Below are 55,657 nucleotides of genomic sequence, written 5' to 3' on the forward strand. Positions count from 1 at the left end.
CGCTTCACGCCTGTCGAGGCACCCAAGCGCCCCGAACCCAAGCGCCCCGAACCGAAGGCGAACCGCGGCGCCGACAATCGCCGCCAGTCGGGCAAGCTGACCGTCACGCGCGCGCTGAACGAAGACGAAGGTGCGCGCGCGCGCAGCCTTGCGGCGCTGAAGCGTGCGCGCGAAAAGGAAAAGCGTTCGCACACCGCCTCGTCGGGCCCGCGCGAGAAGCAGGTCCGCGAAGTCATCGTGCCCGAAAGCATCACGGTTCAGGAACTCGCCAACCGTATGGCCGAAAAGACCAACGACCTGATCAAGGCGCTGTTCAAGATGGGCAGCCCGTCGGCCAGTACCGATCTGCTCGATCAGGACACCGCCGAGCTGCTCGTCACGGAATTCGGCCACGAAATCATTCGCGTCAGCGAAGGCGATGTCGACATTCGACATGACGAGGATATCGACGATGCCGAACATCTGAAGCCGCGCGCTCCGGTCGTGACGATCATGGGTCATGTCGACCATGGCAAGACCAGCCTGCTCGACGCGCTGCGCGGGGCCAATGTGGTCGCGGGCGAGGCCGGCGGCATTACGCAGCATATCGGTGCGTATCAGGTGAAGACCCCCGACGGGTCGCTCGTCACCTTCCTCGACACCCCCGGCCACGAAGCCTTTACCGAGATGCGTCAGCGCGGTGCCAATGTCACCGACATCGTCATCCTCGTGGTGGCGGCCGACGACGGGCTGAAGCCGCAGTCGATCGAGGCGATCGCCCATGCGAAGGCGGCCGGCGTGCCGATCATCGTCGCGATCAACAAGATCGACAAGGAAGGCGCCAATCCGCAGCGCGTCCGCGAACGCCTGCTCGAGCACGAGCTGGTGGTCGAGGAAATGGGCGGCGACGTCCAGAATGTCGAAGTGTCGGCGCTGAAGAAGACCGGGCTCGACAAATTGCTCGACGCGATCGCGGTGCAGGCCGAGATCATGGAGCTGAAAGCCAACCCCGACCGCGCCGCCGAAGGCACGGTGGTCGAGGCGAAACTCGACAAGGGCCGCGGCCCCGTCGCGACGATCCTCGTCCGCCGCGGCACGCTGAAGGTCGGCGACATCTTTGTCTGCGGTGCCGAAAGCGGCCGCGTCCGCGCGCTGATCGACGATCAGGGCAAGCAGATCAAGACCGCTGGCCCCTCGACGCCGGTCGAAGTACTCGGTCTGGGCGGCGTCCCGATGGCCGGCGATACGCTCACCGTCGTCGAGAACGAAGCGCGCGCCCGCGAAGTTGCGGCCTATCGGCAGGAACAGGCGACGCGCAAGCGTACCGTCCAGGCGCCGGTCAGCCTCGAAGGCATGTTCGAGGCACTCGCCGACAAGACGAACGTCATCCAGTTCCCGGTGATCATCAAGGGCGATGTGCAGGGGTCGGTCGAGGCGATCGTCAATGCGCTGAACAAGCTGTCGACCGACGAGATCCGCGTCCGCGTGCTCCAGTCGGGCGCCGGCGCGATCACCGAAAGCGACGTGACGCTGGCGGCCGCCACCAAGGCACCGATCATCGGCTTCAACGTCCGCCCGAACGCCAAGGCACGCGACATCGCGAAGCGCGAAAATGTCCGGTTCATGTATTATGACGTCATCTATCATCTGACCGACGAAATCCGGAAAGAGATGGCAGGCGAACTGGGTCCGGAACGCGTCGAAACCGTCGTCGGCCGTGCCGAGGTCAAGGACGTCTTCCCCGCCGGCAAGCGCGACAAGGCCGCCGGTCTGCTCGTGCTCGAAGGATCGATCCGCAAGGGGCTGCACGCACGCCTTACGCGCGCCGACGTCATCGTCTCGGCAACGACGATCTCTTCGCTCCGCCGCTTCAAGGACGATGTCGCCGAAGTGCGCGCCGGTCTCGAATGCGGTGTCGTGCTGGCGGACACCAACGACATCAAGGCGGGCGACCACCTCGAAGTCTTCGAAGTCGAACTGCGCGAACGGACGCTCTGACGGGCGTCCGCTCCGCGCGGATCAGGAGGTGCCGGCATGGCTCGCTATGTGGCATTGTTCGGCAGCATCAACGTCGGTGGCAACCGGCTGACGATGGCCGACCTGCGCGCAGCGTTCGAGGCTGAGGGCTTCAGCGACGTTGAAACCGTCGTCGCCAGCGGCAATGTGATCTTCTCGCACCCCGCGCGCCCGACGCGCGGGCTCGAGGAAAAGCTGACGCTGATGGTCGACGACCGCTTCGACATGAGTTGCGCCGCGCTGGTGCGCAGCCGCGACGAGCTCGCCGCGGCGATCGCCGACAATCCGTTTGCGGGGACGAACGAGGACAAGTTCGTCCATACGATGTTTCTCGACGGCCAGCCGACGGCGGAGCAATTCGAGGGGCTGGCCGCCGACAAGTGGATCAAGCCGAACGAGCGGCTCGCACTCGGCGACCGGGCGCTTTACATCGACTATGGCGACGGCGTGGCCGACAGCAAACTGACCGCGCGGCTTATCGAGCGTCGGTTGGAGCACAAGGGCACCGCGCGCAACATGCGCTCGATCGCCCGGATCGTCGCCAAGCTCGACGAGTTGGAGAAAACGGAGTCATGAAACCCGACAAGGACCGGAAAAAGGACAGCGGCCCCTCGGTTCGCGTGCTGCGCGTCGGCGAACAGGTGCGCCATATCCTGTCCGAAATCCTCGCGCGCGGCGATGTCCACGACGACCAGCTGACCAAACAGCCGGTAAGCATCACCGAGGTCCGCATGTCGCCCGACCTGCGCCACGCGACGGTGTTCGTGAAATCGCTGCTCGGCAAGGATGAGGATGCGGTGCTGAAGGCGCTCCGCACCAACACCGCGTGGCTGCAAAAGAGCGTCGCCGAAAAGATGAGCATGAAATATGCCGCAAAGCTGAAATTCCTCCCGGACGAAAGCTTCGACGAAGCGAGCCACATCGAGAAATTGCTGCGCGACCCGAAGGTGAGGCGCGATCTGGAGAGCGGTGAGGGCGAAGAGGCCTGACGTCTATTCCCGTTCGTGCCGAGCGAAGTCGAGGCACCCGTCGGTACAGCAAGGTTCAGGAGCATCTCGACTGCGCTCGATGCGAACGGCATGCGGGTCGGGTTATACCTTCCCCTTGATCCCTGCCGCCGCTTCCAGCTCGACCAGCGCATCCTCCAGATAGTCGATCAGCCGCTGGACGTGCGGCACGCTGCGGCGGCAGGCGGTGATGCCGAAATCGATATTCTTGTTGTTGCTGACCTGCGTGATGTTCATCGCCATGCCGTCGACCGGGATGCTCGCGGGATACATGCCGTCGAGCCGTGCGCCGTTCCAGTAGAGCTGCTCGCGCGGACCGGGGACGTTCGAGATGGTGACGCTGTACGCCGGAAATTTGTCGGCGGTGCGTGTCAGTGCGGTCAGCATCTGCGGCATCTGGGTGATCGCGGTATAGATCTGGATCTGCTGCGCGGTCATTTCGCGCAGCTGCGCCTTCGCGGCGTTCATCGACGCCTGGATCGTCGTCATGCGCGTCGCCGGATCGTCGATGTGCGTCGCGAGGTTCGCGGTCACCGCCGCGACCGAATTGCCCGAATCGATATCGTCCTTGGCGCGAATCGACACCGGCGCCATGGCTTTGAGTGGCTTGTCGGGCAGCTCGTTCAGCGATTGCAGATATTTGCGCATCGCTCCCGAACACATCGCAAGCACCGCGTCGTTGATGGTCCCGTCGTACGCCTTGCCCATCGCGCGGACGCGTTCCAATGACCAGCTTTGCGCGACGAAGCGGCGTGCGCCGGTGATGTTGCGGTTGAAGCTGGTGCGCGGCAGTCCGCCCCACGGCGTCGCAAGGTCACCGCCTCCGAGCCCGAACATCGCTGCTGCATATTGGTTGAGTGCCTTGGTCACCCCGACGCTGTTGCCCCATTGCTCCTTCAGGAAGCCGCCGATGGCCTTGAGGTCGGTGAGGCTGGGCGTCGGCGCCTTCTTCGGCGCCGGGAACTTGCGCTTGTAGGCTTCGTAGGCCTCGACGGACATCGGCGAATAGCTGCGCTTCTCTTTCGGATCGGCGCTCAGCATCGCATTGGTGAAATGCATCGAACTCGCGCCGTCCATCAGCGCGTGGTGGATCTTGAAATAGGTCGCGATCTGGCGGTCGGGCAGCCCTGAAATCAGCGTGATTTCCCACATCGGCCGCGTGCGGTCGAGCAGCGTGCCGTGGAGGCGCGACACGAGTTCGAACATCTCGCGATACCGCCCCGGCTTGGGCAGCGCGGCACTTCGCACATGGTAATGCATGTCGATATCGCGGTCGGGTTCGAGCCTGATCGGGCCATACTGCCCGAGCGGGGTGAGTTTCAGCACTTCACTGAACGGTCGCCGCAGCCCTTCGGACTGGCGCAACATCGCCAGCTGTTCATTGAGCCACTCGGTTTCGTCGACCTTGTCGGGCAGGGTATAGAGATTGACCCCGCCCACATGCATCGGCGTCTCGCGCGTTTCGGCGACGAGGAACATCGCGTCGGTCACCGGCATCAGCCGCATGGCAGCTCTCCCCACTGTTTATGCTGCTTCTTTTGATACGCAGCATGAGGAGGGGGTGGGGGCAAGTCAAGCAGCCCTCTTCGTCGCTCCGGATCAAGTCCGGAGTGACGAGAGTTTGATGATTGGCGGAGGCCAGCGAAGGCGTTATCGCACCTCATGGCCAAGCTTTATTTCTACTACGCCAGCATGAACGCCGGCAAATCGACGACGCTGCTCCAGGCGGATTTCAACTATCGCGAGCGCGGCATGGAAACGATGTTGTGGACCGCGGCGCTCGATGACCGTTATGGCGCGGGGCAGGTGACGAGCCGCATCGGGCTGATGGCCGACGCGCATAAATTCGATCCCGACAGCAATCTGTGGGCTGCGGTGAATGCCGAGAACGCCGAACGTCCGCTCGCCTGCGTGCTCGTTGACGAGGCGCAGTTCCTGACACGCGCGCAGGTTCTCGACCTCGCCCGCCTTGCCGACGAGACAGGAATTCCCGTGCTTTGCTATGGTCTCCGCACCGATTTTTCGGCCGAACTCTTCCCCGGATCGGCAGCATTGCTCGGCATCGCCGATGCGCTCGTCGAACTCAAGGCGGTGTGCGAATGCGGGCGCAAGGCGACGATGAACCTGCGCGTCGACGAAAGCGGCCGCGCCGTGGTCGAAGGCGCGCAGACCGAGATCGGCGGCAACGACCGCTATGTCGCCATGTGCCGGCGGCACTTCATGGCAAAGCGCCGCGAAGCGGCCGGAGCGCTCGCCGATGCTTGACCGGCTCTACATCGAACTCGCCGACGGCGGTCTCAAGCTCGTCAAGCTGAAGGAAGGGCATCGCGAGGCGCTTCGTGCTGCCTGCGCTGCCGATGCCGATATCTGGCCGATCTATTCGTCGAGTTTCGATCCCGATCATTTCGACACGGCGTTCGATACGCTGATCGGGCACGTCAGCCGCATGCCCTACGCGATTTTCGATGGCCAGACGCTTGTCGGTATGACCGCCTATCTGCGTCCCGACGTGTCGGCGCAAACGGTCGAGATCGGCAACAGCTTCCTTCATCCCGACGCACGTGGAACGGGGTTCAACGGCCGGCTCAAGAAGCTGATGATCGATCATGCGTTCGCGGCCGGTATCCGCCGGATCGAATTCCGCATCGACGAACGCAACAAGCGTAGCCAGGCTGCGGTCGCCAAGCTCGGCTGTACCAAGGAAGGGGTGTTGCGGTCAGAGCGCATCACCTGGACCGGCCATGTCCGCGATACCGGGCTCTGGTCGCTGTTGGCGGACGAGTGGCGGCGATGAACTGCATGGGACGCAAGGGTCAGCACGGGTTCAGACTCGGTCTGCTATCCGCGCCGTCACCATGAAACAGAAACTCGCTCTCTCCCTGGCCGCCTTGCTGCTTCCCCTTTCGGCAGCGGCGGCCATCGAGCCGACCGACGCGCCCGCAAGGGAACCGCGCGCGCTCGGCGTCGAATCGAGCATCGTCTTCCCGAGCGACAGTACGATCCGCAACTGGCAGGCCGACCGCGATCGCGGCATCTGGATCGAAGGGCGGCGCGGCGAATGGTATTATGGCACCTTCGCCGGCTTCTGCCGCGACATCGATTTCGCGCAGGCGATCGGCTTGGAAACGCGCGGCGCCGGGCGGCTCGACAAATTCGCGTCGATCGTTGTGCGGGGCGATCGCTGCCAGCTATCGTCCTTCGTCACGTCGGCACCGCCGCCGACGAAGGAAGAACGCAAGGCCGCGCGCGAAACCGACAAGACCGCGGAAAATTGACAGCTCATGGCCCGCGTCCTAGCGGCGCGGGATGAACGGCTGGATCATTCTCGACAAGCCTGTCGGCCTTGGCTCGACGCAGGCGGTGGGCGCCGTGAAACGCGTGTGCCGCGAAGCCGGGCTGGGCAAGGTCAAGGTCGGTCATGGCGGCACGCTCGATCCGCTGGCGTCGGGGGTGTTGCCGATCGCGCTCGGCGAAGCGACAAAGCTGTGCGGGCGGATGCTCGACGCGAGCAAGATTTACGACTTCACCCTGCAATTCGGTGCGCAAACCGCCGGGCTCGATGCCGAGGGCGAAGTCGTGGCTACAAGCGACGTTCGGCCGACGCTGGCCGATGTGGAGGCGATACTGCCACGTTTCACCGGTCCGATCGAGCAGGTGCCGCCCGCTTTTTCGGCGATCAAGGTTGGTGGTCAGCGGGCCTATGACCTGGCGCGCAAGGGCGAGGCGGTGGAGATGAAAGCGCGCAGCGTCACCATATATTCCCTTCGTCATGCCGGACTTGATCCGGCATCCATGCCCACCGACGAAGAATGGACCCCGGATCAAGTCCGGAGTGACGAAGGTGGGGGAGGGCCGCTCGACTCCATCACCCTCACCGCCCGCGTGTCCAAAGGCACCTATATCCGCAGCCTCGCGCGCGATATCGCGCACGCCGTCGGCACCGTCGGGCATGTCACGATGCTCCGCCGCACAAAGGCGGGGCCGTTCGGGCTCGAGCGGGCGATTTCGCTGGACAAATTGAACGCATTCGGTCAAGGCGCCGCCCAATCAGAAATATTTCTGCCGCTTGAGGCAGGGCTGGTCGACATCCCGGCTCTGAACCTTTCCCCGGAAGCGGCAGGGGCGATCCGTCAGGGTCGCGTCTGGACCGGGGGGTGCACGGATGACGGGCTCTATTGGGGAAGGGACAGCGACATGCGTCCCGTCGCCCTGATCGAGGCTTTGGCGGGAACGCTGAAGGTTGTCCGCGGCTTCAATCTGTAAACAAGGATGTTCGAGGAAAAATAAATATGTCGATTACCGCCGAGCGCAAAACCGAAGTCATTAATGACAATGCCCGCGCCAAGGGCGATACCGGTTCGCCGGAAGTTCAGGTCGCGATCCTGACCGACCGCATCAATACGCTGACCGCCCACTTCAAGGCGCACCACAAGGACAACCACAGCCGCCGCGGCCTCCTCATGATGGTCAACAAGCGCCGCAGCCTCCTCGACTATCTGAAGAAGAAGGATGAGGCCCGTTATTCGGCGCTGATCGCGAAGCTGGGTCTTCGTAAATAAGAATTTCTGGCGGCCCCGGATTTCCGGGGCCGCTGTCATATTGGTCCCGTGCAATTGTGCCGGGCCGCAGGGCCGCTCCCGCATCCGGCGGGACCGCCATCGGGGCAGACAGACGCCCTACACCGCCCCGGGCCGGATTGCCCGGAATCAGAGGCCCCGCCCGGCATAGGGCCCGGCGGGCGAAGGAAACCACATGTTTGACGTGAAAAAAGTATCGATCGAGTGGGGCGGTGAAACGCTGACGCTCGAAACGGGCAAGGTTGCCCGTCAGGCCGACGGCGCCGTCATCGCGACGCTGGGCGAAACGGTCGTCCTGTGTGCCGTCACCGCCGCCAAGAAGGTCAAGGAAGGGCAGGATTTCTTCCCGCTCACCGTCCACTATCAGGAAAAATATTCGGCCGCCGGACGCATTCCGGGCGGCTTCTTCAAGCGCGAACGCGGCGCGACCGAAAAGGAAACGCTGGTTTCCCGCCTGATCGACCGCCCGATCCGCCCGCTGTTCCCCGAAGGTTTCTACAACGAAATCAACGCCATTGCCCAGGTTCTGAGCTATGACGGCCACAACGAGCCCGATATTCTGGCGCTGGTCGCCGCGTCGGCCGCGATGACGATTTCGGGCGTCCCCTTCATGGGCCCGATCGGCGCCGCGCGCGTTGGCTACATCGACGGCGAATATATTCTGAACCCGACCGACGCACAGGTTGCCGAGGGCGATCTCGACCTGGTCGTCGCCGCGACGTACGACGCGGTGATGATGGTCGAATCCGAAGCCAATGAGCTGTCGGAAGAGGTCATGCTCGGCGCCGTCCTGTTCGCGCACGACGCGTGCAAGGAAGTCGTCAAGGCGATCGTGAAGCTCGCCGAACAGGCCGCCAAGGATCCCTGGGCGATGGCCGAACAGGCTGACCTGAGCACCGCCAAGGACAAGCTGAAGAAGCTGATCGGCAAGGATATTGCCGCCGCCTACAAGCTGACCGACAAATCGGCCCGCTCGAACGCGCTGAACGAAGCCCGCGGCAAGGCCAAGGAAGCCTTTGCCGATGCGGCTCCGCAGGATCAGCTCGCCGCGTCCAAGCTGGTGAAGAAGCTGGAAGCCGAAATCGTTCGCGGCGCCATCCTGAAGGACGGCAAGCGCATCGACGGTCGCAAGACGACGGAAATTCGGCAGATCGTCGCCGAAACGCACTTCCTGCCCCGCGCGCACGGCTCGGCGCTGTTCACCCGCGGCGAAACGCAGACGATTGCCACGGCAACGCTCGGCACCAAGGAAAGCGAACAGATGGTCGATGGCCTGAACGGCCTGTCGTACCAGAACTTCATGCTCCACTATAACTTCCCGCCCTATTCGGTCGGTGAAGTCGGCCGCTTCGGCGCGCCGGGCCGCCGCGAAGTCGGTCACGGCAAGCTCGCATGGCGCGCGCTGCACCCCGTGCTGCCGACGAAGGACGAGTTCCCCTACACGATCCGCCTCACCAGCGACATCACCGAGTCGAACGGCTCGTCGTCGATGGCGTCGGTCTGCGGCGGTTCGCTCGCGATGATGGACGCCGGCGTGCCGATCAAGCGCCCCGTCTCGGGCATCGCGATGGGCCTGATCCTCGAAGGCAAGGATTATGCGATCCTGTCGGACATTCTGGGCGACGAGGATCACCTCGGCGACATGGACTTCAAGGTCGCGGGCACGTCCGAAGGCATCACCACGATGCAGATGGACATCAAGATCGCGGGCATCACGCGCGAGATCTTCGAGGCCGCGCTGAACCAAGCGAAGGAAGGCCGCGCGCACATCCTCGGAGAGATGGCGAAGGCGCTTGGCGAAACCCGGAGCGAATTGTCGGCGCACGCACCGCGTATCGAGACGATGCAGATCGACAAGTCGAAGATCCGCGACGTCATCGGTACCGGCGGCAAAGTGATCCGCGAGATCGTCGCGACCACCGGCGCGAAGGTCGACATCGACGACGAAGGCCTGATCAAGATTTCGTCGAGCGACCTCGACCAGATCGAAGCGGCGCGCAAGTGGATCAGCGGCATCGTCGAGGAAGCCGAAGTCGGCAAGATCTATGACGGCAAGGTCGTCAACCTCGTCGATTTCGGTGCGTTCGTTAATTTCATGGGCGGCAAGGACGGTCTCGTCCACGTCAGCGAAATCGCCAACGAGCGCGTCGAAAAGGTCGCCGACGTCCTGAGCGAAGGCCAGGAAGTCAAGGTCAAGGTCCTCGAAATCGACCAGCGCGGCAAGGTTCGCCTGTCGATGCGCGTCGTGAACCAGGAAACCGGCGAAGAACTCGAAGACACCCGCCCGCCGCGTGAACCTCGCGGTGACCGCGGGCCGCGCCGTGATGGCGGCGACCGTGGCGATCGCGGCCCGCGTGGCGGCGGTGGCCGTGACCGTGGCCCGCGTCGTGATGGCGGTGGCGAAGGTCGTGGTGATCGTGGCCCGCGCCGCGAACGCAGCGAAGGTCCGGAAGACCAGGGCCACGTGCCCGACTTCCTGAAGGACTAAGCCTTCCGTCAATCGGAAACAGGAAAGGGGGTCGCGAATGCGGCCCCCTTTTTTATGGCGGCTACGGGATGGGAAGCGGACCTGTCTTTCGTCATCCCGGACTTGATCCGGGGTCCCGCTTGAGATCTAAGCTGGTGGACGCGCAAAAAGCGAGATCCCGGATCAAGTCCGGGATGATGGCGAAGAGAACTGCAGCGTCGCTTCGTTAGCGGCCTCCGCCGAAGGTATAGCTCAGCGCGATCCCCCCCGACGGCTGGCTGCGCGATCCGAGTTCGCGAGTGACCGGCGAGTCGGCTGCGTCGCCGACGAGCCGATCGTAACGGCCATATACCGCGAAGCCCCAATTCTTGCCGAGCATGCGGTGGTAACCTGCGGTTACACCGATCGACTGGATGCCGCCCCCGGGATCATAGGCGGTAAGGCCCGACGTGGCTGCGGCGGCGGGCGTGACGCCGAAATAGGCCCGGGTGTATTTGGCGTCGCCCAGCGTCACGCGCGGGCCGATCGAAAACAGCCAGTCGTCGCCCTGCCGTGCAATATAGTCCGCGCTGATTTCACCGGTCCAGCCCTTGTGGCCGCTGATCCCCTTGCGTCCTTCGACGCGGACGCGGAGCTCGGGGACTAGCGACATCTGCGCGAAGCCGCCTGCCTCGACGGACAAGCCGACCTTGGGCAGGTCAGCGCCGATGTCGGAGGCCTTGCGCTTGCCGATGAAGCCAAATGCCGGGCCGAAAGCGAAATTGCCCGAATGGACGAGCGGCTGGCCGAAGCTTTCATCGGGGGCTTCGAACTCGAACTCGCTTTCGCGCGTGCGCGAGACATCGATATAGGGACCGACACTGAACTTGTCCGCGCCCGGCCATGAGGGCGACAGCTGCGGTCCGATGATGATCCGGGTGCGCTTTTCACTGCTCGTGCTGTCTTCCTGCGCGTTGGCGGGAACCGCCACCGTGGCGAGAGCAACGAGGTACAGGGCGGGAAACTTGCTGCGTTCGATCATGCGGAAATCCTTGTTGTTCCGCATGAAATTCCCTGCGGCGGTATTTCGTTCCAAGAGGTGCTAGACCGGCGACCAGCCGGACGCTTCGTCGCCGTCATCAGCGCCGGGCTCAGGGTGGCCGATCGCCTCGAGCAACTTGTCGAGAACGGCGGGCACACCCGCGCCGCTCGCGCCTGAAAGCGCCATCACCGGATGGCCGCATTCCGCAGCGAGTTCGGCCGACAGCGCGGCGACCAGTTCGTCGTCGAGGGTGTCGATCTTGTTCAGGGCGACGATTACCGGCTTGTCAGTAAGGTCGGCGCCATAGGCTTCGAGTTCGTCACGGACGATGCGGTAACTGGTCGCGACATCCTCGTCATTCGCGTCGACGAGGTGGAGCAGCACGCGGCAGCGTTCGATATGGCCGAGGAATCGGTCACCGACCCCGGCGCCTTCCGCTGCGCCCTGGATCAGCCCCGGAATGTCGGCAATGACGAATTCATGCCCTTTGTGGCTGACAACGCCGAGCTGCGGGCGCAGCGTCGTGAAGGCATAGGCGCCGACCTTCGCCTGCGCATTGGACACGCCGTTGATAAAGGTCGACTTGCCGGCGTTGGGCAGCCCGACGAGCCCCGCATCGGCGAGCAGTTTGAGGCGCAGCCACACCCACATTTCCTCGCCCGGCCAACCCGGACCGTGCTGGCGCGGGGCGCGGTTGGTCGAGGTCTTGTAGCTGGCGTTGCCGCGGCCGCCGTCGCCACCGCGCAGGAAGACGAGCTGTTCGCCCTCCTTCGTCAGGTCGGCCAGCAGGCTGCGATCTTCGTCGTCATCGAGAATCTGCGTGCCGATCGGCACCTGGATCACCAGGTCAGGGCCACCCGCGCCGGTGCGGTCACGGCCCGCACCGGGGGTACCGCGCTTTGCCTTGAAATGCTGGGTGTAGCGAAAATCGATCAGCGTGTTGAGGCCGGCGACGGCCTCGAAAATCACATCGCCGCCTTTGCCGCCATTGCCGCCATCGGGACCGCCATATTCGATATATTTCTCGCGCCGGAACGATACGGCACCGGGGCCGCCGTCTCCCGACTTGATGAAAATCTTGGCTTGGTCGAGGAAATGCATGGCGGGGCCTTCAGGGGGAAGCGGGAAACTACACATCATGTCCCGGTCGTGTCGAGCGACCTCGAAACTGCCTGGGCAGTCGCGGCTCGATGCGAACGGAATGACGGGATCGGAGCGCCCTTAGCGCCTGAACGCCCGAATTGCTAGCCCTGTGCCGGGAGCTTGCCGCCATGCTCGGCCCAGAATTTCGCAATCCGTCCTGTGATCAGCTCGGTCGCAAGTACGCGCGACGTGTCGCGCGGCAGGTCGAGCGCCTCGGCCATCGGGCCGCCGAGTTGCGCATCGCCCAATGCCATGAGCACCAGCGCGAGCGTATCCTCGTGCATCAAGCGCTTTTCGTGCGCGTCGGGCGCCATGCCGTCGATCAGGCGATGGATCGCATCGACGATCGGGTCGAGCGCATCGTCGTTGCCCGTCGCCGCCATCCACGTCGCGAGCGCGCCCGCGCCGCCTTCGTTGAAGGCGTCGAAGGCGAGGTCGACAATCTCGCGCACATTGCGTTCGCCCGGCGGTGATTCGGCCATTTTCCGGCCGATCGTCGCGCACACGGTTTCGGCCTGATAGGCGGCGAGCGCCTTTTGCAGCCCCGCCGCGCTGCCGAAATGATGGAGCAGATTGGCGTGGGTGCGGTCGATCCGTGCCGCCACGGCTTTGAGCGTCACCGCCGCCGGCCCCATTTCGATCAATATATGGCGCGCAGCCTCGAGCGCCGCCGAGCGGCTTTCCTCCGGACTCAAACGCTTCTTCACTATTGACATATGTGTAAGTAAACCCTATTGCTGCCCCGTCTCCCCTTTTCGACGGTATGAGCCATATGTCCAGCCTTTCCCGGTCGCCGACCCCCGCCGATCTTTCGATCACCCCGCGCGACATGCGTTTTGGCCGCGACGACAGGCAGGGCCGCTGGTGGCTGAACGGCGACCCGATCGCGTCGGCTTTCCACACCGCGCTGTCGGTGACCTTTCCGCGCGGCGAGGCGATGTTCATCGAAGCGGTGAAGGCGCACCGCGACGGCGTGCCGGAGAAGCTGGCGCGCGAGATCCGCGCCTTCACCCAGCAGGAGGTGATTCACAGCCGCGAGCATGTCGTGTTCAACAAGAAGGCGGCGGAAGCAGGATACGACCTTTCCGAACTCGAGGCCGATGTGAACCACGTCCTCGACCAGATCAAATCGCGCCCGCAGATCGTCAACCTGATGGCGACGATCGCGCTCGAACATTATACCGCGATGATGGCGGCGACGATGCTGCGCGACGACAGCATGTATGCGGGCGCCGAGCCCGAATGGGCGGCCCTGTGGAAATGGCACGCGATCGAGGAGATCGAGCACAAGGGCGTCGCATACGATACCTGGCTGCATGCGACGAAGGACTGGAGCCGGTTTCGCCGCTGGCGCGCCAAGTCGTTGATGATGCTCCTCGTCACCTCGCGTTTCTGGCCCAAGCGCGTGAAGGGCATGAAGGCACTCCTGAAGCAGGACGGGCTGACCGGCTGGCGCGTCACGGCGCGCATCTGGTGGTATCTGCTCGGCACGCCCGGCGTGCTGCGCAAGAGCTTCTTCCCCTGGCTTTCCTACTTCATGCCGGGCTTCCATCCGTGGAACCACGACGACCGCGCGCTGATCGGCAAATATGAAAGCGATTATGCCGACGCGATCATGCCGGCGCATTCGTCGGCGCCGCGCGAGGAACTGGCGGCGGCCGCCGCCTGACCATCTTCTCCCCGGTTGCGGGGGTCCGGAACGGTTCTCTCTCCCTGTTCCGGGCCTCCTCATCCGCGAAGAGCGATCGTGTCAATGCCGGCTGGACGAGCCGGCTCTGGTCCCATATCCTCATGGCGTGGGAGGGGACCAGACCATGCGACCACAAATGACCGCGGCCGAGATCACGCAGTTCGAACTGCAACTGGCAGGGCTCGGCTCCTTGCTCGAATTCGGGTGCGGCGGCAGCACGATCGTCGCCGCACGGCAGGTGCGCCGGATCGTCAGCGTCGACAGCGATCCCGCATGGCTGGGCACGGTGCAGGCCGACATTGCGCGCGAGGTTGTCGAATTCACGCCGTTCCATGCCGACATCGGCCCGGTCGGCGAACGGGGTTATCCGGTCGACGAAAGCCGCATCCGCGACTGGCCGCGCTATCACACGCAGATCTGGCGGAGCGTGGGCGGCAGCCCCGACGCGGTGCTGATCGACGGGCGTTTCCGGGTGGCTTGCCTGTTGCAGTCGATCGTCCACTGCAAGCCCGACTGTATCTTCCTGTTCCCCGACTTTCGCGACCGGCCGCACTATCATGCCGTGCTTCGCCACGTCGACGTGCTGACGCGTGTCGACTCGCTCGCCGTGCTGCGCGCAAAACAGCAGGTCGACGGCAAGGCGGTGCTGCACGACCTGTTCGACCATTATCTGGTCCCCGATTGACCGCCGCTGTTCGCTTGGGCACATCGGCAGCCATGGCATTCGAAACCTTTACCGCCCCGCCCGTGATCGAGACCGAACGGATGCGCCTGCGTCCCGGGCGACTGTCGGACAAGGACGTCCATACCGCGATGTGGGCCGATGATCGCGTCACCCGCTTCATCGGCGGCGAACCGCGTGCGCCCGACGTCAGCTGGGGAAAGTTCCTGAGCTCGGCCGGGCTGTGGCCGGTGATGGGCTTTGGCTATTGGGTCTTTGCGGACAAGGCGACCGACAAGCTGATCGGGCAGGGCGGGCTCAGCTATTTCTGCCGCGGCATCCCCGAACTGGAAGATGTGCCCGAGGCGGGGTGGGCGTTCGACGCCGACCATTGGGGCGCGGGCTACGCGACCGAGGCGATGAGGGCGACGCTCGGTTGGGCCGACGCGCATCTCGATGCGGCAGAAGTGCGATGCATCATCGACCCCGGCAACGATGCATCCGAACGCGTTTCGGCCAAGCTGGGTTTCCGCCGCATCGGCGAAAGCGATGCGCTGGGTCATGTCGTGGCGATCTATTCACGCCCGCGCGGGGGATAAGGGGCGGTCAGGCTGGCTCGACGACCAGCACGCCGCCGTCGGCGCTGACCACGCGGACCTTGGCGCCTTCGGCCACATCGGGGCCGCGCACCGGCCATTCGCCGTCGCCGACTTTCGCACGGCCGCGACCATCCTCGATCGCGCGCGTCACCGTCAGTACTTCGCCGACGAGACGGCCGCCGCGCTGGTTGAGGTGGGGATCGGTCGTGGTGATCGGGTTCGCCTTCAGCCAGCGGCGTCCGCCATAGAGCGCGACGAACGACAGGATCGCGAAGATGCCGAGCTGGAGCGGGACGCTGAACGGCACGATCCATGCGATGACGCCGGTGACGATCGCCGCGGCGCCGACCCAGATCAGGAAAAAGCCCGGCGCGACGATCTCCGCGGCGGCGAGCAGCACGCCCAGGGAGAGCCACGCCCAATGCGGTTCCATATTGGCCAGCCAGTCGGGCATGTCAGGCTCCCTTGCGTTCGAGCGCGTCCCTGGCAAGTTCGCCGATGCCGCCAAGCGTGCCGATCAGCTGCGTCGCCTCGACGGGGAAGAGGATCGTCTTGGCGTTGGGGCTGGTCGCGAACTGGCCGACCGCCTCGACATATTTCTGCGCGATGAAATAGTTGATCGCCTGTGCATTTCCGCCAGCGATCGCGTCCGAAACCATCTGCGTCGCTTTCGCTTCGGCTTCCGCCTCGCGCTCGCGTGCTTCTGCATCGCGGAAGGCAGCTTCGCGGCGGCCTTCGGCTTCGAGAATCTGGCTCTGTTTCTGGCCTTCGGCGCGCAGGATTTCCGACGCGCGGCTGCCTTCGGCCTCGAGGATATTGGCGCGCTTTTCGCGCTCGGCCTTCATCTGCCGCGCCATCGCGTTCGAGATATCGGCGGGCGGACGGATGTCCTTGATCTCGACGCGGGTGATCTTGACGCCCCATGGCGTCGTCGCGTCGTCGACGACGTGCAGCAGGCGAGTGTTGATCTCGTCGCGCTTCGACAAGGTTTCGTCGAGGTCCATCGAGCCCATCACGGTGCGCAGGTTGGTCGTCGTCAGGTTCATGATCGAGAGATAGAGATCGCTGACTTCATAGGCCGCCTTCGCCGCGTCGAGCACCTGGAAGAAGACGACGCCGTCGACCGCGACCATCGCATTGTCCTTGGTGATGATTTCCTGCCCGGGAATATCGAGCACCTGCTCCATCATGTTCACCTTGCGACCGACACGGTCGAAGATCGGCATGATGAAGTTGAGCCCGGGCTGCGCGGTGTGCGTGTAGCGGCCGAAGCGTTCGATCGTATAGGCGAAACCCTGCCGGACGGGCGTCAGCGCCCACATCAGGAAAACAAGAGCCAGTACGACCAGCGCAAGCGCGAATTCCATCGATCATCCCCTCTGCAAATTCAACATCCGCCGACGCCTTCCTTATTGCGGCAATGGTCTGACTGCGCCACAGAAAAGCGCATGACCCCAAGTGAATATGCTCCGCGCTCGCTGCTCTATGTCCCCGGATCGAACGCCCGCGCGCTCGAAAAGGCGAAAGCGCTGGCGGCGGACATGCTGATCGTCGATCTGGAGGATGCCGTACCCGCCGATCGCAAGGGCGAGGCGCGCGCAGCGATGCGCACGGCGGTTGAAGCGGGCTTTCCGGGGAAGCGCGTCGCGGTGCGGATCAACGGTACCGACTCCCCCGAACAGGCGGCCGATATCGATGCGCTTGCCGGGCTGGGGCTGGATGCCATGGTGTTGCCGAAGGTCGACCGGCGCGCCGATCTCGACCCCGCACGCGGGCTGGGATTTCCGTTGCTCGCGATGATCGAAACGCCGGCGGCGATCTATGCGGCGCAGGATATCGCCGCCGATCCCGCGGTCGGGGGACTGATCGCGGGGCTGAACGACCTCGCGCATGAAATGAAGCTCCCCGACGGACCCGACCGTCGCGCGATGAGTTACGCGATCCAGTCGATCGTCCTCGCGGCACGTGCCGCCGGGGTCTGGGGCTTCGATGGTGTCTATAATGCGATCGACGATGCCGACGGCTTCGCGGCCGAAGCGATCGAGGGACGCCGGCTGGGCTTTGACGGCAAGACGCTGGTCCACCCGTCGCAGGTCGATCCATGCAATGCCGCCTTTGCGCCGTCGGTCCGCGAGATCGCCGCCGCCGAAGCACTCGTCGCCGCGGCGACCGGCGGGGCGCAGCGTCACGACGGCCGGATGATCGAGGATATGCACGTCGCGGCGGCGCGGGCGCTGCTGGAGCGGGCGGGGCGTATCGTCTGACGGTCGTTCGTCATTCGACGAACGCGCCTTGTCGTGCCGCGGCGGAAATGCCATGCGCCGCCGCATGAAAACCGCCCGTTTCCACGCCGCCGTCGCGGCAGTCGTCCTTCTTGCATCCGCTCCTGCCGTTTGGGCTGCGCCGGCAAACGCCGACGCGCCGGTCACCGAGGCCGAGCTCGCCCGGCATATCCAGGTGCTGGCGAGCGATGCATTCGAAGGCCGCGCGCCGGGAACCGAGGGTGAAGACCGTACGATCGCCTATGTCGTCGGCGAATGGGCGAAGGCCGGCCTCGAGGCGGTCCCGGGCAGCGCGACGCCATGGTTGCAGCCGGTACCGTTCGTCGAGAGCCAAGCCGTCGGGGGCAGCGCCAGATTCAAGGTCAACGGCCGCGATTTCGCGATGGACAAGGACGGCATCATCCTGACCGGCCGCGACGCATCGGTGTCGATGACCGACGTGCCTGCGATCTTCGTCGGCTATGGCATCGACGGCGCGGGCAAGGTCAACGCCGACGTCAAGGGCAAGGTCGCGATCATGCTGTTCGACAGCGCGCCCTTTGGCGACAAGCTGCCGCGCTATCGCGAACGGCGTCAGATGCTGGCCGATGCCGGCGCAAGCGCGGTCTTGGTGATCGCGACCGATGCGCTGCCCTGGGCCGAACTGCGCGAGAATGTCGGCGGCAAGACGGTGCGGCTCGCCGACGCGGCGCCGGGTGCTCCGGTTTCGGGCTTCCTGTCGATCGCGGGGGCCGATGCCTTGCTCGCCAAGGCCGGACTTGGCGGCGCGGCGGCGCGCGAGGCTGCGAAGTCGCCCGACTATCGCGGTGCGGTGCTGCCGGTGACCGCCGACTTCACGGCCAAGACGAATATCCGTTCGTTCGCCAGCAACAATATCGTCGCGAAGCTTCCGGGTGCGAAGCCCGACGGCAAGGCGGTGCTGTTCCTCGGCCACTGGGATCATCTTGGCATCTGCGGCAAGGAAGGTGACGCGGACCGCATCTGCAACGGCGCGGTCGACAATGCGAGCGGCATCGCGGTGCTGATCGAGGTCGCGAAGCGGCTGGGTTCGGGCACGCGACCCGACCGCGACATTTATTTCATGGCGACGACCGCCGAAGAGAAGGGCCTGCTCGGCGCGCATTATTTCGCCGATCATCCGGCGGTGCCGCTCGGCGACATCACCGTCGCGCTCAACATCGACACGATCGCCATCTCGCCGCGGGGCACGCCCGTGGCGACGATCGGGCGCGGCAAGCCGGCTTATGACGCCGTGGTGCGCGACGTAGCGACGAAGCTCGGGCGCAGGCTCGACGACGATGGCGAGGCTGACGCCTTCATCCAGCGGCAGGATGGCTGGGCGCTCGGCGCGAAGGGCGTGACCTCGCTGATGGTCGGCGGCAGCTTTTCGGACATGAAGCTGCTCGAGGACTTCCTCGGCAGCGACTATCATACGGCTGCGGACAATTTTTCCGACAAGATCCCGCTCGGCGGCGCAGCCGAGGATGCCGACCTGCACGTCGCACTGGGCCGGGCGTTCGCCGATACCAAGCGGTGGCCGGGCAAATAGCGACGGGCGTCGGCCCCGCGAAGGCGGGGGCCGCTAGCGACCTGAAGCTCCATCGATAACGTTGCCCCGCCTTCGCGGGGGCAACGTTATTCTATCGGGCGAACTTTAAGCCGCCTGCTTCGCGCGGTCGGCCATTTCCTGATTGAGCATCTCTGCCAGCAGGAACGCCAGTTCGAGCGACTGACCCGCGTTCAGGCGCGGGTCGCAATGCGTGTGGTAGCGGTCGGCAAGATCCATCTGCGTCACATCCATCGCGCCGCCGGTGCATTCGGTGACGTTCTGCCCGGTCATCTCGATATGGATGCCGCCGCCATGCGTGCCCTCGGCGCGGTGCACGGCAAAGAAGCCGCGCACTTCGGCGAGGATGCGCTCGAACGGGCGCGTCTTGTAGCCGTTGGGCGTCTTGATGACGTTGCCGTGCATCGGATCGCACGACCAGACGACGGGGTGGCCCGATTCCTTCACCGCGCGAACGAGTTTCGGCAGATGCGCCTCGATCTTGTCGTGGCCATAGCGCGTGATCAGCGTCATGCGGCCCGCGACATGGTTCGGGTTGAGCGTGTCGAGCAGGCGCAGCAGCACGTCGGGCTCGAGGCTCGGCCCGCATTTCATGCCGACCGGATTGCCGATGCCGCGGAGATACTCGATATGCGCCGAGCCTTCGAAGCGGGTGCGGTCGCCGACCCACAGGAAATGGCCCGAGGTGTCGTACCAGCCGCCGGTCAGGCTGTCCTGCCGCGTCAGCGCCTGCTCATAGGGAAGCAGCAGCGCCTCGTGGCTGGTGTAGAAGCTTGTTCCCTTGATCTGTGGCACCGTTTCGGGGGTCACGCCGCACGCTTCCATGAAGGCGAGCGCTTCGGAAATCCGCGCGGCGGTTTCCTGATATTTCTTCGCCCACGGGCTGCGGTCCATGAAATCATGCGTCCAAGCATTGACCTGGTGCAGGTTTGCATAGCCGCCGTTCGCGAAGGCGCGCAGCAGGTTCAGCGTCGCCGCCGACTGGTTATACGCCTTGACCATGCGCTGCGGGTCGGGCTCGCGGCCCGTTTCCTCGAACGCGATGTCGTTGATGATGTCGCCGCGATAGCTGGGCAGCGACACGCCATCGATGTCTTCCAGATCGGCCGAGCGCGGCTTGGCGAACTGGCCCGCCATGCGGCCGAGCTTCACCACGGGCATTTTCGACGCAAAGGTCAGCACGACCGCCATCTGCAGTAGCACGCGGAAAGTGTCGCGGATGTTGTTCGGATGAAATTCGGCAAAGCTTTCGGCGCAATCGCCGCCCTGCAGCAGGAACGCCTTGCCCTCCGCCACGCGCGCGAGGTCGGCGGTCAGGTCGCGTGCTTCGCCGGCAAAAACCAGCGGCGGATAATTGCTGAGTTCGCGTTCCGCAGCCGCGAGCGCATCGGTGTCGCGATAGGTGGGAAGCTGGCGAGCCTCGTGCGAGCGCCAGCTATGCGGTTGCCAGTTTTTCGTCATCTGCCTGTTCTTTTCGGTTCGAATCCGTGCGCCGCCATGGCGCGAATGCCGTCCGGACGCAATGCGCCCGAACCTTCCAGTCGCAAAATTAGCATTTTCGTCGTATTTGCGCACCTATACTTTTCTTGAAGGGCGAAAACTGATAGTTTGTTACGGCCTTCGGAAATGCGACGGGGCGTGCGACCAAGGCGTTCCGCAATCGGTTACGTTATCACCCAGTGGCCCGACTTCGGGTCTCGACGCGAGCGATTGGCTATGGCGAGTTTCGATTCCGCATGGTTCCTCTATGCGACGCTCTTGTTGCTGTTGGCGACAAGTTTTGTCGTGCGCATCGACTATGCCCGCATCGGTCTTGCCGCGGCGGCTCTCGTCGCGCTCCCGCTGACGCTCTTTCGGGGTTCGGATTTCGGCTACAGTCTGCTCGTGCTCGCGATTCTTGTCGTCAATCTCGGCATATTGGCGCGTCTCTGGCTTCGCGGGACGAATATCCGCTTTTCGGCCGAGGAAGAGGAGTTGCGCCGCCAGCATTTCGGCGGGCTGAGCGCCGCGGTCGCGCGCGACCTGATCGATCAGGGGCACTGGATTTCGGCGAAGCGCGGCGAGATACTGATCCGGGAGAACCAGGCGGCGCCCAGCCTCTTCTACCTGGCCGAAGGGCAGGCCGGAATCCTGCGCGACGGCGTCGAGGTCGGCAAACTGTCCGACGGCGCGCTGATCGGCGAGGCGACGGTGCTCGATGGTGCGCAGGCCACCGGGACGGTGCAGCTCGCCAGCAACGCGCGGCTGTGGTTCGTCCCCGCCGCGGCGCTACGCGCCTATCTCGCGGCCAACCCCGGCGTCGCCGGAGCATTGCACGAAGGTTTTGCGCGCGCGTTACGCGGCAAACTGGCGAGCGCGAACACCCGGATCGCCGATCCGCCGCCGCTGTCTTAGGGCATTTCGTGGCGTGGTGGTTCTCAGCCTCGAATCTGCAACCGGCGCCTGCTAGTCATCGATCCATGACGATGATTCTCTATGGCATTTCGAACTGCGACACGGTGAAGAAAGCGCGGCGCTGGCTCGACGAGCACGGCGTCGCCTACCAATTTCACGATGTGCGCAAGGACGGGCTCGACGCTGCGCGGCTGCAGGGCTGGATCGACGCGCTGGGCTGGGAAAAGCTTCTCAACAGGGCGGGAACGACTTTTCGCAAGCTGCCTGATGCGCAGAAGGAAGGGCTCGATGCCGCGTCGGCGAAGGTGCTGATGCTGGAGCAGCCCGCGATGATCAAACGCCCGGTGATCGAAGCGGCGGACGGGGTCAGCGTCGGTTTTGGGGCTGCCGACTGGCAGACACGTTTTGCTGCATGATGCGATGGCCTCCGGTCCTGCTGGCCCTGACGCTGTCGGCCGGCTGCACGGCTGACGCGGTGACCGTGCAACCGACCCTCGACGGCAACCCGCCGATCGTCATCGCGCACCGCGGTGCGTCGGGCGAGCGGCCCGAACATACGCTGGCAGGTTATCGGCTAGCGATCGAGCTTGGCGCCGACTATATCGAACCCGACCTGGTGCTGACGAAGGACGGCGTGCTCGTCGCGCGGCACGAAAACGAGATTTCGGAAACCACCGACGTCGCCGATCATCCCGAATTTGCTGGCCGCAAGGCGACGAAAACGATCGACGGGCAAAAGGTCACCGGCTGGTTTACCGAGGATTTCACGCTCGCCGAGCTCAAGACACTCCGCGCGCGTGAGCGGCTGCCGAAATTACGCAGCACCGAATATGACGGCCGGTTCGAGATCCCGACCTTCGAGGAAATCCTGACTTTGCTCGCCGAGGTCAACAAGGGACGGGAGAAGCCGGTTGGCGTCTATCCCGAAACCAAGCATCCGGGCTATTTTGTGGCGATCGGCCTGCCGCATGAGGCGTCCTTGCTCACGATACTTGATCGTTTCGGCTATCGCGGACGCGGCGCGCCGGTATTCATCCAGAGCTTCGAGGTCGGCAATCTGATGGACCTGCGCGCAAAAAGCGACCTGCCGCTGATCCAGCTGATGGACGCCGAGGGCGCGCCCGCCGACCGGCCCGGCACAAGTTATACCGCCATGGCGTCGCCCGCAGGCCTGAAGATGATCGCCGCCTATGCCGACGGCATCGGACCCAACAAGGCGATGGTGATCCCGCGCGGCGCCCTCGGGAGACTGGGCGACCCGACGAGCCTCGTACGCGATGCGCATGCCGCGGGGCTGAAGGTCCATCCGTGGACATTTCGCCGTGAAAATTACTTCCTGCCGCTCGGCGACAAGGGCGGGATCAACCCCGCCGGCCATGGCGACCTTGCCGCCGAAATCACCGCCTATCTGCAGACCGGTATCGACGGGCTGTTCAGCGACAACCCGCGCGAAGCCGTCGCGACCGTGAAGAAAGGAGTTCGCCGATGACCGAGAGGGCGCTGGGCAAGAGCGGGCTTTCGATCCCGCCGCTGGTTCTGGGCGGCAATGTTTTCGGCTGGACCGCTGACCGGGCCGCGAGTTTTGCCGTTCTCGACCGTTTTGTCGAGGGCGGCGGGCGGATGATCGACACCGCCGACGTCTATTCGGCGTGGGTCGACGGCCATGTCGGAGGCGAGTCTGAAGGCGTGATCGGCGAATGGCTGAAAGCCAGCGGCGCGCGCGACAGGATTCTGATCGCGACCAAGGTCGGCATGCTGCCCGGCGAGGGTGGCAAGGGGTTGGAGCCCGACCGCATCCGTGCTGCGGCTGACGCGTCGCTCGAGCGGCTGGGAGTCGACACGATCGACCTTTATTTCGCGCACAAGGACGATCCCGACGTGCCGCTGGACGAGATGCTGGGCGCGTTCGGCGAGCTGATTGATGCGGGCAAGGTCCGCGCGCTCGGCGCGTCGAACTATGGCGCTGACCGGCTCGCCGAGGCGCTTCGGATCGCCGACGAAAAAGACCTGCCGCGCTTCACGGTGATGCAGCCCGAACTCAATCTGCTCGACCGCGACCAGTATGAAGGCGCGCTGCAACGGCTTTGCGTCGCCGAAGGCATCGGCGTGATCCCTTATTTCAGCCTCGCCTCCGGCTATCTGTCGGGCAAATATCGCGCCGTGGGCGATCTCGGACAAAGCGTCCGGGGCTACAAGGCCAAAGCCTATATGGAAGGCCGCGGCCCGGCGGTGCTCGCGGTCATGGATGCCATCGCCGCGGAAACCGGCGCCACCCTGTCGCAGATCGCGCTCGCGTGGGTCGCGGCGCAGCAGGGCGTGACGGCGCCGATCGCCAGCGCCACCACGGTCGAACAGCTCGATGAGTTGCTTGGCAGCATGGACCTTGAACTCGGCGACGGGCAGCTGGCGGCGCTGGCCACGGCCTGAAGCCCGGCCGGCACCACCGGGGAAGGGGGCGCCGGTCCGGACCCGCGCGGCCGCGCTATCTCAATATTCGCTGTCGTCCCACTGGAACACCGCCTCGAGCGGCTTGTCGAAGACCCGCGCGATGCGGAAAGCGACTTCCAGCGAGGGCGAATATTTGCCTTGCTCGATCGCCGCGATCGTCTGGCGCGTCACGCCGACGCGGTCGCCAAGATCCCCTTGCGTCATCTCGCCCGCCAGAAAACGCAGTGTCCGGATGTCGTTCGTGAAGGGCGGCTTAGCCATGCCACCCCCGGCGGTAGCTCGTCAGGACGACCACATGCCCGGTGAGTTCAGCGAGGACGATCGCGAACAGCGCGCTGTTGACGATCCGCATCGGCGGGTCGGTGAAGGGCATGACGACGCCGACAAGCATCGTCCCGGCGAGCAGGACATAATAGGACATTTGCGCGCCGCGTGCGGCGATCGCGCGGTCGCGTTCATCCACCCGGGGGCGCGGCGATTTGCGCGCCTCGAGAGTGAGCCAGGCATAGCCGGCGAGCACGACCAACCCCTGCGTCGCTGCGATCGGGCCGAACAGCCAGAGCATCGCGAACGGCGAGGTTCCCGCCGGGTGCCCGGCGAGAACCAGTCCGAAATAGAGGCTGTAGGCCAGCACCATCGCCCCCAGCGTCAGCCAACTGGTCTTTTCCCTGTAGGTCATGAGCAAAGCTCCAATGTTCGTCATATGCAACGTAATGTTAAAAATATTGAACATAGAGTCAAGAAAATTTTACATGATGCGGCATTGGCCATTCCCGTGCGCGGTTCGACCTTTCGTTCGGTGCGGCAAGGGGCTAGACCCCGGCCCATGTCTACACTCCCCAAAACGCTCACCCTCGACACCTCCACCAGCCGCGCGAATCCGACGCCGCAGCCGATGAAGCGACTGACCGTACCGCGGATTCGCCAGCGCAAGGGCGGCGAGCCGATCGTGATGCTCACCGCTTACACCGTTCGCATGGCACAGCTGCTCGACCCGCATTGCGACATGCTGCTCGTGGGCGATTCGCTCGCGCAGGTGATCTATGGTTTGCCGCACACCGTCGGCGTGACAATGGAAATGATGGCGCTGCACGGCGCCGCCGTGGTGCGTGGCAGCTGGCATGCCGCAGTGATCGTCGATATGCCCTTTGGCAGTTACGAGGGCAGCCCCGAACAGGCATTCAACAATGCGGCGCGGCTGCTCAAGGAAACCGGCGCAGCGGCGGTCAAGGTCGAGGGCGGCAAGGTGCTCGCGCCGACGATCGAATTCCTGACCCAGCGCGGCATTCCGGTGATGGGCCATGTCGGCCTGACGCCGCAGGCGGTCAATATCCTCGGCGGTTATGGCGTGCGCGGGAAGAGCGACGAGGAAGCCCGGTCGATCGTCGAGGATGCCGTCGCGGTGGCACAGGCGGGCGCCTTCTCGATCGTGATCGAGGGCGTGCTCGAATCGATCGCGATCGAAATCACCAACAAGGTCGATTGCCCCACCATCGGTATCGGTGCGTCGGCGCAATGCGATGGCCAGGTGCTGGTGACCGACGACATGCTGGGGATGTTCGAACGCGTCCCGAAATTCGTGAAACGCTATCAGGACATGGCCGGCGTCGTCGAGGGCGCGGTCAAGGACTATGCGGACGAAGTCAGGTCCCGTTCATTCCCGACGGAGGATCAGACCTACGCCGGCTGAAACGCGGCGGTGCGCTGAAGGGGCAAGTGAATCGCTTGGCCTTTTTCGGCGTGGTCGCTAAGGAAGCGACCGGCGGGAAATATGCCCAGAGCCATGAATGACAAGATGGAGGTTTGATTGGCCCTGAGCCCGACGAATGATGCCGCGCTGTTGCAAGAGGTTGACGAGGCCGTCCGCAAGGACCGGCTCGATACGATCATGCAAAACTACGGCCGCTGGATTGTCGGCGGTGTCCTCGCTGCCTTGCTGGCGTTCGGGGGCTATCTGTTCTGGAGCCATCGTCAGGACGTTGCGCGCGGCGAGCAGGCCGAGCAGCTGATCGCGGCGTTCGAAAAGCTCCAGTCCAATCAGCCGCGTGCCGCCGCCGCCGAATTGCAGAAGCTCGAAGCCGATGGCGATCCCGCCTATGGCGCCGTCGCCGCGATGCAGCAGGCGAATATCAAGGCTCAGACTGGTGACCTGAAAGCCGCCGCTGCGCTGATGGCGAAAGTCGCTGCCGACACGAAGCTCGATCAGTCGCTCCGCGATCTGGCGCTGATCCGCCAGACCGCGTTCGAATATGACACGCTGAAGCCCGCGGCGGTGATCGCCCGCCTGAAACCGATGGTCGACGCGAAGGATCCGGCTTCGAGCTGGTTCGCCAGCGCCGCCGAATTGTCGGCGACGGCGCATTATCAGCTGGGCCAATTCGATCAGGCGGGCGCGCTGTACGGCCGCATTGCCAAGACGCCGGGCGTCGCCAAGTCGCTCGAATCGCGCGCGGTGCAGATGGCGGGCATGCTGGGCGTCGACGCGGTCGCCGACCGGGCGTCCGAAAGCGCCGCAGCCGACAAGACGGGGGCGGCGCAGGCTGCCGCCGGGGACCAGAAAGGCAGTGCCGCGCCCAAGGCAGCGGCGGCCGGAAAAGCTGAGGAAGTCAACTAAGATGCGGAACACGCGGTACGGAATTTATGCAGCGTTGCTGGCGCTGCCGCTCGCGGCTTGTGGGGTGTTCAAGGGCGACGGCGGGCCGAAGACGCCGACCGTCGGCGACCGCGTATCGATCCTGTCCAACGACAATAGTGTCAAGGTCGATCCCGCCACGGCCGCGATCGCGGTCGTCCTTCCTGAACCCGCGGTCAATGCCGACTGGGCGCAATCGGGCGGCAATGCGTCGAAATCGATGGGCCATCCGGCGCTGGGCGCGACCCGAACCCAGTTGTGGCAGGCCGATATTACCGGCGGAACCAACAAGCTGCGGCTCGCGGCGGCGCCGGTCGTTGCCGATAACCGCCTGTTCGCGGTCGGCACCGACGCCGTGGTGTCGGCCTTTGCCGCCGACACGGGCGCGCAGCTGTGGCGGACGCCGATCGGCAGTACCGAAAAGGATTTCAAGGATTCGCTGTTCGGTGGCGGTGCGGCAGTCGACGGGTCGGTCGTATATGCGACGAGCGGTGTGGGCGATGTCGCCGCGCTGAACGTCGCTGACGGATCGGTGATCTGGAAGGTGAAGCCCTCGGGTCCGCTGCGCGGCGCGCCGACGATTGCCTTTGGCGGCGTCTATGTGATCAGTCAGGACAACCAGATTTTCGCGCTCAACGCGACCAATGGCGCGGTCCAGTGGCAGGCGACGGCGTCGATGGAGGCTGGCAGCGTATTCGGGGCGGCATCGCCCGCGGCGGGGCAGGGGACGATCGTCGCCGGCTTCTCGTCGGGCGAAGTCCAGGCCTATCGTTACGAAAACGGCCGCGACCTTTGGGAAGACGCGCTCGCGCGCACGTCGATGGCGCTGTCGGTGTCGACTTTGACTGACGTCGATGCCGATCCGGTCGTCGACCGGGGCAGGGTTTTCGCGCTTGGCCAGGGCGGCCGCATGGCGAGCTATGAATTGCTGACGGGCCAGCGCAGCTGGGAAATCTCGATCGCGGGCATTTCGACGCCCTATGTGGTTGGCGAATGGGTCTATGCGATGACCGACGACGGCAAGCTGCTGTGTGTCGCGCGCTCTTCGGGCAAGGTTCGCTGGCTCCAGCAGCTTGCGCGCTTCCGCGTCGAGACGGAGAAGAAGAAAAAGGACCCGATCCGCTGGACGGGGCCGATCCTTGCAGGCGGGCGGCTGATCGCGGTCAACAGCGAAGGTCAGCTCGTTGAATTCTCGCCGACCGATGGCTCGACGCTGGCGACGACCGAATTCAAGACGCCGCTGTCACAGCCCCCGATCGTCGCGAACAACGTCCTTTATATTCTGGCGGACGACGGACGCATCACCGCCTGGCGGTAACAGGGCGCGCGGCCGCTGCGGCCGCGCCGAAAGATAGGATAGAAGCATGGCGCGATCCGCAACGATCGCCATTGTCGGCCGGCCCAATGTCGGCAAGTCGACGCTGTTCAACAGGCTGGTCGGCAAGCGCCTTGCGCTCGTCGATGACCAGCCCGGAGTGACGCGCGATCGGCGCGAGGGCGATGGCGAACTGCTCGGCCTGAAATTCACGATCGTCGATACCGCGGGTTTCGAGGATTATGATGCGGCAACGCTGCCCGGCCGCATGCGCGTGCAGACCGAAAAGGCGGTGCGTGAGGCCGATGCCGCATTGTTCATGATCGATGGCCGCGCGGGGGTAACCCCGCTCGACGAGGAAATTGCGCGCTGGCTGCGCAGCGAAGACACGCCGATCATCCTGCTGGTCAACAAGGCCGAGGGCAAGCAGGGCGAAAATGGCCTGATGGAAAGCTATTCGCTCGGCTTCGACAATCCGGTCGCGCTCAGCGCCGAGCATGGCGAAGGCGTCGTCGACCTGTTCGATGCTTTGCGCCCGATCGTCGAGGCCTATGACGCGGAAGAGGCGGAACTTTCGCCGCCGCTCGCCGAGGGCGAGGAGGACGAGGACGCGCCGCTCGGGCCGATGAAGCTCGCGATCGTCGGCCGCCCGAACGCCGGCAAGTCGACGCTGATCAACCGCATGATCGGCGAGGACCGGCTGATCACCGGACCCGAGGCAGGGATTACGCGCGATTCGATCCGCGTCGACTGGCAGTGGGAAAAGGACGGCGAGGTCCACGAGATCCAGCTGTTCGACACCGCGGGGATGCGCAAGCGCGCGAAGGTGGTCGACAAGCTCGAGAAACTGTCGGTCGCCGACGCGCTGCACGCGGTCGATTTCGCCGAGGTGGTCGTGCTGCTGCTCGACGCCACGAAAGGCCTCGAGGCACAGGACCTGCGCATCGCCGACCGCGTGCTGCAGGAAGGGCGCGCGTTGATCGTCGCGCTGAACAAATGGGACGTCGCCGAGGATCCCTCGTCACTGTTCAACGGCGTTCGTGCCGCGCTCGACGACGGGCTGAGCCAGGTGAAGGGTGTGCCGGTGCTCAGTATTTCGGGCGCGACGGGCAAGGGGATCGATACGCTCGTCCGTGTCGCGTTCGAACAGCGCGCGATCTGGACCAACCGCGTCTCGACCGCCCGGCTCAACCGCTGGTTCGAGAGCGCGGTGACCGCGAATCCGCCGCCGGCGCCGGGCGGCAAGCGGATCAAGCTGCGCTATATCACGCAAGCCCGGACGCGGCCGCCGACCTTTGTCGTTTTCGGCAGCCGCACCGATGCCTTGCCCGGAAGCTATGAGCGCTACCTCGTCAACGGCATGCGCAAGGAACTGGGCTTTCAGGGCGTCCCCGTTCGGCTCAATTTCCGCAATACGCGCAATCCGTACGACGAATGACCGCAGCTGACGACGCCGCGGCGCTGGTCGTCGATGCGCGGGGAATGCGTTGTCCATGGCCCGCCTTGCGACTGGCACGGGCAATGCGCGAAGCGGCCGACGTGCTGCTGATCGCTGACGATCCGCAAGCGGGGCGCGAGGTTATGGCGCTCGCGGGCGAGCATGGCTGGTCGGTCGCTGCGGACGCCGCCACCGCGGGCGAGGGGCGCTGGCGCGTGACGCGACCCTGACTTGAAACGGGCCAGCTTTCGCGGCGACCGTTCCACGCCGTAACGTCTTTTTTACCCAAGGCGGGCATGCACGGGCCGGGACCACGGCCGAATTGAACACCAAGGGACGGAACATTGGACGAAATGCTGGTCGATTGGGATGAATTTCGCGCGACGCGTGCCCAGTTGGGCGCGGCGTTCGTACGGATTCTCGGCTATTTCCGCGAAGACGGCACCAAGTCGGTTGCCGCGATCGAAGAGGCGATGCGCGCGCGTGACGCGCGCGGTCTCGTCATGCCCGCGCACACGCTGAAGAGCGAAGCCCGCCAGTTCGGCGGCGAAAGGCTTGGCGCGCTGGCCGAAGATATCGAAATGTTCGCGCGGCATTGCGTCGAAAGCCAGATCAGTCCCGAAGAATATCTGCCGCGCGTCGTTGCGTTGCGCGCGCTGTTCGAAGAGACGCTGACCGCGCTCGAGCGCGAGGCCAACCCGCTCGTCCAGCGCCGTCCCGGCGGGCTCGACCGCGCCATCGGATACTGACCGGCGGCTATCGGCGCATAGGCTGGAACGCCCCGCGCGCGAGGCTGCGCCATAACCATTCGAACGGGCCGTAGCGAAAGCGTTCGAGCCAAGGCTTCGACCACAGCAGCATGAACGCCCACATGCCCAGGCAGAAGAGATAGAGCGTCCAGCGGTCGACCTCGCCGAACAATCCCAGCCCATAACCGTAGAAGGTCGTGGTCATCACGATACTGGTGCCGAGATAATTTGAGAAGGCGGCACGTCCCGCGGCGGCCACGCGCGCAAGCCACACGCTGCCTGCGGCGCGCCGGATCAGCAGCACGAGCAGCGCAGCGTAGGCGATCGTCATCATCAACCGCCCGGGCGCGGCCCACGCCATGAAGGCGTTGACTGCGACCAGATAGTCGAAACCCGCGCGCCACTGGATCCATGCGACGAGGATGGTGAGCAGCAGCCCCGGCGGCAGCCAGCGCTGCGCGGTGCGGCGATAGGCGGCGGGCGTCCACGCGCCAGTCAGGAAGCCGTTCCGGAACAGTGCCATGCCGAGCATCATCAGCGGCAATGTTTCGAGTATCGTCATCAGCACGCCGACGAATGGATTGGCGGCGTTGCCCAGCCGTTCGTCGAGTATGGGAAGATAGGACCCGCGGTAGAGCGCCGTTTCCTCGATGACCTCGTCGTCAATCTTCGCATATTCGTCGCGCACGTCGCGGCCGGCCTCCGCCATCGTCGACGCGGGGTTATCGGCAGCGGAAGCGACGGCAAGCTGCGAGCCGAAGAAAAAGGCCGTCAGCAGAACGCCGAGAGTGAAAAGCCCGAGCGCCCATTTGATCAGGCGGCGCGGCTCCCAGCGGCGGAAAGCGAAGGCGACGCAGCCGACGGCGGCGTAGAGGAACAGGATGTCGCCCCACCAGATGAAGAAATAGTGGCAGAGGCCGAAGATAGCGAGCCACATCATGCGACGGTAATGGACCGCGCCGGGATTCTGGCCCGACGCTTCGGCCCGGTCGACGATCAAGAGCATGCTTGCGCCGAACAGGATCGAGAAGAGTCCGCGCATCTTGCCGTCGAACAGCAGGAAGCCGATTGTCCAGGCGGAGATGTCGGACGCCGTCTCGCCGCCATAGGCCTTGGGCGAGACATAGGCCATTTCGGGCATCGCGAAGGCGACGATGTTCATGGCCAATATGCCCATGACCGCGAATCCGCGCAGCGCGTCGAGGGTGACGAGGCGTTCGGTCGCAACTTCGCTGTCTTCGCGCATATCGCCCATCCACTGGTTATGAAGCTGTTACGGTCGGCCACCGTCGCGGTCCAGCCGTTAAGCTGCTATTGACATTTGTGTCAGTAATGCTATCCGGGCAGCATCAACTGATTCGAACGAGACCAGCCATGATCCCCACCATCTTCTCCCATCCCGATCGCCAGCCGCAGAAGTTTCGCCCGCTGAAGGCGTTCGCGCATTTTCGCAAGCTCATCAAGGACAAGGAAGACACCGAACAGGTCTTCCACATCTTCGAGAATTTGCCGCGCAAGGGTTTCATGGACGATGCGCGTGCCTTCGTCGAAAGCGATTTCGGTCAGAAGCTGATGGAGCGCGAACCCTATCTGCCTGACCTGCTCGACGATCACGCGTGGATCGACCAGCTGCCCGAAGGCAGCGTCGGCCATGCCTATGTGACCTTCATGCGCCGCGAAGGCCTGTCGGCCGCTGGCCTTGTTGCCGAGAGTGACAAGATGGGCCGCCCCAAATTCGACGACCAGGTGCAATGGTATTCGAATCGCCTGCGCGACACGCATGACCTGTTCCACATCCTCACGGGCTATGGCCGTGATGCACTTGGCGAACAATGCGTGCTTGGCTTCACCTATGGCCAGACGGGCAATTACGGCAATTTCTTCATCGCCTATGCTGGCGGTTACGAAGTGAAGCGGAGCATCAAGAGTGACGCGCCGGTAATGGGCGCGATTCGTCAGGGTCAGCGCCACGGCAAGGCGGCGCAGGCAATCATCGAGCAGGATATCCGCTCGCTGCTCGCCGAACCGCTCGAAGCTGCGCGCGCACGCCTCGGCATCGCCAAGCCGACACTCTATGAGGAGGCTCACCGCGCGTATCGCAACCGCGGGATCGATCCGTACAATTTCCTTGCGGCGCAGGCCGCGGCCGCTTGACCGTTCACCTCGAGCTCCCCGCAAAGCCGGGGGCTCGAGGCGAGTTTTTATCTTCCGGACGCGCTTCCTGCCGGTGACCCCGATGTTTTACCTCGCCTTCTCCGGCCAGACACGCGGGCTGCGCGGCGTCTCCAGCCTGTAGTCCGAATAGGATCGGGAGAAGATCTCCCGGCCCATGCGTTCGGCGTCGCCGATGGGGTTCGCCGGATCGTTGCGCACTTCGCCGCGGCTGTTGCCCGCCCCGCGCACCACGCCGACGAAATCAGAATTCGTGTAGCGGGAAAATTCCTGAATCTGGTGGACGATGCCGAGCGCCACGCCGGGATAGGTTTCCTCGGACGCCAGTACCACGCCCAGGCGTTTGTTCGCCATCGCGGCAAGCGCGTCCTGCGAACCCGGATAGGAGGCCGCATAATAGCAGAAGCTGCGATCGAAGAACGCCTTGATCTGGGCGGACACGCCGTACCAATAGATGGGCGAACAAAAGATCACCCCGCGCGCGGGCAAGAACTCGTCGAAGAACAGCGCGCGATACGGGTCGTCGATCGCGCATTCGCCATCGGGCCGGCGGCATTGGCGGCAGTCGCGCAGAAACCCGGAAATATGGTCATCCAGAAATCGCAGTGCGACCTCGCTGCCCGCCGCCTGGGCGCCGCGCCGGACGGCTTCGGCAAGCGTCGCACTATTGCCGTTCCGGCGTGGACTTCCGACAAGAATAAGCAGTTTTTCGGGCATATCGATTGATCCTTTCGCGTTGGATGCGGCACGGCTGCCGCCTCCGGTTGATCGCAAAAGGGTGGCGTGATACTTTCTATTGATCAATTACCTACTATTTTGTCATATACTCACCATTAGGTAAGAATTGGTCAATGACGACGCGCAAACAACCCTATAATGACGGTCTCGGGCCGGTGTTCGAGGTCATCGGCGGGAAGTGGAAGGCTATGATTCTCTGGGAGCTTCACGGCACGCCGGTGCGCTTTGGCGCGCTCAAGCGGCGTATCGCCGGGATCAGCGAAAAGATGCTGATCCAGCAATTGCGCGAGATGGAAGCCGACGGCCTTGTCCACCGCGAGATGTTCCATCAGGTCCCGCCGCGTGTCGATTATTCGGTTACCCCCTTGGGGGCGTCGCTCAACGAGGCGCTGACGCCGCTATGCGAGTGGGGGAAACATAATCTGCAACCCCCGACTACCGGCAGCGGGTAACGTTGGTCAGCCGAGCTTTGCGATCAGCGCCTGCGCTGCGGCAGGGTTGCGGACTTTCGCGCCGGAGATGAAGAAGAGGTAGACGTCCTGATCCCCCTTCGCCCAATCCTTGGCGCGCTTCGCCCAATGGTCGAGCGCCTTGTCGTCATAGCCGGTGTCGACGTCTTCCTGACTGCGCTGAAGCCGCGCATAGGTGAAATCGGCGGTCTGCTCGTCGATGCACGGGAATTCGTCGCTGTCGGCATAGACAATCGCCATGTTCCGTTCGCGCACCATGTCGACAAAGGCCTGATCGCGGAAACTTTCATCGCGCACCTCGATCGCGTGGCGCAACGGCACGCCGTCCTGCGTGTCGGGAAGCAGGTCGAGGAAGCCCGCGAAATCGTCGCGATCGAACTTCTTCGTCGCCATGAACTGCCAGTGGATCGGGCCGAGCCGGTCGCCGAGCCGCGTCAGGCCCTGCGTCAGGAATTTCTCGATCGACGCGGCGCCTTCGGCAAGCACCTTGCGGTTGGTCGTGAAGCGTGACGCCTTGACGCTGAACTTGAATCCGTCGGGGACCGCTTCAGCCCAATTGGCAAAGGTTTCGGGCTTCTGGCTGCCATAATAGGTGCCGTTGATCTCGATACCGGTCAGATGCTGCCCGGCATATTCGAGCTCGCGCTTTTGCGCGAGGCCGGCAGGGTAGAAGGGGCCGCGCCACGGTTCGAAGGTCCAGCCCCCGATTCCGACATGGATGCTCATCGGCCCCTCTCTTTCACTTATGCGAGGGCCGCGTCGGCCCCCATCAGGTTCGGGAAGAAGCCTTCGTGGGCCTCACGCAGTTCGGCGAGCGTCACCTGATGGTCGCTGCCCTCCAGTTCGAAGACGATACGGTCCTTGATCGTGCGGCCGACCGGATCGACGGGCACGTCGGCGCGGCCGGCGGCATCAAGGAAGTCGGCGAGGCAGGTGTCGCAGACGGTGACAAGGTACAGCCCCTGATCCTCGCCGAAGAAGCTCTCGGCGACACCGAAGGGCTGTTCCTCGCTGATTAGGACGCCGATGTTCGACTTCAATGCCATTTCGGCGAGCGTCACCGCCATGCCGCCGTCGGAGACGTCGTGACAGGCGGTGATCCAGCCGGCGTTGATCGCGCCGCGGATGAAGTCGCCGGTACGCTTTTCGGCGCGCAGGTCGACAGGCGGCGGCGGGCCTTCCTCGCGGCCGAGAATTTCGCGCAGCCACACCGACTGGCCGAGGTGGCCGGCTCGTTCGCCGACCGCGAGCACGATGTCGCCGGTCCGCTTGAAACCGATGCCGACCGCCTTGCCCAGATCCTCGATCACGCCGACGCCGCCGATCGCGGGGGTCGGCAGGATCGCGCTGCCGCCGCCGGTCGCCTTGCTTTCGTTATAGAGGCTGACGTTACCCGACACGATCGGATAGTCGAGCGCGCGGCACGCCTGCGCCATTCCGTCGAGACAGCCCACGATCTGTCCCATGATTTCGGGGCGCTGCGGGTTGGCGAAATTGAGGCAGTTGGTGATCGCGAGCGGGGTCGCGCCGACGGCGCTGATGTTGCGCCACGTTTCGGCAACCGCCTGCTTGCCGCCCTCCACGGGGTCGGCGTAGCAATAGCGCGGCGTGCAGTCGGTCGACATCGCGAGCGCGCGGTTGGTGCCGTGGATGCGCACGAGCGCGGCGTCGCCGCCGGTCTGCACCGTGTCGGCGCCGACCTGGCTGTCATACTGTTCCCAAATCCAGCGGCGGCTGGCGATGTCTGGGGTGCCCAAGAGCGTTTTTAGATCTGCCGCGACGTCTTTCGTCTCGGGGACGTTGGTCAGTTCGGGCTGCTTCGGCGTGGGGACGTGCGGGCGGTCATAGAGCGGCGCATCGTCGGCGAGCGGCGCGAGCGGGATGTCGCAGACGATCTCGCCATGATGCTCGAGCACCATGCGCCCGGTATCGGTGACGGTGCCGATGACCGCGAAGTCGAGTTCCCATTTGTGGAAGATCGCTGCGGCGAAATCCTCGCGGCCGGGCTTCAGGACCATCAGCATGCGTTCCTGCGATTCGGACAGCATCATCTCATACGCCGTCATGCCGGTTTCGCGCTGCGGCACGTCGTCCATCTTGAGGTGGAGGCCGACGCCGCCCTTCGACGCCATTTCGACCGACGAGCTGGTAAGGCCCGCGGCGCCCATGTCCTGGATCGCGACGATCGCGTCCGACGCCATCAGTTCGAGGCACGCCTCGATCAGCAATTTCTCGGTGAAGGGGTCGCCGACCTGCACGGTCGGGCGCTTTTCCTCGGCATCCTCGCCGAAGTCCGCGCTTGCCATGGTCGCGCCGTGGATGCCGTCGCGGCCGGTCTTCGAGCCGACATAGACGATCGGATTGCCGACGCCCGATGCGGCGGAATAGAAAATCTTGTCCTGCTCGGCGACGCCGACGGTCATCGCGTTGACGAGGATATTGCCGTCATAGGCCTTGTGGAAATTGACCTCGCCGCCGACCGTGGGGACGCCGACGCAATTGCCGTAACCGCCGATGCCGTGAACGACGCCCGAGATCAGATGCTTCATCTTCGGATGGTCGGGGCGGCCGAAACGCAGCGCGTTGAGGTTCGCGACCGGGCGCGCGCCCATGGTGAAAACGTCGCGCAAAATGCCGCCTACCCCGGTCGCCGCGCCCTGATAGGGTTCGATATACGACGGGTGGTTGTGGCTCTCCATCTTGAAGATCGCGGCGAGCTTTTTACCGTCCTCGCCTTCGCCGATGTCGATGACGCCGGCATTTTCACCCGGGCCGCAGATCACCCAAGGCGCTTCGGTCGGCAATTTCTTGAGGTGCAGGCGCGAGCTTTTGTAGCTGCAATGCTCGGACCACATGACCGAGAAGATGCCGAGTTCGACAAGGTTCGGCTCGCGCCCGAGCGCGTGCAGGACGCGATCATATTCTTCCGGAGACAAGCCATGTTCGGCAACGATCTCGGGGGTGATGACGGAGGCGGGCGCGGTTGCTGTCTGAGTCATGGCGCGCCTTTAGCTCCGACTGCGCAAAACGAACAGACCCCATGATGCGAAAACATCATGGGGTCTGCGGTCGGAGAGAGGGTTCAGCGCGAGGCGAGGGTGGTCGGCTCGATCTTGAGCGGTTCGACATCGCGGAGTGTGAAGCTTACCTGTTGCGAGCCGACGGTGCCGCGGACGCGGTGCTGGCCGACACGGAGCGTGAACGGCTTGCCGGTGCGTTCCTCGACGCCGCTGATCACGCGCGTGTCGCCGACTTGCGTGACGGTGTAGCTGTAGGTCGCGCCGTCATGTTCGAAACGCTTGACCGCCTCGTCCTTCGCCAGCGCGGCAGTGGGCGCCAGCGCGAACAGACCGAGGGCGGGAAGAATGAATCTTTTCATGATGCAAGTCCTTGTCAATGAACAACGTCGGTTGAACAAAACTTGCCTTCGAGCCCCTCTCTTCTTGTGCAGTGCAACATGACCGGCGCGACGCGCGCCATCAATTGCAAAAAACAGAAGCGTGATTGCGCCGGGCGAAGGAGTCAGGCGCCGGCCGGTAGTCGCTGTCGCCGGTTTGCACCCGCCCACGCCGCGGTTCCGGCGAGCAGCGCATAGGCGAACAGCATCGTCGCCGGGACGGCAAGCGAATAGGCGGGTTCTTTGGGGCCAAACCAGTCGATCGCCTGCGCAAAGGCGAGCAGGCTCGCGAGCAGCCATGGTCGCCGGTTGCCTGCCGGAGCTTCGGTACGGCGCATATAACAGGCCAAGGCACCGCCGATCAGTGCGATTTCGAGCGGCATCGCGATCGCCGGATGATTCCAGAGTCCGAATCCGAATCTCGGCGGCATGCCATAAAGCGTCAGATCGGGGATATGGACGAGGAGGTCGATGAACCAGTGCGAGGCGGCCACCAGCGCGGCGCCGATCGCGGCCTCTCTGCGCTTCGTCGCGAACCAGACGAGAGCGCCGAAAAGCACGGCCCATATCAGCGTGCCGAGCAGGCTGTGCGTATAGGGCATGCGATACAGGTCCATCGGGTTCATCGCGGTGATGCCGGGGATGATCCGCATCGCCTCGATCCCCGGGACCAGCAAGGCGGCAAATCCGATATCGACGAGCTGCGCGGCGACGAACAGCGTACCGAGCCCAGCCGCCCGCGGGCGGGTCGCCATGATCAGCGCCGGGGCGAAATGGCCGATGAACATGGTGCCAGCCTATCGGGCCGCAGGGTGACGTCAAGCTCGACCACACTTGACCACGGGGGGGCGAAAGGGCCAAAGCAGGGACATGACGGATACCCCCGACAGCGCAGCCTCGCCCGAAATCGCCTCGCTCTCTTTCGAAGCGGCGATGGGTGAACTCGAAACCATCGTGCGGCGGCTCGAAAGCGGCGACGTCAGCCTCGAGGAATCGGTGACGCTCTATGAACGGGGCCATGCGCTGCGCGGGCATTGCGAGGCTCGGCTCGCGGCGGCGCAGGCGCGGATCGAGCAGGTCAGCCTGGGCGCCGACGGCCGGCCCACGGGAACCACCCCTTTCGGCGAAAGCTGATCCGTCATGGCGTCCGTCGACAGCGAGGTTTCGCGCGGAACGCAATTGCTCCTTTCCACCCAGGCTGAGGTCGCGGCGGGGATCGACCGATTGTTTGACCAGTTGCTGGCAGTGCCTTCTGATCCGCGCGGGCCGCTTTATGAAGCGATGCGCCATGCCGCGGTCGCGGGGGGCAAGCGGCTGCGCCCTTTGCTCGTCCGCGCGGCGGGCGACCTGTTCCATGTCGATCGCAGGCTAAGCTTGCGCGTCGGCGCGGCGGTCGAGGCGATGCACGTCTATTCACTGATCCACGACGATCTGCCGTGCATGGACGATGACGACATACGCCGCGGCAAGCCGACGGTGCACAAGGCGTTCGACGAGGCGACCGCGGTGCTTGCGGGCGATTCGCTCCACGCGCTGGCATTCGAGTGGCTGTGCGATCCGGTAACGAGCGCCGACCCGTTTGTGCGCGCCGAGCTTTGCTGCGAACTCGCGCGCGCCGCGGGCCCCGCAGGCATGGCGGGCGGGCAGATGATGGATCTCGCCGCCGAGACGGCGAATTTCGACCTGCCGACGGTGACCCGGCTCCAGCAGCTCAAGACCGGCGCGCTGATCGCTTTTTCGGTCGAGGCGGGGGCTATCCTCGCGCGCATTCCGCCCGACAGCCGTACGCCGCTGCGCGGTTATGCGCGCGATATCGGGCTCGCCTTCCAGATCGCCGACGACATCATGGACGTCGAGGGCGACGAGGCGCTCGCGGGCAAGGCGCTGCACAAGGATGAAGCCGCGGGCAAGGCGACCTTTGTCACCTTGATGGGGCTGGAGCGCGCGCGCGAACAGGCGGGGCTGCTTGTCGAACAGGCGATTGCGCATCTTGCGGGCTTCGGCGAAGAGGCGGCGCTGTTGCGCGCTATCGCGCGTTATGTCGTGGAAAGGGACCGTTGATGCGGGTGGGGGTTTATCCGGGGACGTTCGATCCGATCACGCTCGGGCATATGGACATCATCCGGCGCGGCGCGAAGCTGGTCGATCGGCTGGTCATCGGGGTGACGACGAACATCGCCAAGTCGCCGATGTTCGACGACGACGAGCGCATCGACATGGTGAAGGCCGAGGTTTCTTCGATCGATGGCGATATCCGCGTCGTCGGTTTCAATGCGCTGCTGATGGATTTCGCCGAGCGCGAAGGGGCCACCGTGATCATCCGCGGACTACGCGCGGTCGCCGACTTTGAATATGAATATCAGATGGCAGGGATGAACCAGCAATTGAACGACCGGATCGAAACGGTGTTCCTGATGGCCGATGTAGGCTTGCAGCCGATTGCTTCCCGGTTGGTCAAGGAAATAGCGATCTTCGGCGGCGACATCCGCAAATTCGTGACGCCCGCGGTGCGCGAGGCTGTCACGACGCGCATCGCCGAGCGCGGCCTTCGCCAAGGCGACGCGTGACACCATCCATTGAGCGTTCAGCTTTTTCCGGCTAGGGCGCGCCGGACGGGGCGCAATTCCGGAATGCTATACAGAGGCCGATCCAGTATGAAATCTTCCTTCCGTCCCATGATTCTCGCGGCGATGGCGTTCGGTCTCGCGACTGCGGCGGTGGCGCAGGAAGCGCCGCCCGCACCCTCGCCCAACCCCGAGACGAGCCAGCCGGCGCCGCCGGTCGAAACCCCGGCTCCGGCGCCCGTCGACACGGCCCCCGCGACCGCACCGGCAGCAGAGGGAACGCCCGCAGTCGAAGCGCCTGCGGTGCCCGCGATGACGCCCGATCAATATATGGGCGTCCCCGAATATATGCTGAACCTCGACCTTTCGACGGGCGGCCGGGTGGTGATCCAGCTCTATCCCAACGTCGCGCCGAACCATGTGGAGCGTGTGAAGCAGCTGGCGCGTGCAGGCTTTTACGACGGGATCAAGTTTCACCGCGTTATCGACGGCTTCATGGCGCAGACGGGTGATCCGACCGCAACCGGACAGGGCGGATCGCAACTTCCCGACCTCAAGGCCGAGTTCAATCTGACCCCGCATCTGCGTGGAACATTGTCGATGGCGCGCGCGCAGAGCGAGGATAGTGCGAACAGCCAGTTCTTCATCATGCTCCAGCCGCGTTTCTCGCTCGATCGCCACTACACCGCCTTCGGCCGCGTCGTATCGGGCATGCAATATGTCGATGCGATCCATAAGGGCGAGCCGCCCGCGGTCATGTCGCGCATGGTTCAGGTGTCGGTCGCGGCCGACAACAAGCCGATGCCGCCGGCTTCGATGCTGGTCGAGACGGTGCCTCCGCCGGCGGTTCCCGCACCGGTCAGCGTCGACGAACTCAACGCCCCGATCAGGCAGTAAGCGCGGGGACGCGCCCGAAGACGATGCGCGTCGACGCCTTCGATTTCGATCTGCCGAACGAACGTATCGCGCTGCGCCCAGCGCGGCCGCGCGATGCCGCGCGTATGCTGGTGGTCCACGGCGGGAACATCGCCGATGCCGGGGTGCGTGACCTGCCGACATGGTTGCGCGCGGGCGACTGCCTCGTCTTCAACGACACGCGCGTCATTCCCGCGCAACTCGAAGGCCGCCGGGGGGATGCGAAGATCGGCGCAACGCTGCACAAGCGGATCGACCTGCGCCGCTGGCAGGCGTTCGTGCGCAACGCAAAGCGGCTGCGCGTCGGCGAGACGGTCGATTTCGGCGCGGGGGTCGAGGCGCTCGCCGAGGAGCGGCTGGCCGACGGCAGCTTCATCCTTGCCTTCGGGGGCGACGAGCCGGTCGAACTGCTGCTCGAGCGGGCGGGCACGATGCCGCTACCCCCCTATATCGCAGGCAAGCGCCCGACCGACGAAGATGATCGCAGTGACTATCAGACGATGTTCGCGCGCGAGGATGGCGCGGTCGCGGCGCCGACCGCGGCGCTGCACTTCACCCCCGAACTGCTCGGCGCGCTCGCCGCGGCGGGTGTCGCGACCGAGACGCTGACGTTGCACGTCGGCGCGGGCACCTTCCTGCCGGTGAAGGCCGATGACACCGACGACCATGTCATGCACGCCGAATGGGGGCGGATCGAGGCCGACACCGCCGCGCGCCTGAATGCGGTGCGCGCGGCGGGTGGGCGGGTGATCGCGGTTGGCACCACCAGCCTGCGCCTGCTCGAAAGCGCGGCGCAGGACGACAGCACGATCGCGCCCTTCGCGGGCGACACTGCGATCTTCATCACCCCGGGATACCGCTTCAAGGCGATCGACGGGCTGATGACCAATTTCCATCTGCCACGCTCGACGCTCTTCATGCTCGTCAGCGCGTTGATGGGGCTGGAGACGATGCAGGCGGCTTACGCTCACGCCATCGAAAGCGAATATCGCTTCTACAGCTACGGCGACGCGAGCCTGTTGCTGCCGTCCGCGCGCTGAGCAAAGGGGCCGGCACGGGTCCGAACATCGCGGATGATCGCCCTATTTTTCGCGCAACGACGAAATAGGAACATATGGCGAACATTTTCGCTTTCCTACATTATTCCGGCACCATAGCCTCCCCGACATCCGAAGCGAAAAGGCGCCCTTCGGGCGCGAATCAGGGGAAAGCCGATGAAGAAATTTCGTCTGCCGGTGCTGGTGCTGGCGTTGCTGGGGATGGGGCCGGCGGCGATGTCCGCCGAGACGCTTGCCTACAGCTATGATGCCAAAGGCCGGCTGGTGAAGGTCGTGCGCACCGGCAGCGTGAACAACACTGTCACCGTCGAATACGAGCATGACAAGGCCGACAATCGCACGCGATTGAAGACGACGAACTCGCCCAATCCGCCGCCGTAAGGCGCGTCGTTCGACTCGATGAAATAGCCTTTCCAACAGAGGAATTTCCGACATGCAAACATCACGCAAACCGGGCGCCCGCCGCGCCCGTCGCTTTCTGTCGTCCGCCGCATGGCTGCCGTTCGCGGTGCTGGCACTGGGCCTGCCCTCGCCGGTTCGGGCGCAAGACGCACCCGAACCCTATCGCAACGATGACGTCTATGGCGTTGATCTGACCACTGGTAGTTTCAACGTGAAGCTTCTTGAAGGTAGGATCGGTCCTAGCGATGGCGGTGTAACGTTGGTTCGTTATTCGGGCCGTGGCGGCTATGAAAATAACTGGACCGGAGTACTTAATCGGACCAACGTGGACGGCCAAACGCGTATTAACATCAGTTTCGGAAATGTGTCTGCCAAGTTTACTCTTGGCTCCGGAGGAGTGTGGACTTCGGACAAATCTGATGGGGCGACCCTCACCGAAACGGTCTATGATCAAACGTACAGGGCGGAATATCTTTATCGGGCAGCTGACGGAGCCGAAGTTGTCTTTAAAACGACGCCTTTCATCTCGAACATGTATCCGACTACCGGCACTGTCACATATAATTGCGCACGAGGCCCTGCGTCGCATTGCGCACTGCCCGTCTCGATGAAGCAAGCAGATGGACAGAAGTTCATCCTGTCCTATGACACGAGCTATAGCTGTTTGCCTGGACCGGTGGGCTCGCAAAATTGCTCGGTCGGCGTTGCCCATGGCGCACAGGTTTCATCTTCTTCTGGTTATGCTGTCTCCTTCGGTACTTCCGGAGCCACTTTATTCCATCCCGATGAAAGAACCTGCGCGGGGTTTAGCTGCACCTTCCCGCCTGACACGCCTCGCGTGACATATGCTTATCCAACTACCAACGTCCTCGAGGTCACGACGACGAACGGCGAGATATGGCGCTTTACCAAAGGTACAAGCGGGACCGGAAACGGCCGTATCGTGGGTATCCGGAGTCCAGGCGCAACCAGCGATACGACGGCGATCGCCTATGACAGCAGCGGCCGGGTCACGTCCATCACCGAAGACGGCGTGACGAAGACCTATAGCTGGGGGACGTCGGGCGGAAATACGGTGGTCAATACGACCGAAGGCGGAACCGACACGGGTCAGGTGGTTTCGAATCCGGCCGTGGGCCAGCCCACGAACGTGACCAATGGCGCTGCGCAGACTATTACTTACCAATATGACACGTCGGGCCGTCGTACGCGGACGACGATGCCCGAGGGAAATTACGTCCACACGACCTACGATGCGCGCGGCAATGTGACCGAGACGCGCGCGGTCGCGAAGCCGGGAAGCGGACCCGCTGATATCGTCACTACGGCAAATTTCGACGCGGCTTGCACCAATCCGGTCAAGTGCAACAAGCCGAACTGGACGCAGGACGCGCTCGGTAACCGCACCAACTATACTTACGATCCGACGCACGGGCAGGTGACGAGGGTCCAATTGCCTTCTCCGACCGCCGATGCAGTTGGAGCCGAAACCGGCGTGCGGCCTGAAATCAACTATGGGTACACCGGCATATCGGTCGCGAGCGGCACCGTGCATAAGCTCACGCAGATCACGACCTGTGCGACCGCGGCGACTTGCAGCGGTACGGCGAACGAGACGAAGGTGACGATCGGTTACAATGATCGATTGCTGCCAACGACCGTTACAACGGCTGCGGGCGATGGCTCGATCAGTTCGACCACCACCTATACCTATGACTGGCTGGGCAATGTCACCAGCGTTGACGGTCCGCTCGCCGGAACTGACGACACGACCTATTATTTTGGCTCGGCCGACTTACCAGCGGGCATCATCTATCCCGATCCCGACGGTGCTGGCCCGCGTCCGCGACGGGCGGAGCGGCGAAATTATGTGAATTGGACGACGCTCGAGTCGATCTCAATCGGCACAGTTACGGGTACAGCCCTGACCGACTTGACCGGCATGACCGCGCAGCAGACGATCAGCTACACCTACGACAGCAACAAGAATATCGTCAAGGACGTGACCTCAACCCCGTCGGGAACGGTGAGCGTCGTCCAGCACAGTTATGACGCCAAGAAACGGCGGACATGCACCGCGCTGCGCATGAACCCCGCGACGTGGAGCGCACTGCCCGCCAGCGCGTGCACCGCGGCGACGGCGTCGGCGACCTATGGCCCCGACCGCATCACGCGCACCAGCTATGACGCCAACGATCGCGCGACCAAGGTCGAAACCGCGGTTGGCACGGCCGCCGCCGCCGACGAACTGCGCGCAGCTTATACCGCGAACGGGCAGATCGACCATGTCATCGACGCCGAAAGCAACCGGACGAGCTATATCTACGACGGGTTCGACCGGCTGTCGCAGACGCGCTATCCCTCGGCCACCAAGGGTGCGAACAGCAGCAACGCGAGCGATTATGAGGGGCTGAGCTATGACGCGCGGAGCAGCGTGACGCAGCGCCGCCTGCGCGACAACACGGCGGTCGGATACAGCTACGACGATCTTGGCCGGCTGACCGGCAAGGACCTGCCGGGCAGCGAGCCCGATGCGACCTATGGTTATGACCTGCTGGGCCGGCCGGCGACTGCGGTGCAGGATGGCCAGACACTCTCCTTCGTCCATGACGCCTTGGGGCGGAAAACCGGCGAGAGCATTCCCTATCTGGGTGCGACGGGTTACGCCTATGATGCGGCCGGGCGGCGGACCAGCATGAGCTATCCGGGCGGCGTGCTGACGGTCAATTACGACCATGATGTCACGGGCAATGTCACCGCGATCCGCGAAAACGGCGCGCCATCCGGCGCGGGCGTGCTCGCGACCTATGCGTTCGACGATCTGGGACGGCGTATGAGCGTGACGTTCGGCAACGGCAGCACGCAAAATTTCACCTATGATCCCGCGTCGCGGCTGGAGACGTTGACCAATAATCTGGGTGGGGCGGTGACGACGCACGACCTGACGCAGACATTCGCCTATAATCCGGCGAGCCAGATCGCCAGCGTCATGCACAGCAACGACGCCTATGCGTGGCAAGGCCATTATAACGTCGATCGCGCCTATGTCGCCGACGGGCTCAACCGCATCATGAGCGCGGCTGCCACGAGCATCGGCTATGACGCGCGCGGCAATCTGTCGATGTCGGGCAGCGACAGCTACGGTTATGACAGCGAAAACCGGATGACGGGCGCGCCCGGCGGCACGACGCTGCACTATGATCCCGCGGCCCGGTTGAAGCGGATATATTCGGCCGCGGGGGGAACGACCTGGTTCGGCTATGACGGTGTCGACCGGACCATCGAACTGGATGTCGTCGGCACGGTGCTGCGCCGCAATGTCCACGGCCCCGGCATCGACAATCCGATCGTCTGGTACGAGGGCGTGGGCCTCGGCGACCGACGCTTCCTGATGGCCGACGAACGCGGCAGCGTGGTGAGCGTCACCGACAGCGCCGGCGCGACGGTGGGGCTGAACAGCCATGACGAATATGGCAATCCGGCGCCGGGCAATGTCGGGCGGTTCGGCTATACCGGGCAGACGTGGCTGCCCGAGCTGGGGATGTGGTATTACAAGGCGCGGATCTATTCGCCGGTGCTCGGGCGGTTCATGCAGACTGATCCGATTGGATATGGCGACGGGATGAACTGGTATAACTATGTCGGTGGGGATCCGGTGAATTTTGTGGATCCGTTGGGTCTAAGCTGTGATAATCCCGGAAATGGGGATTATTGTGACCCGTACAATCCGGGTGACGATGGTCCAGAAATAAGCGTGATCGCCAACTGCAAGAAGGGTTGGACCTGCTCTGGAAAAGTAATTTGGTACCATATGGAACCTATATCTTTTGATCTGAGATATATAAATTACTCTTGCAATGCGGGCCGTCTTGTTTGTGAGCGAGAAAAGCCGAAGTATTGTTCGTCAACCACTTATCAGGTTGGAGATCTCATAGATGACGTAGGTGGTGCCATTCAAGGAGCGGGGGCTGCTACCGTCGTGGCTGGAGGTGTGATCGGCGTCGCGACGGCATTTACTGGCGTTGGGGTCGGCGCTGGTGGTGGAGTGGCGGGAGTCGGCGGGACGATCTACACAGGCGGGACCGCCGTATCTGCGATCGGTAATGCAGTTAAATATGCAGGCGGTCAAAGTGGAGAGTTAACAGCCGCAAAAATGATAAGCCTTCCGATCGTTTATAAACTGAATGCCGTGCCGGGAATCATATCGGATAAAGTTCTATCGGAAACCATAGATGGGGCTTTGAGTGACCCTTGTTAGGAGCGGAAATTTGAATAATATTATTAAAAAATATATAATGTACGCTAGTATATCTTCAATTTTATTTATATTAAGTATATCTCATTTTTTTCGTTCAGATAAAAGTGCAGAAATTGTTTCGGTTTTTTCATCTATGATTATGTTTTTAATTATTCTATTATGCATTAAATACATAGTTAAGAAATTTCCGTAAGAGCATTTGGAATTACGGTGACAGGTGCAACAATCCCCCATTGACGCGGGGATTGGGGCGCCTGTCGCCTGATTCCAACCAGCCGCGCGTGATTGATCCATTGCGGCGCCACGTGATTGACGGGCGCTCGCAGTGTCCCCACCATGCCCATGGCCCGGCTGCGCCGCATCGTCCTGCCCGGCATTCCGCATCATGTGACCCGGCGGGGCAGACCTCGAGAGCACTTGTTACGCGCCTCACTCCTCACCCCAGCCGGCCCGCATACACCCCCATCGCCGCGGCAATGAACTCCGCGCACCCCGGTAACTCGGGATGGTCATAGGTGCCGCGGAATTCGGAGTTGTCGGCATAATAGCGGCCAAGGCGCCTGAACGCCGCGGCGTCGGGGGTCCAGCTGTGCGAGACCCAGCGATAATGGCGGCCGGTCACCTCCTGCACCGCGTCGGACGCGGGATCGGCGCCTTCGCGGAACAGGTGCTGGAAATCGGCGCGGATCGCTTCCATCTCTTCTTGGATCGCGGCGACCTGTTCCTTGCTGAAGCTTCGCGCCTTTGCCGCTGCCGCCGCGACGGCATCCTTGCCCCAGAAGGCTTCGGCCTCGCGCTGCCAGCGGTCGCGCGTTTCGGGGGCGATGCCGGCGTAATAGTCATTGTCTTCCATATGCTCGTCCTTTTCCAGTGATGCGATCGTGCGATCGATGGTGTGGATGAGGGTGCGGTAGTGGTCGATCCGGCCTTCGAGTGCCGCGCGGTGCTGGCGGAGCGCCGCGAGCGGGTCGAAGCCGGGATCGTCGAGCACGGCGGCGATCTCCGCCAGCGGCAGGCCGAGCTCGCGGTAAAAGAGGATCTGCTGCAGCCGCAGCAGTTCCTCCTTGCCGTAATAACGATAGCCATTGGCGCCGACATGGCCGGGCTTCAGCAGTCCGATCGCATCATAATGATGCAGCGTCCTGACGCTGATGCCCGCCGCTCTTGCGACTTGCCGAACCGTCCGCATTGCCGTCTCCTCATCGTGCGGACAGGCCTGTCGGGGATAACGCGGCGTGAGGGTCAAGCGCTTTTTTGCACGACCCGCGAACGATCCTAATATTCGATCGTGATCCGGACCTTGTCGGGTTCCACGCCTGCCAGGGCGGCGATTTCTTCGCGGCTGGTGTCGACCAGTGCCCGGATTTGCTTCGACGTCGCCGACGGGTTGCCGTGCGCCGCCGCGGCGTCGCCGATCAGCAACTCGCGTTCCGACATGCCGAAGGCGTCGGCCAGCGCGATCAGGTTGCTGCGCCGCGGGACGGTCTTGCCGCTTTCCCACGCCCAGATGCTCGGCTTGCTGAAGCCTGTCCGCACGGAGAGTTCGGCGCGGGTGAGGCCGCGTTCCTGCCGGAGCCGAAGCAGTCGCGCCGCGAGCATTTCGTCATCGGCAGGAAGGTGCGCGGGGTCGACGTCGTCGGGAAGCGGATTGCGAAGCTGCGCCGCACTGAGCGCGGCGCGCGACAGCGGCCGGTCGAAACGGCATCCTGCGAGCGCCTCGCTGCGCCATACGATGGTCGCCGCGCAGTCGGGCGCTTCAGGCAGTTCGACGATGATCCGTTGACCGATCGCGAGGTCGGACACGGTTTCGATCAGCATGCCGGTTGCCGACAGATTGTGGACTACCACGACAGCCCCCTCGTCGCCATCGAAGGACCCGGGGGCTTCAAATCGCATGTGCATGCGGGCGGCCGCGCGCGTGTCGTCGGCGCCCTGTTCCTGTTCGATCATCGCGTGAATGGGCATGGACCAGCCCTATGCGGGGCAATCGGTTGTCGAGTGGTTAAAGGCGCGGGCCGCATCGCGGGGCCATGCGCGGTCCGGCACATGGCAGCAAGGTCGGTTTACCCGATCGCGGGCCGAACCGTGCGCTGATTGCGGCGGGCCAGTTTTGCGATTTTTCCCGGATTTTGGCCGCTGGCGGGCCTTTTGATTAACTTAAACCAAATCATTAGGTTAAGTTTTGACGTGCCGCTGTCCCGATTCTGAACGCCAGTGGCCCCATTGTCCCGGTAGCGCCGGCGGGATTAACCTTCGACAGGTGCGAAAAATCGCGGATTTCTTTGCAAGTTGAATGGCATCGTCGATGCGGATTTTCGGTTGACGCCCATTTTGAGGGTGTGAACCCCTCTTAATCCATGTACTAAGTTTTTCTTAACGGAGGGGGGTGAGTCGGGTCGCGACTCCCCGGGCGTCGGGGGATGCCCAATGGTTATCCGCAAAGCGGGGCCGGAAACCGTTTGGTTTTTTGGGGGGTTGTGACATGAGGTTCATGCTCTTTGCGCTTGCGGCGGCGGCTTTTGCTGTGCCTGCGAACGCCAGCGAAATCGAGAATGTCCGGTCGTTCGACATCGCGGTCAGCGGTTCGATTCGCCAGCATTGCGCGATGGGTAGCATTCAGAACATGGATTTCGGCAACCTCGAACGCCGCGGTCTCGCTATCCAGACACAAGTCGCCTTCGACTGCAACGTCCCCTTCACGATGATGATCAAGGGGGCGCGCGGCGGACTTACGCACACGAAGATGCCGAACGGGCAGGGCCCGTATGCCGGCGTGTTGCCCTATAGCCTGGCCGTCGAACTGCCCGTGCGGCATCCGGCCGCCGAAATGCTCAACCGGTCATTCAACAGCCACCAGCTTCAGGCCGGCGGTGTGATTTCCAGCAACGGCGGCATCGCCACCGACGGCATGGTCCTTGCGGTCCAGCTTGGCACGCCATCGGGCGAAGCGGGGCTGCTCGCCGGCGAATATTCGGAGACGATCACGATAACCGTTTCTCCGATCTAATGAATTCGTCCGCGGGCGAACCGCGGGCGGTAGCCGGAAGGGCAGGCACCGCTGCTCTCCCGGTCTCCGACCAGAACGGTGCAGGTATTAGGCCGCAGTCCGGCAAATGGGCCGGGGCGGTATAATAGAGGGAAGAAGATTTATGAAGAAGATCCTTTGCGGCGCCGTTGCCGCTATCGCTCTCGTCGGCGCCGCAGCGCCCGCCGCCGCGCAGACCAACCAGCGTCACTATGCCGGCGTCATCGCTGGTATTCCCTACACCTCGACCAACCCGGGCGGTCTCGCCACCATCGGTCTCGAACTCGGCCTTCTGGGCGGCATCGGCACGCGCTACACCGCGCAGGCCAATGCTCCGGCCAGCACCGGCACGATCGACGACGAAGTCACCGTCGCCTTCACGCTGACGGGTGAAGTCCCGCAGGATTGCTCGTTCTATTCGGGCAACAACAGCGCAGCGCGCGACATCGATTTCGGCGTGATCGGCATCCGTGGCGGCGACAATGAAAACGTCGGTTCGGCCTTCGAAATGACCGGCCCGGCCGTCGCCAACATCGAAACGCTGACTGCTGGCTGCAACTTCAACAACGAAGTCAGCATCCAGAAGACCAACGGCGTCAACGGCCTCGTCAACGCGGCTGCCGGCGGTTACGACACCGACGAATTCCAGGCGAACATTCCGTACAGCGTGAATGCAAGCTGGACCGGCGTTGCGTACAACACCGTGACCACGGGCACGCCGCAGTCGCTGGCCGTTTCGACCTCGCAGCCCGGCGCGACCAAGCTGCAGGGTGCATGGCGTTCGGACATGGACATCAACATCAACGCTCCGGCGATCACCAGCAAGGGTCTGGTCGCTGGTCAGTATTCGGACGTCGTGACGCTGAAGCTGACCGCGCTCTAAGTTGATGCTGTGAATATGGGAAAGGGGGAAGAGCGATCTTTCCCCTTTCTTTATGAATAGGGAATATGCCGGAAACGGCGGGGGATGGGATTATGACGGCATTGGCGATGTTGAAGCGTCGTGGGCGCGCTTTGCTGGCGATTTTTGCCGCACTTGCGGTGCTCGTCAGTCCGGCCTTGGCCATGCGCGTCTCCCCGATGGTGGTCGAGATGGAATCGCGCGGCAGTTCCGCCGTCGCCCGCATCGAGGTCCAGAACATCAACCCGGGCAATCTGGCTTTCCAGACCCGCGTCTTCCGCATGGAATTCGACAAGGATGGAAAGGTCGTCGAAACCCCGGCCGACGACCAGTTCCTGATCTTTCCGCCGCAGGGTGTGCTCGCTGCCGGCGGCCGTCAGGTCGTGCGACTGCAGTGGGTTGGCGATCCCGAACTGGCCGCATCGCAAGCCTATTATGTTTCGGTCGAGCAATTGCCGGTGGCATTCGAACCCGGTGCCACCGAAACGGTGGGTGCTCAGGTCCAGGTGCTTTACAATATGCGCGCGCTGGTCGTGGTGGCGCCCCCGGGGGCAAAGCCGCAGGTCAAGGCCACCTCGGTAAAGGCGGTTACGTATCAGCCCCCGGCGCTTCCCGGCGCGACGGACCTTCCGCCGATGCAGGACGGGCTTGAAATCACGCTGCGCAACGATGGCCGCCGCCACGCGATGATGGCGAATTTCGGCTGGCTGCTCGAAGGCACGGACAAGGACGGAAAATGGCTGCGGGTCGACATCTCGCCCGAAGAACTGACCCGCGCTGTCGGCACGGGCTATGTTCCCGCCCAGGGTGAACGCGTTTTCCGGATTCCGGTCCCCGGTTTCGGGCCCGGCCCCGTGAAGCTGTCGTTCAAGCAATGAGGAGGGGACTCGTCCTTTGCTCGGTGGCGCTTCCGGCCTTATGCGCCGGCACGGCGGCCGCGCAGGTTTCCATTCCGCTGCCCCAGAGTCAGAAGACAACGCCGCCGGTACAGAATCAGGGCGAACCGACGACCATTCCGCTCCCGGGAACGCCGATACCGCCGGTGCCAACTCCGACGCCGGTCATGCCGCAGTTGCCGATCGGCGCGCATGGCCGTCCGGACATCAACCCGTACAACCGCGACATCGACATGACGGTGCCGCTGACATTCCTGAACCGCAGCTTGGGCGATATTCCGATGCGGCTGACGGCGGACGACCGTTTCCTGCTCGAATCGGAAACCTTTCTCCGCCTGATGCGGCCCGTGCTGAACGATCCGGCGCACGCCACCCTGGCGGGGCATCTGCAGAATCTGACGCAATTCGGTCCCGATGACCTCGCGAAAACCGGCGTCGCGCTGAACTATGATCCCAGCACGCTGGCGGTGGTCGTCGTCGAAGTGACACCGGAACAGCGGGCGATACAGAACCTGTTCGCGCCGCCTCGCGACGATATCAACAGCGTCACGCTGCAACCCGCCGATTTTTCCGCCTATCTCAATCTGAACGTCATCCAGACCAAGATTTGGGAAGCCGACGGGACCGATCCGCCCACAGTCAATTTCGACGGTGCGATCCGGCTCGGCCGCATCGTTTTCGAAGCCGATGCCCAGTTCGCGCAGACCTTTGGCCTGACCGAGGACAAGTATAAATTCTCGCGCAACTATGCGCGGCTCGTCTATGACGAACCCGAGGATTATCGCCGCTGGTTTCTCGGCGATCTCGACCCTGAAATCCGCGGCCAGCAATCCTTCGTCCAGATGGGCGGCGTCGGCGTGCTGCGACAGCAGCGGCGTTTCAACACCTTCCGGTCGGCCGTTCTGCAATCCAACCGCCAGCTTGTTCTTCAGCGGGAATCAACGGTTCGCTTCCTGCGCAACGGATCGCTCTATCGCGAGGTGCGGCTGCAGCCCGGCAGCTATGATTTCAGTTCGCTGCCGCTGATTGCCGGCAGCAACGACATCGACATCCAAGTCACCGACAATACCGGGGCCATCCAGAATCTGTCGTATCAGCAATATCTCGACCCGATCGATCTCGATCCGGGCGATTATGAATATGGCGCCTTTCTGGGCCCGACGAGCAGCAGGTTCGGTCGCGCACCCGACTATCGCGGGCCGGTCGCCTTCACCGGCTTTTTTCGCAAGGCCTTTTTCGATGCCCCCGCGGTCGGGGTCGGTCTTCAGGTCAGCAAAGACGTCCAGACGCTTACCGGCCAGACCCAGTTCGTGCTCGGAAACGGCGGGCGACTGCTCCTCGATGCGGGGGGCAGCAATTCAAAATCGGCCGGGCAGGGTTATGCCGGCGGCATCAGCTACGAGCATTTCATCGACCGTGCAGGACTGTCCGACAGCTTCACGCTGCGGGGTGATTATCTGTCGCCGAAGTTCGCGACGCTGGGCAATATCGACGGGATCAATACCACGTCGATGACGCTGTCGGCGCAATATACCCGGCAATTCAGCCTTCGCTTCATGACCACATCGACCGCGTCCTATCTCAGGGGACGCGGGTCACTTGGCGACAGCTACCGCGTGGGGACTACCGGCTATTATCGCATCGACCGGAAATGGACGCTCCGCGCCGGGGTCGATTATTCAAAATATCCGTCGACCTTTTCGCGCCGGGAAGGCGTCAGTTTCAATATCGGGCTCGTCTTCCAGCCCGACTATCGCCGACGGGCTGAAGCCCGCTACGAAAGCCGCGACAATCTCGCCGAGCTTTCCTACAATCAAAGCGGTCTCAACCAGCTCAACAGCGTCGGCTTCGGCGGTGTGGTTGCGCATCAGGATGACAATGTCCGCGCGCAGGGCTATGCGACCTATTCGGCGAACCGCTTCGACGCGGCGATCAGCCACGCAACCTATGGCCCCAGCTTCTCCGACTTCGGTGCGGTCAACGCCACTTCGGTCCGCGTCGGTACCACCATCGCTTTCGCCGACGGCACGGTCGGCGTCGGGCGGCGGATCAACGACAGCTTCATGCTGCTATCTGGGCACAAGAATCTGGGCAAGCGCAGCGTGGTCGCCGGCCAGTCGCTGGCCGAGAATAATTATATCGGCAAAAGCGGCCCGCTCGGGGCAGCGGTCAACAATTTCCTTGGTTCCTATTCCACCCAGTCGGTGCAATATGATGTCGAGAATCCGCCGACGGGATACGATGTCGGACCGGGCGTGTTCCGGGTCCATCCGCCGTACAAGAGCGGTTATGCGGCGCGCATCGGCACCGACGCGTTTGCCAGCGTCATGGGTACGCTGATTCTCGCTCCCGACATGCCTGTGTCGCTGATCGGCGGCCGTGTGACCCTGCTCGATGTCCAGGAAACCGAAACGCCCAAGCCGATTCCGTTCTTCACCAATTCGGCCGGACGCTTTGCGATCGCCAACCTGTTGCCGGGTCGCCGCTATGTGGTGGAAACCTATGGTCCCAATGGTACGATCGACCGGAGCTTTGAATTCACGGTGCCGGCGGACACCAATGGTCTGGTGAACCTTGGCCCCGTTCGCCCCGGTTCGAAAAATTAGGAGGCATTATATGCTGCGCCCAACCCTGTTTCTCGCTGCGGCCTTCCTCGCGATGCCGCTCCACGCCCAAGCGCCGGCGCCGGGCGCTGCCATTCCCGGCGCCGAATGTCTCATCCGGACCAGCGCCACGCCGGCAAGCTGGCTGATCCAGGGCTATGATCCGTTCGACGGCTCGATTCCCGAGGGAACCTTCGGCGTCACCTTCGTCAACGAGGGCACGGCCGAATGCCGTTTTACCCCGACCTTCGAGCTCGTCCAGCCGCCCTTCGGCCTGTCGAAAGGCACGGGAAAGCCGATCGGTTACGCCCTGCTCAACCTGACCGATACGCAGGATGTGACGCCGCGCGCCGGACGGACGCAGCGCAATCCGTCGCAGCGCATGCTGGCGCTCAGCCCCAATGCATCGCGCACATTGCTCTACAAGCTGGTCGCCGACCCCGACGATGTCCGCAATTCGGGCACCTTTACCCAGGATGTGACACTCGAGGCGCAGGACAGCAGCTTCCGCTCGCTCGGCGGTACGCGCATCGTTCTCGGCATCGATGTTCTGCCATCGGCGAGGATCGGGCTCGCCGGCGCCTACACGATGAGCGATGGGCAGGCGGTCGTCGATCTCGGCGACTTGCGGCCCGGCGTCGCGCCGGTGCCGCTGCAGCTTCGCGTTGCCAGCACTGGCTCATATGACCTGAACGTCACGTCGGCCAATTCGGGCCGGTTGCGGCTGGGCGCGAGCGACTGGTACGTGCCTTACAGCCTGGCGATCGGCGGCAATTCGATCAACTTGACGGGCGCGCGAACGATATCGGGGAAGTCGAACGACGGGCTCCGCCGCGAAGCGCTGCCGATCCAGTTTCTCATTGGCGACACCTCCGATCGCCGTGCGGGGGTGTACAGCGACGTCGTCTCGATCTCGGTAACCGCACGCTGACCCAACGCGGCCTCGCTGCTGCCGCAATCAACGGGCGGGAGCGAGGATGCTCCCTTAACTGAATGTTAGATTTGCGAGTCTAGACAGTCATCCAAGAGCTTCGGCCTAAAGGCGGAAAGGTTGCGGATGATCAGGAAATTCTCGCTCGGCATCGCGAGCTTTGTGCTCGTTGCGGCGCCGACGACCGCGATGGCGGCGTCGTTCGGCCTTAACCTCCGCCTGACGGTTTCGGTGCACTGCACCGTCCAGCATCAGGCGACCGGATTCGGTGCGATCAGCGGCGATGCGGTGTCGCTCGGCACCTTCCGCGAATATTGCAATGCGCCGACCGGCTACGACCTCGTCATCAACTATGCGCCGGGTTCGCTGGAAGGCGCACGGATCATCGCGGGGAATGACGAGATCATTCTCAATGGATCGGGCCAGGCTGTTCTCAGCCGTGCGACGGGACCGCGGATGAGGGAACGCCCGATCGCGGCGGTCCCCGGCGAACGTGGTTTCGATACCGATCGCTTTGAACTGCGCATCGTTCCGTCCTGACGCCGGCATCGGGCGGCGATCGGCCACGATCGGAACATCGTCCGTTTTTCGATAGACTGGCGCCGCTCTGACAGGGCGGTTTCGACGGCCACGCCCTGCGTGAACCGGCGCGCCCCGGTCACGTGCCGTTCCGGCCTATATCTCGATGATCAACTTGATGTTGCCGGGGGCGACGCCAGCCGCCTTCGCGATTTGTTCTTTCGCGCGGGCGATCAGATCGTTCAGACTTTCAGTTTCCTCGAAGCCCAGAAGCTCGGAAACTTCTACGCCGAGCGCGTTCGACAACGCTTCCACCCGGCCGGCCCGGGGGCGGGCCTTGTCGAGTTCCCAGGCCGAGATCGACGGTTCGCTGACACCGAGCTGCGCTGCGAGCTGGCCTTGCGTCAGATCTTTCGCGGTCCGTAATCGCTGCAGGCGGATGCCGAAACTTTCGGCGGACGGTGCCGCCGGATCGGAGGATGTCTGGGCGTCGGATTCGATCACCACGCTGCGCAGTTGCGCGGCGCTGAGCGTCGCTGACGAAACCGGCATTGCGAATTCGCACCCCGCGAGGGGGCCGCTCACCCAGATCACTTTGGCAGCGGTTTTCCCGCTATGCGGCAGATTGACCTCGATCACCTCGCCGATTTCGAGAGCCGCGCCGCTTTCGACCAGCATTCCCGTTGCGGAAATATTATGGACCAGCGCCTCGACTTCGGCACCGGTGGCCTTCGATCCCTGCAGCGGAAGCCGCAACTGCCGGCGCGCGGCGCGGCCCTTGGCGGCCGAGCGGGGGTCTTCGTTCAGATATACGGTCATTGCC

The 55,657-nt window shown here is 63.8% G+C and carries 57 protein-coding genes (1 of these 57 cut by a window edge); 39 read left to right on the top strand and 18 right to left on the bottom strand.

What is annotated here, in order from left to right; all coding sequences use genetic code 11:
- The 3 genes from infB to rbfA all read left to right on the top strand — a co-directional run.
- The coding region (gene infB / locus VN047_RS04515; protein ID WP_325540456.1) for a translation initiation factor IF-2 at nt 1-1,977 on the top strand (1,977 nt) is incomplete at its 5' end.
- 36 nt (nt 1,978-2,013) lie between these two features.
- Nucleotides 2,014-2,571 (top strand): DUF1697 domain-containing protein, encoded by a 558-nt coding sequence (locus VN047_RS04520; protein ID WP_325540458.1) that lies wholly within the window; start codon nt 2,014-2,016, stop codon nt 2,569-2,571.
- Nucleotides 2,568-2,984: a 30S ribosome-binding factor RbfA gene (gene rbfA / locus VN047_RS04525; protein WP_325540460.1), complete on the top strand. Its 417-nt coding sequence runs from the start codon at nt 2,568-2,570 to the stop codon at nt 2,982-2,984. Before VN047_RS04520 ends, rbfA begins: the two co-directional genes overlap by 4 nt.
- 102 nt (nt 2,985-3,086) lie before the next feature.
- On the opposite strand, the gene VN047_RS04530 is transcribed toward rbfA, so the two are convergent.
- A complete protein-coding gene (locus VN047_RS04530; protein WP_325540461.1) occupies nt 3,087-4,508 on the bottom strand; it encodes a wax ester/triacylglycerol synthase family O-acyltransferase in 1,422 nt (473 codons plus the stop codon).
- Nucleotides 4,509-4,664: 156 nt separating this feature from the next.
- On the opposite strand from VN047_RS04530, the gene VN047_RS04535 reads away from it, so the two are divergent.
- The 6 genes from VN047_RS04535 to pnp all read left to right on the top strand — a co-directional run bounded on the left by VN047_RS04535 (nt 4,665) and on the right by pnp (nt 10,067).
- A complete protein-coding gene (locus VN047_RS04535) occupies nt 4,665-5,267 on the top strand; it encodes a thymidine kinase (RefSeq protein WP_325540463.1) in 603 nt (200 codons plus the stop codon).
- Nucleotides 5,260-5,796, top strand: coding sequence for a GNAT family protein (locus VN047_RS04540; RefSeq protein ID WP_325540465.1), 537 nt, complete (start codon nt 5,260-5,262; stop codon nt 5,794-5,796). Before VN047_RS04535 ends, VN047_RS04540 begins: the two co-directional genes overlap by 8 nt.
- Before the next feature lie 61 nt (nt 5,797-5,857).
- Entirely contained in the window at nt 5,858-6,277 is a 420-nt protein-coding gene (locus VN047_RS04545) for a DUF6491 family protein (protein ID WP_325540467.1), read from the top strand.
- 31 nt (nt 6,278-6,308) lie between these two features.
- On the top strand, nt 6,309-7,265 hold the full coding sequence (gene truB, locus VN047_RS04550; protein WP_325540469.1) for a tRNA pseudouridine(55) synthase TruB: 957 nt from the start codon (nt 6,309-6,311) through the stop codon (nt 7,263-7,265).
- A 26-nt stretch (nt 7,266-7,291) separates the two neighbouring features.
- Nucleotides 7,292-7,561 (top strand): 30S ribosomal protein S15, encoded by a 270-nt coding sequence (rpsO, locus tag VN047_RS04555; RefSeq protein ID WP_166943549.1) that lies wholly within the window; start codon nt 7,292-7,294, stop codon nt 7,559-7,561.
- Between the two features lie 193 nt (nt 7,562-7,754).
- Entirely contained in the window at nt 7,755-10,067 is a 2,313-nt protein-coding gene (pnp, locus tag VN047_RS04560; protein ID WP_325540472.1) for a polyribonucleotide nucleotidyltransferase, read from the top strand.
- 205 nt (nt 10,068-10,272) lie between these two features.
- Here pnp and VN047_RS04565 read toward each other — a convergent pair whose 3' ends face one another.
- The 3 genes from VN047_RS04565 to VN047_RS04575 form a co-directional block, all read right to left on the bottom strand.
- Nucleotides 10,273-11,067: a MipA/OmpV family protein gene (locus VN047_RS04565; protein WP_325540474.1), complete on the bottom strand. Its 795-nt coding sequence runs from the start codon at nt 11,065-11,067 to the stop codon at nt 10,273-10,275.
- A gap of 60 nt (nt 11,068-11,127) precedes the next feature.
- The gene (gene obgE, locus VN047_RS04570) at nt 11,128-12,168 is read right to left on the bottom strand and encodes a GTPase ObgE (RefSeq protein WP_325540476.1); all 1,041 of its coding nucleotides are present in this window, start codon (nt 12,166-12,168) and stop codon (nt 11,128-11,130) included.
- Nucleotides 12,169-12,311: 143 nt separating this feature from the next.
- Nucleotides 12,312-12,926 (bottom strand): TetR/AcrR family transcriptional regulator, encoded by a 615-nt coding sequence (locus VN047_RS04575; RefSeq protein ID WP_325540478.1) that lies wholly within the window; start codon nt 12,924-12,926, stop codon nt 12,312-12,314.
- A 56-nt stretch (nt 12,927-12,982) separates the two neighbouring features.
- On the opposite strand from VN047_RS04575, the gene VN047_RS04580 reads away from it, so the two are divergent.
- The 3 genes from VN047_RS04580 (at nt 12,983) to VN047_RS04590 (ending at nt 15,160) form a co-directional block, all read left to right on the top strand.
- A complete protein-coding gene (locus VN047_RS04580) occupies nt 12,983-13,879 on the top strand; it encodes a metal-dependent hydrolase (protein ID WP_325540480.1) in 897 nt (298 codons plus the stop codon).
- A gap of 157 nt (nt 13,880-14,036) precedes the next feature.
- A complete protein-coding gene (locus VN047_RS04585) occupies nt 14,037-14,585 on the top strand; it encodes a hypothetical protein (protein ID WP_325540482.1) in 549 nt (182 codons plus the stop codon).
- 32 nt (nt 14,586-14,617) lie between these two features.
- Nucleotides 14,618-15,160 (top strand): GNAT family N-acetyltransferase, encoded by a 543-nt coding sequence (locus tag VN047_RS04590; RefSeq protein ID WP_325540484.1) that lies wholly within the window; start codon nt 14,618-14,620, stop codon nt 15,158-15,160.
- A 7-nt stretch (nt 15,161-15,167) separates the two neighbouring features.
- Here VN047_RS04590 and VN047_RS04595 read toward each other — a convergent pair whose 3' ends face one another.
- Both VN047_RS04595 and VN047_RS04600 read right to left on the bottom strand, forming a co-directional pair.
- Nucleotides 15,168-15,614, bottom strand: a complete 447-nt coding sequence (locus VN047_RS04595) for an NfeD family protein (RefSeq protein ID WP_325540486.1) — start codon at nt 15,612-15,614, stop codon at nt 15,168-15,170.
- Nucleotide 15,615: 1 nt separating this feature from the next.
- A complete protein-coding gene (locus tag VN047_RS04600; protein ID WP_325540488.1) occupies nt 15,616-16,527 on the bottom strand; it encodes an SPFH domain-containing protein in 912 nt (303 codons plus the stop codon).
- A gap of 81 nt (nt 16,528-16,608) precedes the next feature.
- Between VN047_RS04600 and VN047_RS04605 the strand changes: the two genes are divergently transcribed.
- Together VN047_RS04605 and VN047_RS04610 are read left to right on the top strand one after the other, a co-directional pair.
- Nucleotides 16,609-17,424, top strand: a complete 816-nt coding sequence (locus VN047_RS04605) for a CoA ester lyase (RefSeq protein WP_325540491.1) — start codon at nt 16,609-16,611, stop codon at nt 17,422-17,424.
- Between the two features lie 64 nt (nt 17,425-17,488).
- Nucleotides 17,489-18,991: a M28 family peptidase gene (locus VN047_RS04610; RefSeq protein WP_325540492.1), complete on the top strand. Its 1,503-nt coding sequence runs from the start codon at nt 17,489-17,491 to the stop codon at nt 18,989-18,991.
- Between the two features lie 105 nt (nt 18,992-19,096).
- On the opposite strand, the gene VN047_RS04615 is transcribed toward VN047_RS04610, so the two are convergent.
- On the bottom strand, nt 19,097-20,470 hold the full coding sequence (locus VN047_RS04615; protein WP_325540493.1) for a class II 3-deoxy-7-phosphoheptulonate synthase: 1,374 nt from the start codon (nt 20,468-20,470) through the stop codon (nt 19,097-19,099).
- Between the two features lie 255 nt (nt 20,471-20,725).
- Here VN047_RS04615 and VN047_RS04620 point away from each other — a divergent pair, with 255 nt between their 5' ends.
- The 4 genes from VN047_RS04620 (at nt 20,726) to VN047_RS04635 (ending at nt 23,830) form a co-directional block, all read left to right on the top strand.
- The gene (locus VN047_RS04620) at nt 20,726-21,403 is read left to right on the top strand and encodes a cyclic nucleotide-binding domain-containing protein (RefSeq protein WP_325540494.1); all 678 of its coding nucleotides are present in this window, start codon (nt 20,726-20,728) and stop codon (nt 21,401-21,403) included.
- A 65-nt stretch (nt 21,404-21,468) separates the two neighbouring features.
- Nucleotides 21,469-21,819, top strand: coding sequence for an ArsC family reductase (locus VN047_RS04625; protein WP_325540496.1), 351 nt, complete (start codon nt 21,469-21,471; stop codon nt 21,817-21,819).
- A complete protein-coding gene (locus VN047_RS04630) occupies nt 21,816-22,892 on the top strand; it encodes a glycerophosphodiester phosphodiesterase (protein WP_325540498.1) in 1,077 nt (358 codons plus the stop codon). The genes VN047_RS04625 and VN047_RS04630 overlap by 4 nt, the downstream gene beginning before the upstream one ends.
- Nucleotides 22,889-23,830: an aldo/keto reductase gene (locus VN047_RS04635; RefSeq protein WP_325540500.1), complete on the top strand. Its 942-nt coding sequence runs from the start codon at nt 22,889-22,891 to the stop codon at nt 23,828-23,830. Before VN047_RS04630 ends, VN047_RS04635 begins: the two co-directional genes overlap by 4 nt.
- A gap of 60 nt (nt 23,831-23,890) precedes the next feature.
- Here the strand turns inward: VN047_RS04635 and VN047_RS04640 are convergent, their stop codons facing one another.
- Entirely contained in the window at nt 23,891-24,112 is a 222-nt protein-coding gene (locus VN047_RS04640) for a helix-turn-helix transcriptional regulator (RefSeq protein ID WP_325540502.1), read from the bottom strand.
- Nucleotides 24,105-24,530: a DUF2178 domain-containing protein gene (locus VN047_RS04645; protein WP_325540504.1), complete on the bottom strand. Its 426-nt coding sequence runs from the start codon at nt 24,528-24,530 to the stop codon at nt 24,105-24,107. The genes VN047_RS04640 and VN047_RS04645 overlap by 8 nt, the downstream gene beginning before the upstream one ends.
- Nucleotides 24,531-24,677: 147 nt before the next feature.
- On the opposite strand from VN047_RS04645, the gene panB reads away from it, so the two are divergent.
- The 6 genes from panB (at nt 24,678) to VN047_RS04675 (ending at nt 29,985) form a co-directional block, all read left to right on the top strand.
- The gene (panB, locus tag VN047_RS04650; protein WP_325540506.1) at nt 24,678-25,541 is read left to right on the top strand and encodes a 3-methyl-2-oxobutanoate hydroxymethyltransferase; all 864 of its coding nucleotides are present in this window, start codon (nt 24,678-24,680) and stop codon (nt 25,539-25,541) included.
- 117 nt (nt 25,542-25,658) lie between these two features.
- Nucleotides 25,659-26,465, top strand: coding sequence for a tetratricopeptide repeat protein (locus VN047_RS04655; RefSeq protein WP_325540508.1), 807 nt, complete (start codon nt 25,659-25,661; stop codon nt 26,463-26,465).
- 1 nt (nt 26,466) lies between these two features.
- Nucleotides 26,467-27,801 carry a PQQ-binding-like beta-propeller repeat protein gene (locus VN047_RS04660; RefSeq protein ID WP_325540510.1) on the top strand — a complete coding sequence of 445 codons (1,335 nt, stop codon included), beginning with the start codon at nt 26,467-26,469 and terminating at the stop codon, nt 27,799-27,801.
- Between the two features lie 46 nt (nt 27,802-27,847).
- The gene (der, locus tag VN047_RS04665; RefSeq protein ID WP_325540512.1) at nt 27,848-29,236 is read left to right on the top strand and encodes a ribosome biogenesis GTPase Der; all 1,389 of its coding nucleotides are present in this window, start codon (nt 27,848-27,850) and stop codon (nt 29,234-29,236) included.
- A complete protein-coding gene (locus VN047_RS04670) occupies nt 29,233-29,466 on the top strand; it encodes a sulfurtransferase TusA family protein (protein WP_325540514.1) in 234 nt (77 codons plus the stop codon). Before der ends, VN047_RS04670 begins: the two co-directional genes overlap by 4 nt.
- Nucleotides 29,467-29,589: 123 nt before the next feature.
- The gene (locus VN047_RS04675) at nt 29,590-29,985 is read left to right on the top strand and encodes an Hpt domain-containing protein (RefSeq protein ID WP_325540581.1); all 396 of its coding nucleotides are present in this window, start codon (nt 29,590-29,592) and stop codon (nt 29,983-29,985) included.
- Nucleotides 29,986-29,992: 7 nt separating this feature from the next.
- Here VN047_RS04675 and VN047_RS04680 read toward each other — a convergent pair whose 3' ends face one another.
- Nucleotides 29,993-31,231 carry a DUF418 domain-containing protein gene (locus tag VN047_RS04680; RefSeq protein WP_325540516.1) on the bottom strand — a complete coding sequence of 413 codons (1,239 nt, stop codon included), beginning with the start codon at nt 31,229-31,231 and terminating at the stop codon, nt 29,993-29,995.
- A 128-nt stretch (nt 31,232-31,359) separates the two neighbouring features.
- On the opposite strand from VN047_RS04680, the gene VN047_RS04685 reads away from it, so the two are divergent.
- Entirely contained in the window at nt 31,360-32,139 is a 780-nt protein-coding gene (locus VN047_RS04685) for a Coq4 family protein (RefSeq protein ID WP_325540518.1), read from the top strand.
- An 87-nt stretch (nt 32,140-32,226) separates the two neighbouring features.
- Here the strand turns inward: VN047_RS04685 and VN047_RS04690 are convergent, their stop codons facing one another.
- Nucleotides 32,227-32,874, bottom strand: a complete 648-nt coding sequence (locus VN047_RS04690; protein WP_325540520.1) for a flavodoxin family protein — start codon at nt 32,872-32,874, stop codon at nt 32,227-32,229.
- Between the two features lie 134 nt (nt 32,875-33,008).
- Between VN047_RS04690 and VN047_RS04695 the strand changes: the two genes are divergently transcribed.
- Entirely contained in the window at nt 33,009-33,347 is a 339-nt protein-coding gene (locus VN047_RS04695) for a helix-turn-helix domain-containing protein (protein WP_325540522.1), read from the top strand.
- Nucleotides 33,348-33,353: 6 nt separating this feature from the next.
- On the opposite strand, the gene VN047_RS04700 is transcribed toward VN047_RS04695, so the two are convergent.
- The 4 genes from VN047_RS04700 to VN047_RS04715 form a co-directional block, all read right to left on the bottom strand.
- The gene (locus tag VN047_RS04700; protein ID WP_325540524.1) at nt 33,354-34,091 is read right to left on the bottom strand and encodes a DUF72 domain-containing protein; all 738 of its coding nucleotides are present in this window, start codon (nt 34,089-34,091) and stop codon (nt 33,354-33,356) included.
- 17 nt (nt 34,092-34,108) lie between these two features.
- On the bottom strand, nt 34,109-36,364 hold the full coding sequence (gene purL, locus VN047_RS04705; RefSeq protein ID WP_325540526.1) for a phosphoribosylformylglycinamidine synthase subunit PurL: 2,256 nt from the start codon (nt 36,362-36,364) through the stop codon (nt 34,109-34,111).
- 83 nt (nt 36,365-36,447) lie between these two features.
- The gene (locus tag VN047_RS04710) at nt 36,448-36,744 is read right to left on the bottom strand and encodes a hypothetical protein (protein ID WP_325540528.1); all 297 of its coding nucleotides are present in this window, start codon (nt 36,742-36,744) and stop codon (nt 36,448-36,450) included.
- Between the two features lie 143 nt (nt 36,745-36,887).
- Nucleotides 36,888-37,550: a hypothetical protein gene (locus tag VN047_RS04715; RefSeq protein ID WP_325540531.1), complete on the bottom strand. Its 663-nt coding sequence runs from the start codon at nt 37,548-37,550 to the stop codon at nt 36,888-36,890.
- Between the two features lie 82 nt (nt 37,551-37,632).
- Here VN047_RS04715 and VN047_RS04720 point away from each other — a divergent pair, with 82 nt between their 5' ends.
- From VN047_RS04720 to VN047_RS04750, 7 genes are all read left to right on the top strand, one after another.
- Nucleotides 37,633-37,896, top strand: coding sequence for an exodeoxyribonuclease VII small subunit (locus tag VN047_RS04720; protein WP_325540534.1), 264 nt, complete (start codon nt 37,633-37,635; stop codon nt 37,894-37,896).
- 6 nt (nt 37,897-37,902) lie between these two features.
- Nucleotides 37,903-38,823, top strand: a complete 921-nt coding sequence (locus VN047_RS04725) for a farnesyl diphosphate synthase (protein WP_325540536.1) — start codon at nt 37,903-37,905, stop codon at nt 38,821-38,823.
- Entirely contained in the window at nt 38,823-39,329 is a 507-nt protein-coding gene (gene coaD / locus VN047_RS04730; protein ID WP_325540538.1) for a pantetheine-phosphate adenylyltransferase, read from the top strand. Before VN047_RS04725 ends, coaD begins: the two co-directional genes overlap by 1 nt.
- Nucleotides 39,330-39,416: 87 nt before the next feature.
- The gene (locus VN047_RS04735; RefSeq protein ID WP_325540540.1) at nt 39,417-40,223 is read left to right on the top strand and encodes a peptidylprolyl isomerase; all 807 of its coding nucleotides are present in this window, start codon (nt 39,417-39,419) and stop codon (nt 40,221-40,223) included.
- A 23-nt stretch (nt 40,224-40,246) separates the two neighbouring features.
- On the top strand, nt 40,247-41,281 hold the full coding sequence (gene queA / locus VN047_RS04740) for a tRNA preQ1(34) S-adenosylmethionine ribosyltransferase-isomerase QueA (protein ID WP_325540542.1): 1,035 nt from the start codon (nt 40,247-40,249) through the stop codon (nt 41,279-41,281).
- Nucleotides 41,282-41,455: 174 nt separating this feature from the next.
- Entirely contained in the window at nt 41,456-41,680 is a 225-nt protein-coding gene (locus VN047_RS04745) for an RHS repeat domain-containing protein (RefSeq protein WP_325540544.1), read from the top strand.
- Nucleotides 41,681-41,807: 127 nt separating this feature from the next.
- Nucleotides 41,808-45,959 carry an RHS repeat-associated core domain-containing protein gene (locus VN047_RS04750; protein WP_325540546.1) on the top strand — a complete coding sequence of 1,384 codons (4,152 nt, stop codon included), beginning with the start codon at nt 41,808-41,810 and terminating at the stop codon, nt 45,957-45,959.
- Nucleotides 45,960-46,395: 436 nt separating this feature from the next.
- Here VN047_RS04750 and VN047_RS04755 read toward each other — a convergent pair whose 3' ends face one another.
- Nucleotides 46,396-47,148 (bottom strand): MerR family transcriptional regulator, encoded by a 753-nt coding sequence (locus tag VN047_RS04755; protein WP_325540548.1) that lies wholly within the window; start codon nt 47,146-47,148, stop codon nt 46,396-46,398.
- 86 nt (nt 47,149-47,234) lie between these two features.
- Complete coding sequence (locus tag VN047_RS04760; protein WP_325540550.1) at nt 47,235-47,924, bottom strand: helix-turn-helix domain-containing protein; 690 nt, start codon at nt 47,922-47,924, stop codon at nt 47,235-47,237.
- Between the two features lie 517 nt (nt 47,925-48,441).
- Here VN047_RS04760 and VN047_RS04765 point away from each other — a divergent pair.
- From VN047_RS04765 to VN047_RS04790, 6 genes are all read left to right on the top strand, one after another.
- Nucleotides 48,442-48,966, top strand: a complete 525-nt coding sequence (locus VN047_RS04765) for a hypothetical protein (RefSeq protein ID WP_325540552.1) — start codon at nt 48,442-48,444, stop codon at nt 48,964-48,966.
- Nucleotides 48,967-49,108: 142 nt separating this feature from the next.
- Nucleotides 49,109-49,867 carry a hypothetical protein gene (locus VN047_RS04770; protein ID WP_325540554.1) on the top strand — a complete coding sequence of 253 codons (759 nt, stop codon included), beginning with the start codon at nt 49,109-49,111 and terminating at the stop codon, nt 49,865-49,867.
- Nucleotides 49,868-49,974: 107 nt separating this feature from the next.
- Nucleotides 49,975-50,763, top strand: a complete 789-nt coding sequence (locus VN047_RS04775) for a fimbrial biogenesis chaperone (RefSeq protein WP_325540556.1) — start codon at nt 49,975-49,977, stop codon at nt 50,761-50,763.
- 164 nt (nt 50,764-50,927) lie between these two features.
- Entirely contained in the window at nt 50,928-53,387 is a 2,460-nt protein-coding gene (locus VN047_RS04780; protein WP_325540558.1) for a hypothetical protein, read from the top strand.
- Nucleotides 53,388-53,397: 10 nt separating this feature from the next.
- Entirely contained in the window at nt 53,398-54,315 is a 918-nt protein-coding gene (locus VN047_RS04785; protein WP_325540560.1) for a hypothetical protein, read from the top strand.
- Between the two features lie 126 nt (nt 54,316-54,441).
- Complete coding sequence (locus tag VN047_RS04790) at nt 54,442-54,855, top strand: hypothetical protein (RefSeq protein WP_325540562.1); 414 nt, start codon at nt 54,442-54,444, stop codon at nt 54,853-54,855.
- Between the two features lie 135 nt (nt 54,856-54,990).
- Here VN047_RS04790 and VN047_RS04795 read toward each other — a convergent pair whose 3' ends face one another.
- Nucleotides 54,991-55,657, bottom strand: the 3' portion of a protein-coding gene (locus VN047_RS04795) for a helix-turn-helix domain-containing protein (RefSeq protein WP_325540564.1). The gene runs 2 nt beyond the window's last position; the window shows 667 of its 669 coding nt (coding positions 3-669); only part of the start codon is in view: it crosses the right edge, with 1 base visible at nt 55,657; the stop codon is at nt 54,991-54,993.

The organism is Sphingopyxis sp. (assembly GCF_035565275.1).
In the GTDB taxonomy this organism is placed as follows: domain Bacteria; phylum Pseudomonadota; class Alphaproteobacteria; order Sphingomonadales; family Sphingomonadaceae; genus Sphingopyxis.

Bases quoted from the DNA above. Each gene is read 5' to 3' on its own strand.
- VN047_RS04520 (WP_325540458.1), top strand. From the start codon at position 2,014: ATGGCTCGCTATGTGGCATTGTTCGGCAGCATCAACGTCGGTGGCAAC.
- rbfA (WP_325540460.1), top strand. From the start codon at position 2,568: ATGAAACCCGACAAGGACCGGAAAAAGGACAGCGGCCCCTCGGTTCGC.
- VN047_RS04530 (WP_325540461.1), bottom strand. From the start codon at position 4,508: ATGCGGCTGATGCCGGTGACCGACGCGATGTTCCTCGTCGCCGAAACG.
- VN047_RS04535 (WP_325540463.1), top strand. From the start codon at position 4,665: ATGGCCAAGCTTTATTTCTACTACGCCAGCATGAACGCCGGCAAATCG.
- VN047_RS04540 (WP_325540465.1), top strand. From the start codon at position 5,260: ATGCTTGACCGGCTCTACATCGAACTCGCCGACGGCGGTCTCAAGCTC.
- VN047_RS04545 (WP_325540467.1), top strand. From the start codon at position 5,858: ATGAAACAGAAACTCGCTCTCTCCCTGGCCGCCTTGCTGCTTCCCCTT.
- truB (WP_325540469.1), top strand. From the start codon at position 6,309: ATGAACGGCTGGATCATTCTCGACAAGCCTGTCGGCCTTGGCTCGACG.
- rpsO (WP_166943549.1), top strand. From the start codon at position 7,292: ATGTCGATTACCGCCGAGCGCAAAACCGAAGTCATTAATGACAATGCC.
- pnp (WP_325540472.1), top strand. From the start codon at position 7,755: ATGTTTGACGTGAAAAAAGTATCGATCGAGTGGGGCGGTGAAACGCTG.
- VN047_RS04565 (WP_325540474.1), bottom strand. From the start codon at position 11,067: ATGATCGAACGCAGCAAGTTTCCCGCCCTGTACCTCGTTGCTCTCGCC.
- obgE (WP_325540476.1), bottom strand. From the start codon at position 12,168: ATGCATTTCCTCGACCAAGCCAAGATTTTCATCAAGTCGGGAGACGGC.
- VN047_RS04575 (WP_325540478.1), bottom strand. From the start codon at position 12,926: ATGTCAATAGTGAAGAAGCGTTTGAGTCCGGAGGAAAGCCGCTCGGCG.
- VN047_RS04580 (WP_325540480.1), top strand. From the start codon at position 12,983: ATGTCCAGCCTTTCCCGGTCGCCGACCCCCGCCGATCTTTCGATCACC.
- VN047_RS04585 (WP_325540482.1), top strand. From the start codon at position 14,037: ATGACCGCGGCCGAGATCACGCAGTTCGAACTGCAACTGGCAGGGCTC.
- VN047_RS04590 (WP_325540484.1), top strand. From the start codon at position 14,618: ATGGCATTCGAAACCTTTACCGCCCCGCCCGTGATCGAGACCGAACGG.
- VN047_RS04595 (WP_325540486.1), bottom strand. From the start codon at position 15,614: ATGCCCGACTGGCTGGCCAATATGGAACCGCATTGGGCGTGGCTCTCC.
- VN047_RS04600 (WP_325540488.1), bottom strand. From the start codon at position 16,527: ATGGAATTCGCGCTTGCGCTGGTCGTACTGGCTCTTGTTTTCCTGATG.
- VN047_RS04605 (WP_325540491.1), top strand. From the start codon at position 16,609: ATGACCCCAAGTGAATATGCTCCGCGCTCGCTGCTCTATGTCCCCGGA.
- VN047_RS04610 (WP_325540492.1), top strand. From the start codon at position 17,489: ATGAAAACCGCCCGTTTCCACGCCGCCGTCGCGGCAGTCGTCCTTCTT.
- VN047_RS04615 (WP_325540493.1), bottom strand. From the start codon at position 20,470: ATGACGAAAAACTGGCAACCGCATAGCTGGCGCTCGCACGAGGCTCGC.
- VN047_RS04620 (WP_325540494.1), top strand. From the start codon at position 20,726: ATGGCGAGTTTCGATTCCGCATGGTTCCTCTATGCGACGCTCTTGTTG.
- VN047_RS04625 (WP_325540496.1), top strand. From the start codon at position 21,469: ATGACGATGATTCTCTATGGCATTTCGAACTGCGACACGGTGAAGAAA.
- VN047_RS04630 (WP_325540498.1), top strand. From the start codon at position 21,816: ATGATGCGATGGCCTCCGGTCCTGCTGGCCCTGACGCTGTCGGCCGGC.
- VN047_RS04635 (WP_325540500.1), top strand. From the start codon at position 22,889: ATGACCGAGAGGGCGCTGGGCAAGAGCGGGCTTTCGATCCCGCCGCTG.
- VN047_RS04640 (WP_325540502.1), bottom strand. From the start codon at position 24,112: ATGGCTAAGCCGCCCTTCACGAACGACATCCGGACACTGCGTTTTCTG.
- VN047_RS04645 (WP_325540504.1), bottom strand. From the start codon at position 24,530: ATGACCTACAGGGAAAAGACCAGTTGGCTGACGCTGGGGGCGATGGTG.
- panB (WP_325540506.1), top strand. From the start codon at position 24,678: ATGTCTACACTCCCCAAAACGCTCACCCTCGACACCTCCACCAGCCGC.
- VN047_RS04660 (WP_325540510.1), top strand. From the start codon at position 26,467: ATGCGGAACACGCGGTACGGAATTTATGCAGCGTTGCTGGCGCTGCCG.
- der (WP_325540512.1), top strand. From the start codon at position 27,848: ATGGCGCGATCCGCAACGATCGCCATTGTCGGCCGGCCCAATGTCGGC.
- VN047_RS04670 (WP_325540514.1), top strand. From the start codon at position 29,233: ATGACCGCAGCTGACGACGCCGCGGCGCTGGTCGTCGATGCGCGGGGA.
- VN047_RS04675 (WP_325540581.1), top strand. From the start codon at position 29,590: ATGCTGGTCGATTGGGATGAATTTCGCGCGACGCGTGCCCAGTTGGGC.
- VN047_RS04680 (WP_325540516.1), bottom strand. From the start codon at position 31,231: ATGCGCGAAGACAGCGAAGTTGCGACCGAACGCCTCGTCACCCTCGAC.
- VN047_RS04685 (WP_325540518.1), top strand. From the start codon at position 31,360: ATGATCCCCACCATCTTCTCCCATCCCGATCGCCAGCCGCAGAAGTTT.
- VN047_RS04690 (WP_325540520.1), bottom strand. From the start codon at position 32,874: ATGCCCGAAAAACTGCTTATTCTTGTCGGAAGTCCACGCCGGAACGGC.
- VN047_RS04695 (WP_325540522.1), top strand. From the start codon at position 33,009: ATGACGACGCGCAAACAACCCTATAATGACGGTCTCGGGCCGGTGTTC.
- VN047_RS04700 (WP_325540524.1), bottom strand. From the start codon at position 34,091: ATGAGCATCCATGTCGGAATCGGGGGCTGGACCTTCGAACCGTGGCGC.
- purL (WP_325540526.1), bottom strand. From the start codon at position 36,364: ATGACTCAGACAGCAACCGCGCCCGCCTCCGTCATCACCCCCGAGATC.
- VN047_RS04710 (WP_325540528.1), bottom strand. From the start codon at position 36,744: ATGAAAAGATTCATTCTTCCCGCCCTCGGTCTGTTCGCGCTGGCGCCC.
- VN047_RS04715 (WP_325540531.1), bottom strand. From the start codon at position 37,550: ATGTTCATCGGCCATTTCGCCCCGGCGCTGATCATGGCGACCCGCCCG.
- VN047_RS04720 (WP_325540534.1), top strand. From the start codon at position 37,633: ATGACGGATACCCCCGACAGCGCAGCCTCGCCCGAAATCGCCTCGCTC.
- VN047_RS04725 (WP_325540536.1), top strand. From the start codon at position 37,903: ATGGCGTCCGTCGACAGCGAGGTTTCGCGCGGAACGCAATTGCTCCTT.
- coaD (WP_325540538.1), top strand. From the start codon at position 38,823: ATGCGGGTGGGGGTTTATCCGGGGACGTTCGATCCGATCACGCTCGGG.
- VN047_RS04735 (WP_325540540.1), top strand. From the start codon at position 39,417: ATGAAATCTTCCTTCCGTCCCATGATTCTCGCGGCGATGGCGTTCGGT.
- queA (WP_325540542.1), top strand. From the start codon at position 40,247: ATGCGCGTCGACGCCTTCGATTTCGATCTGCCGAACGAACGTATCGCG.
- VN047_RS04745 (WP_325540544.1), top strand. From the start codon at position 41,456: ATGAAGAAATTTCGTCTGCCGGTGCTGGTGCTGGCGTTGCTGGGGATG.
- VN047_RS04755 (WP_325540548.1), bottom strand. From the start codon at position 47,148: ATGCGGACGGTTCGGCAAGTCGCAAGAGCGGCGGGCATCAGCGTCAGG.
- VN047_RS04760 (WP_325540550.1), bottom strand. From the start codon at position 47,924: ATGCCCATTCACGCGATGATCGAACAGGAACAGGGCGCCGACGACACG.
- VN047_RS04765 (WP_325540552.1), top strand. From the start codon at position 48,442: ATGAGGTTCATGCTCTTTGCGCTTGCGGCGGCGGCTTTTGCTGTGCCT.
- VN047_RS04770 (WP_325540554.1), top strand. From the start codon at position 49,109: ATGAAGAAGATCCTTTGCGGCGCCGTTGCCGCTATCGCTCTCGTCGGC.
- VN047_RS04775 (WP_325540556.1), top strand. From the start codon at position 49,975: ATGTTGAAGCGTCGTGGGCGCGCTTTGCTGGCGATTTTTGCCGCACTT.
- VN047_RS04785 (WP_325540560.1), top strand. From the start codon at position 53,398: ATGCTGCGCCCAACCCTGTTTCTCGCTGCGGCCTTCCTCGCGATGCCG.
- VN047_RS04790 (WP_325540562.1), top strand. From the start codon at position 54,442: ATGATCAGGAAATTCTCGCTCGGCATCGCGAGCTTTGTGCTCGTTGCG.